General features: G+C 64.0%; 53 protein-coding genes and 1 pseudogene (1 of these 54 running past the window's edge). 21 read left to right on the top strand and 33 right to left on the bottom strand.

The features are described 5' to 3' along the window. Positions 1–211: 211 nt before the first annotated feature. From asd to leuC, 6 genes are all read right to left on the bottom strand, one after another. Complete coding sequence (asd, locus tag NH14_RS02335) at positions 212–1,333, bottom strand: aspartate-semialdehyde dehydrogenase (protein ID WP_035531298.1); 1,122 nt, start codon at positions 1,331–1,333, stop codon at positions 212–214. Positions 1,334–1,417: 84 nt separating this feature from the next. After that, on the bottom strand, positions 1,418–1,678 hold the full coding sequence (locus tag NH14_RS02330) for a hypothetical protein (RefSeq protein WP_152617259.1): 261 nt from the start codon (positions 1,676–1,678) through the stop codon (positions 1,418–1,420). Between the two features lie 17 nt (positions 1,679–1,695). Continuing rightward, positions 1,696–2,763 carry a 3-isopropylmalate dehydrogenase gene (gene leuB, locus NH14_RS02325; RefSeq protein WP_035531296.1) on the bottom strand — a complete coding sequence of 356 codons (1,068 nt, stop codon included), beginning with the start codon at positions 2,761–2,763 and terminating at the stop codon, positions 1,696–1,698. Between the two features lie 35 nt (positions 2,764–2,798). Further along, positions 2,799–3,449, bottom strand: a complete 651-nt coding sequence (gene leuD / locus NH14_RS02320) for a 3-isopropylmalate dehydratase small subunit (RefSeq protein ID WP_035531292.1) — start codon at positions 3,447–3,449, stop codon at positions 2,799–2,801. A gap of 79 nt (positions 3,450–3,528) precedes the next feature. Next, on the bottom strand, positions 3,529–3,669 hold the full coding sequence (locus tag NH14_RS02315; protein ID WP_035531290.1) for an entericidin: 141 nt from the start codon (positions 3,667–3,669) through the stop codon (positions 3,529–3,531). Positions 3,670–3,698: 29 nt separating this feature from the next. Next, positions 3,699–5,108: a 3-isopropylmalate dehydratase large subunit gene (gene leuC / locus NH14_RS02310; RefSeq protein ID WP_035531288.1), complete on the bottom strand. Its 1,410-nt coding sequence runs from the start codon at positions 5,106–5,108 to the stop codon at positions 3,699–3,701. 466 nt (positions 5,109–5,574) lie between these two features. On the opposite strand from leuC, the gene NH14_RS02305 reads away from it, so the two are divergent. Next, positions 5,575–6,381, top strand: a complete 807-nt coding sequence (locus NH14_RS02305; RefSeq protein ID WP_035531286.1) for a MipA/OmpV family protein — start codon at positions 5,575–5,577, stop codon at positions 6,379–6,381. A gap of 22 nt (positions 6,382–6,403) precedes the next feature. On the opposite strand, the gene loiP is transcribed toward NH14_RS02305, so the two are convergent. Continuing rightward, positions 6,404–7,168, bottom strand: coding sequence for a metalloprotease LoiP (gene loiP, locus NH14_RS02300; RefSeq protein WP_035531284.1), 765 nt, complete (start codon positions 7,166–7,168; stop codon positions 6,404–6,406). Between the two features lie 224 nt (positions 7,169–7,392). On the opposite strand from loiP, the gene NH14_RS02295 reads away from it, so the two are divergent. Then, positions 7,393–8,412, top strand: a complete 1,020-nt coding sequence (locus tag NH14_RS02295) for a TerC family protein (protein ID WP_052148377.1) — start codon at positions 7,393–7,395, stop codon at positions 8,410–8,412. 126 nt (positions 8,413–8,538) lie between these two features. Continuing rightward, positions 8,539–8,949 carry a tellurite resistance TerB family protein gene (locus NH14_RS02290; RefSeq protein ID WP_035531281.1) on the top strand — a complete coding sequence of 137 codons (411 nt, stop codon included), beginning with the start codon at positions 8,539–8,541 and terminating at the stop codon, positions 8,947–8,949. Positions 8,950–9,005: 56 nt separating this feature from the next. On the opposite strand, the gene NH14_RS02285 is transcribed toward NH14_RS02290, so the two are convergent. Beyond that, positions 9,006–9,662, bottom strand: coding sequence for a response regulator transcription factor (locus NH14_RS02285; RefSeq protein WP_035531278.1), 657 nt, complete (start codon positions 9,660–9,662; stop codon positions 9,006–9,008). A gap of 3 nt (positions 9,663–9,665) precedes the next feature. Continuing rightward, positions 9,666–11,066, bottom strand: a complete 1,401-nt coding sequence (locus NH14_RS02280) for a sensor histidine kinase (protein WP_052148376.1) — start codon at positions 11,064–11,066, stop codon at positions 9,666–9,668. A gap of 181 nt (positions 11,067–11,247) precedes the next feature. Between NH14_RS02280 and NH14_RS02275 the strand changes: the two genes are divergently transcribed. From NH14_RS02275 to NH14_RS02265, 3 genes are all read left to right on the top strand, one after another. After that, positions 11,248–11,403 carry a hypothetical protein gene (locus NH14_RS02275; protein WP_161790877.1) on the top strand — a complete coding sequence of 52 codons (156 nt, stop codon included), beginning with the start codon at positions 11,248–11,250 and terminating at the stop codon, positions 11,401–11,403. A gap of 293 nt (positions 11,404–11,696) precedes the next feature. Beyond that, positions 11,697–12,350, top strand: a complete 654-nt coding sequence (locus tag NH14_RS02270; RefSeq protein ID WP_152617258.1) for a hypothetical protein — start codon at positions 11,697–11,699, stop codon at positions 12,348–12,350. 363 nt (positions 12,351–12,713) lie between these two features. Continuing rightward, a complete protein-coding gene (locus tag NH14_RS02265; protein WP_035531274.1) occupies positions 12,714–13,178 on the top strand; it encodes a VOC family protein in 465 nt (154 codons plus the stop codon). Between the two features lie 104 nt (positions 13,179–13,282). Here NH14_RS02265 and gltA read toward each other — a convergent pair whose 3' ends face one another. From gltA to NH14_RS02230, 7 genes are all read right to left on the bottom strand, one after another. Continuing rightward, positions 13,283–14,584: a citrate synthase gene (gene gltA, locus NH14_RS02260; RefSeq protein WP_035531271.1), complete on the bottom strand. Its 1,302-nt coding sequence runs from the start codon at positions 14,582–14,584 to the stop codon at positions 13,283–13,285. Positions 14,585–14,672: 88 nt separating this feature from the next. Then, positions 14,673–14,939, bottom strand: a complete 267-nt coding sequence (locus tag NH14_RS02255; protein ID WP_027797784.1) for an FAD assembly factor SdhE — start codon at positions 14,937–14,939, stop codon at positions 14,673–14,675. A gap of 24 nt (positions 14,940–14,963) precedes the next feature. After that, positions 14,964–15,665 (bottom strand): succinate dehydrogenase iron-sulfur subunit, encoded by a 702-nt coding sequence (locus NH14_RS02250; protein WP_035531265.1) that lies wholly within the window; start codon positions 15,663–15,665, stop codon positions 14,964–14,966. Positions 15,666–15,694: 29 nt separating this feature from the next. Next, complete coding sequence (gene sdhA / locus NH14_RS02245) at positions 15,695–17,470, bottom strand: succinate dehydrogenase flavoprotein subunit (protein ID WP_035531261.1); 1,776 nt, start codon at positions 17,468–17,470, stop codon at positions 15,695–15,697. Between the two features lie 4 nt (positions 17,471–17,474). Beyond that, positions 17,475–17,843 carry a succinate dehydrogenase, hydrophobic membrane anchor protein gene (sdhD, locus tag NH14_RS02240; RefSeq protein ID WP_035531259.1) on the bottom strand — a complete coding sequence of 123 codons (369 nt, stop codon included), beginning with the start codon at positions 17,841–17,843 and terminating at the stop codon, positions 17,475–17,477. A gap of 2 nt (positions 17,844–17,845) precedes the next feature. Further along, positions 17,846–18,262: a succinate dehydrogenase, cytochrome b556 subunit gene (gene sdhC / locus NH14_RS02235; protein ID WP_035531257.1), complete on the bottom strand. Its 417-nt coding sequence runs from the start codon at positions 18,260–18,262 to the stop codon at positions 17,846–17,848. Positions 18,263–18,416: 154 nt separating this feature from the next. Then, on the bottom strand, positions 18,417–19,229 hold the full coding sequence (locus NH14_RS02230; RefSeq protein WP_407947113.1) for a GntR family transcriptional regulator: 813 nt from the start codon (positions 19,227–19,229) through the stop codon (positions 18,417–18,419). Positions 19,230–19,601: 372 nt separating this feature from the next. Between NH14_RS02230 and NH14_RS02225 the strand changes: the two genes are divergently transcribed. Together NH14_RS02225 and NH14_RS02220 are read left to right on the top strand one after the other, a co-directional pair. Continuing rightward, positions 19,602–20,588: a malate dehydrogenase gene (locus NH14_RS02225; RefSeq protein ID WP_035531254.1), complete on the top strand. Its 987-nt coding sequence runs from the start codon at positions 19,602–19,604 to the stop codon at positions 20,586–20,588. A gap of 96 nt (positions 20,589–20,684) precedes the next feature. Then, positions 20,685–21,707: an HpcH/HpaI aldolase/citrate lyase family protein gene (locus NH14_RS02220; RefSeq protein WP_052148375.1), complete on the top strand. Its 1,023-nt coding sequence runs from the start codon at positions 20,685–20,687 to the stop codon at positions 21,705–21,707. Here the strand turns inward: NH14_RS02220 and NH14_RS02215 are convergent. Then, the gene (locus tag NH14_RS02215; RefSeq protein WP_152617257.1) at positions 21,685–21,873 is read right to left on the bottom strand and encodes a hypothetical protein; all 189 of its coding nucleotides are present in this window, start codon (positions 21,871–21,873) and stop codon (positions 21,685–21,687) included. The genes NH14_RS02220 and NH14_RS02215 overlap by 23 nt on opposite strands. On the opposite strand from NH14_RS02215, the gene NH14_RS02210 reads away from it, so the two are divergent. From NH14_RS02210 to acnA, 3 genes are all read left to right on the top strand, one after another. Next, positions 21,872–22,372: a hypothetical protein gene (locus NH14_RS02210; RefSeq protein WP_035531252.1), complete on the top strand. Its 501-nt coding sequence runs from the start codon at positions 21,872–21,874 to the stop codon at positions 22,370–22,372. The genes NH14_RS02215 and NH14_RS02210 overlap by 2 nt on opposite strands. Positions 22,373–22,396: 24 nt before the next feature. Further along, positions 22,397–23,848: a bifunctional 2-methylcitrate dehydratase/aconitate hydratase gene (locus NH14_RS02205; protein ID WP_035531249.1), complete on the top strand. Its 1,452-nt coding sequence runs from the start codon at positions 22,397–22,399 to the stop codon at positions 23,846–23,848. Between the two features lie 70 nt (positions 23,849–23,918). Next, positions 23,919–26,636, top strand: coding sequence for an aconitate hydratase AcnA (acnA, locus tag NH14_RS02200; RefSeq protein WP_035531246.1), 2,718 nt, complete (start codon positions 23,919–23,921; stop codon positions 26,634–26,636). A gap of 3 nt (positions 26,637–26,639) precedes the next feature. Here the strand turns inward: acnA and NH14_RS02195 are convergent, their stop codons facing one another. Continuing rightward, on the bottom strand, positions 26,640–26,996 hold the full coding sequence (locus tag NH14_RS02195; protein WP_152617256.1) for a hypothetical protein: 357 nt from the start codon (positions 26,994–26,996) through the stop codon (positions 26,640–26,642). A gap of 182 nt (positions 26,997–27,178) precedes the next feature. Between NH14_RS02195 and NH14_RS02190 the strand changes: the two genes are divergently transcribed. Together NH14_RS02190 and NH14_RS02185 are read left to right on the top strand one after the other, a co-directional pair. Then, complete coding sequence (locus tag NH14_RS02190) at positions 27,179–27,772, top strand: IMPACT family protein (RefSeq protein ID WP_035531242.1); 594 nt, start codon at positions 27,179–27,181, stop codon at positions 27,770–27,772. Between the two features lie 324 nt (positions 27,773–28,096). After that, complete coding sequence (locus tag NH14_RS02185; RefSeq protein WP_052148373.1) at positions 28,097–28,336, top strand: DUF2964 family protein; 240 nt, start codon at positions 28,097–28,099, stop codon at positions 28,334–28,336. A 10-nt stretch (positions 28,337–28,346) separates the two neighbouring features. Here NH14_RS02185 and NH14_RS02180 read toward each other — a convergent pair whose 3' ends face one another. Then, positions 28,347–28,736: a hypothetical protein gene (locus NH14_RS02180; RefSeq protein ID WP_035531439.1), complete on the bottom strand. Its 390-nt coding sequence runs from the start codon at positions 28,734–28,736 to the stop codon at positions 28,347–28,349. Between the two features lie 586 nt (positions 28,737–29,322). Between NH14_RS02180 and NH14_RS02175 the strand changes: the two genes are divergently transcribed. After that, a complete protein-coding gene (locus NH14_RS02175; RefSeq protein WP_035531239.1) occupies positions 29,323–29,727 on the top strand; it encodes a helix-turn-helix domain-containing protein in 405 nt (134 codons plus the stop codon). An 18-nt stretch (positions 29,728–29,745) separates the two neighbouring features. Here the strand turns inward: NH14_RS02175 and NH14_RS02170 are convergent, their stop codons facing one another. Next, entirely contained in the window at positions 29,746–31,371 is a 1,626-nt protein-coding gene (locus NH14_RS02170; protein WP_244143497.1) for a sensor domain-containing diguanylate cyclase, read from the bottom strand. 178 nt (positions 31,372–31,549) lie between these two features. On the opposite strand from NH14_RS02170, the gene NH14_RS02165 reads away from it, so the two are divergent. Then, a complete protein-coding gene (locus NH14_RS02165) occupies positions 31,550–33,160 on the top strand; it encodes an inorganic phosphate transporter (RefSeq protein WP_035531238.1) in 1,611 nt (536 codons plus the stop codon). 31 nt (positions 33,161–33,191) lie between these two features. Here the strand turns inward: NH14_RS02165 and ppk2 are convergent, their stop codons facing one another. From ppk2 to NH14_RS02150, 3 genes are all read right to left on the bottom strand, one after another. Then, positions 33,192–34,118, bottom strand: a complete 927-nt coding sequence (gene ppk2 / locus NH14_RS02160) for a polyphosphate kinase 2 (RefSeq protein WP_035531235.1) — start codon at positions 34,116–34,118, stop codon at positions 33,192–33,194. A 94-nt stretch (positions 34,119–34,212) separates the two neighbouring features. Further along, a complete protein-coding gene (locus tag NH14_RS02155; RefSeq protein WP_035531232.1) occupies positions 34,213–34,599 on the bottom strand; it encodes a VOC family protein in 387 nt (128 codons plus the stop codon). Positions 34,600–34,701: 102 nt separating this feature from the next. After that, positions 34,702–35,487, bottom strand: coding sequence for a FadR/GntR family transcriptional regulator (locus tag NH14_RS02150; protein ID WP_237179498.1), 786 nt, complete (start codon positions 35,485–35,487; stop codon positions 34,702–34,704). 193 nt (positions 35,488–35,680) lie between these two features. Here NH14_RS02150 and NH14_RS02145 point away from each other — a divergent pair, with 193 nt between their 5' ends. The 4 genes from NH14_RS02145 to NH14_RS02130 all read left to right on the top strand — a co-directional run bounded on the left by NH14_RS02145 (position 35,681) and on the right by NH14_RS02130 (position 40,594). Continuing rightward, positions 35,681–36,499: a (Fe-S)-binding protein gene (locus tag NH14_RS02145; RefSeq protein WP_035531229.1), complete on the top strand. Its 819-nt coding sequence runs from the start codon at positions 35,681–35,683 to the stop codon at positions 36,497–36,499. After that, the gene (locus NH14_RS02140) at positions 36,496–37,320 is read left to right on the top strand and encodes a LutC/YkgG family protein (protein WP_237179497.1); all 825 of its coding nucleotides are present in this window, start codon (positions 36,496–36,498) and stop codon (positions 37,318–37,320) included. Before NH14_RS02145 ends, NH14_RS02140 begins: the two co-directional genes overlap by 4 nt. Next, positions 37,317–38,795 (top strand): LutB/LldF family L-lactate oxidation iron-sulfur protein, encoded by a 1,479-nt coding sequence (locus NH14_RS02135; RefSeq protein WP_052148371.1) that lies wholly within the window; start codon positions 37,317–37,319, stop codon positions 38,793–38,795. The genes NH14_RS02140 and NH14_RS02135 overlap by 4 nt, the downstream gene beginning before the upstream one ends. A gap of 77 nt (positions 38,796–38,872) precedes the next feature. Beyond that, a complete protein-coding gene (locus NH14_RS02130; protein ID WP_035531226.1) occupies positions 38,873–40,594 on the top strand; it encodes a lactate permease LctP family transporter in 1,722 nt (573 codons plus the stop codon). 122 nt (positions 40,595–40,716) lie between these two features. Here NH14_RS02130 and tssJ read toward each other — a convergent pair whose 3' ends face one another. The 10 genes and pseudogenes from tssJ to NH14_RS02090 all read right to left on the bottom strand — a co-directional run bounded on the left by tssJ (position 40,717) and on the right by NH14_RS02090 (position 53,464). Beyond that, positions 40,717–41,235, bottom strand: coding sequence for a type VI secretion system lipoprotein TssJ (tssJ, locus tag NH14_RS02125; RefSeq protein WP_168727128.1), 519 nt, complete (start codon positions 41,233–41,235; stop codon positions 40,717–40,719). Then, a complete protein-coding gene (locus tag NH14_RS33820; RefSeq protein ID WP_244143498.1) occupies positions 41,235–41,567 on the bottom strand; it encodes a type VI secretion system baseplate subunit TssF in 333 nt (110 codons plus the stop codon). Before NH14_RS33820 ends, tssJ begins: the two co-directional genes overlap by 1 nt. 134 nt (positions 41,568–41,701) lie before the next feature. Continuing rightward, positions 41,702–43,024 (bottom strand): annotated as a pseudogene (gene tssF, locus NH14_RS02120) (type VI secretion system baseplate subunit TssF); the annotation flags it as partial. A 65-nt stretch (positions 43,025–43,089) separates the two neighbouring features. Next, a complete protein-coding gene (locus tag NH14_RS33305) occupies positions 43,090–45,324 on the bottom strand; it encodes an ImcF-related family protein (RefSeq protein WP_331253401.1) in 2,235 nt (744 codons plus the stop codon). Next, positions 45,222–46,727: a hypothetical protein gene (locus NH14_RS33300; protein WP_237179496.1), complete on the bottom strand. Its 1,506-nt coding sequence runs from the start codon at positions 46,725–46,727 to the stop codon at positions 45,222–45,224. The genes NH14_RS33305 and NH14_RS33300 overlap by 103 nt, the downstream gene beginning before the upstream one ends. Beyond that, the gene (locus tag NH14_RS02110; protein WP_168727127.1) at positions 46,708–48,000 is read right to left on the bottom strand and encodes a KPHS_23130 family T6SS system protein; all 1,293 of its coding nucleotides are present in this window, start codon (positions 47,998–48,000) and stop codon (positions 46,708–46,710) included. Before NH14_RS02110 ends, NH14_RS33300 begins: the two co-directional genes overlap by 20 nt. Continuing rightward, a complete protein-coding gene (locus NH14_RS02105) occupies positions 48,000–48,266 on the bottom strand; it encodes a PAAR domain-containing protein (protein ID WP_035535468.1) in 267 nt (88 codons plus the stop codon). Before NH14_RS02105 ends, NH14_RS02110 begins: the two co-directional genes overlap by 1 nt. A 25-nt stretch (positions 48,267–48,291) precedes the next feature. Further along, a complete protein-coding gene (locus NH14_RS02100) occupies positions 48,292–48,729 on the bottom strand; it encodes a hypothetical protein (protein WP_152617376.1) in 438 nt (145 codons plus the stop codon). 31 nt (positions 48,730–48,760) lie between these two features. Next, positions 48,761–51,109, bottom strand: coding sequence for a M23 family metallopeptidase (locus NH14_RS02095; protein ID WP_168727126.1), 2,349 nt, complete (start codon positions 51,107–51,109; stop codon positions 48,761–48,763). Positions 51,110–51,115: 6 nt separating this feature from the next. After that, positions 51,116–53,464 (bottom strand): DUF2345 domain-containing protein, encoded by a 2,349-nt coding sequence (locus tag NH14_RS02090; RefSeq protein ID WP_331253400.1) that lies wholly within the window; start codon positions 53,462–53,464, stop codon positions 51,116–51,118. 396 nt (positions 53,465–53,860) lie between these two features. Here NH14_RS02090 and NH14_RS02085 point away from each other — a divergent pair, with 396 nt between their 5' ends. Together NH14_RS02085 and NH14_RS02080 are read left to right on the top strand one after the other, a co-directional pair. Continuing rightward, entirely contained in the window at positions 53,861–54,349 is a 489-nt protein-coding gene (locus NH14_RS02085; RefSeq protein ID WP_237179495.1) for a carboxypeptidase-like regulatory domain-containing protein, read from the top strand. A gap of 272 nt (positions 54,350–54,621) precedes the next feature. Beyond that, positions 54,622–55,804: the beginning of a monovalent cation/H+ antiporter subunit A gene (locus tag NH14_RS02080; protein ID WP_035527723.1), read on the top strand. The gene runs 1,619 nt beyond the window's last position; the window shows 1,183 of its 2,802 coding nt (coding positions 1–1,183); it begins with the start codon at positions 54,622–54,624; its stop codon lies beyond the right edge, outside the window.

Genomic DNA, 55,804 nt, shown 5'->3' with positions numbered 1-55,804 from the left:
TCGGCTGAATGGGAAACGGCTTCAAATCGAACGATCATCAGATGCCCTGGCACACCGCTCGCGCGGCAGTCGATGAAACGGGGTTTGTTGTGGGTGAACTGGGCGGTTGCGCCCGCCGCGCGGAAACCGCCCGGAAATAAAAAAGCGCCGCGACTGGCGCGGCGCTTTTATCACCCTGTCTACGCGTCATTAGGCGCGTAGTTTAATTCATTCACTTGTCGAGCAGAATGCGCAGCATGCGGCGCAGCGGCTCGGCGGCGCCCCACAGGAGCTGGTCGCCGACCGTGAAGGCGGACAGATACTCGCCGCCCATCGCGAGCTTGCGCAGACGGCCGACCGGCACCGAAAGCGTGCCCGTGACGACTGCCGGCGACAGATCGCGCATCGAAGCTTCGCGCTGGTTCGGCACGACCTTGACCCAGTCGTTGGCCGAAGCGAGGATGCCGTCGATCTCGTCGAGCGGAACGTCCTTCTTGAGCTTGATGGTGAGCGCCTGCGAATGGCAGCGCATCGCGCCGATGCGCACGCACAGGCCGTCGACAGGAATCGAGCCCGGCTCGCCCATGGCCGGCTTGCCGAGAATCTTGTTGGTTTCCGCGCCGCCCTTCCACTCTTCCTTCGACATGCCGTTGCCGAGGTCCTTGTCGATCCAGGGGATCAGCGAGCCCGCGAGCGGCACGCCGAAGTTGGCCGTGGGCATGGCGTCGCTGTTCATGGTGGCGAGCACCTTGCGGTCGATGTCGAGAATCGCCGACGACGGATTCGCCAGATCGCCCGCAACTGCGGCGTTGAGCGCGCCCATCTGCGAGAGCAGTTCGCGCATGTTCTGCGCACCCGCGCCCGACGCGGCCTGGTACGTCATGGCCGTCATCCAGTCGACGAGGTTTTCGCGGAACAGGCCGCCCAGCGCCATCAGCATCAGGCTGACCGTGCAGTTGCCGCCGATGAAATCCTTCTGGCCCTTGACGAGCGCGTCCTTGATGACGTCGAGGTTGACCGGGTCGAGCACGATGACCGCGTCGTCCTTCATGCGCAGCGACGAAGCCGCGTCGATCCAGTAGCCCTTCCAGCCCGCTGCGCGCAGCTTCGGGTACACCTCATTGGTGTAGTCGCCGCCCTGGCAGGTGATGATGACGTCGCACTTCTTGAGCTCGTCGACGCTGTTCGCGTCCTTGAGCTTCGTCTCGTTTTTGGCGAACGACGGCGCTGCGCCGCCTGCGTTGCTGGTGCTGAAAAACACCGGTTCGATCAGGTCGAAATCGCGTTCTTCCTGCATGCGCTGCATCAGCACGCTACCGACCATGCCGCGCCAACCTACGAGACCTACGTTCATGATTAACCCTTGAAATGGACAACTTCCCCGCTTCGCTCGCCCGGCGTGGCCGCGCGGGGAAGATTGAGCGGGCACGACGAGCGATCAACGAGTGATGATCGTTTTGGTAATAATCGTTTTCGTGGTGTTTTGCGTGTCGATGGCGAGCGAAATCGCACGGGCAGTGCCGTGGATTTTCGAAACAAAGGTGATCTGGGGGATCGTCGCCATCGAAGCAATATACACGAAAACCGCAAATTCGCGCGGAGCTACCCGCATTTTCAACCATTTTCGACACGCCTTACCGGCGCTGCCGTTTTCAACCCGCACCTCGAAAAAAGGGCACGCCTGCTTCAACCGCGGCATGCCCTTTCGCGATGGCTTTACAGCGCCGCGACTACCGCGTCGCCCATCGCCGCCGTGCCGACCTGCTTGCAGTCCGGCGTGACGATGTCGGCGGTGCGATAGCCCTGCTCGAGCACCTTCTTCACCGCGTTTTCAATGCGCTCCGCCTGTTCGGCGCGGCCCAGCGAATAGCGCAGCATCATCGCAGCCGACAGAATGGTCGCGAGCGGATTGGCAATGCCCTTGCCCGCGATGTCCGGCGCCGAACCGTGCGAGGGCTCGTAAAGGCCCTTGTTGTTCTTGTCGAGCGAGGCCGAGGGCAACATGCCGATCGAGCCCGTGAGCATCGCCGCTTCGTCCGAGAGAATGTCGCCGAACATATTGCCGGTGACCACCACGTCGAACGCCTTGGGCGCCTTCACGAGCTGCATCGCCGCGTTGTCGACGTACATGTGCGAGAGCTCGACGTCCGGGTATTCCTTCGAGACGTCGATCATGACGTCCTTCCAGAGCTGCGAGGTTTCGAGCACGTTGGCCTTGTCCACCGAGGTGAGCTTCTTCTGGCGCTTTTGTGCGGCCTGGAAGGCCACGTGCGCGATGCGGCGCACTTCGGGCTCCGAATAACGCATCGTGTCGAAGCCTTCGCGCGCGCCCTTGAAGTTGCCGTCCGGCGCTTCGCGCGTGCCGCGCGGCGAGCCGAAATAAATGTCGCCATTCAGTTCGCGCACGATCAGGATGTCGAGGCCCGAAACGATTTCCGGCTTGAGCGACGAAGCGCCCGTCAATTGCGGATAGCAGATCGCCGGACGGAAGTTCGCGAACAGTTCCAGATGCTTGCGCAGACCCAGAATGGCCTGCTCCGGACGCAGCGCGCGCTCGAGCTTGTCGTACTTCCAGTCGCCCACGGCGCCGAACAGGATCGCGTCGGCGGCCTTCGCCAGCGCGAGCGTGGCTTCGGGCAGCGGATGGCCGCTCGCCTCGTAGCCCGCGCCGCCAACGGGCGCTTCTTCGAGCTCGAACTTCTCGTCCAGGGCGTTGAGCACCTTGACGGCTTCCTTGACGATCTCGGGACCAATGCCGTCGCCCGGCAATACTGCAATCTTCATCCTGTGATTCCTCGTTGTATGTCGTTCTGCGTTGATCAGATGACGCGGTTCTTGAGCCACGGCTGGCGCACGAGGCGCTCGGCTTCGAACTGGCGGATCTTGTCGGCGTGGCGCAGCGTGAGGCCGATGTCGTCGAAGCCATTCAAGAGGCAGTAGCGGCGGAACGCGGCCACTTCGAACGGGTATTCCTTCGCGCCGTCCACCGTGCGCACGACCTGCTTGTCCAGATCGACGGTGAGCTGGAAGCCGTTGAACGCATTCGTTTCGTTGAACAGATGATCGACGTCCGCCTCGGAGAGCACGATTGGCAGCAGGCCGTTCTTGAAGCAGTTGTTATAGAAAATGTCGGCGAAGCTCGGCGCGATGATCGCGCGGAAACCGTACTGGTCGAGCGCCCACGGAGCGTGCTCGCGCGAGCTGCCGCAGCCGAAGTTCTTGCGCGTGAGCAGAATAGATGCGCCCTGGTAGCGCGGCTGGTTCAGCACGAAGTCCGGGTTGAGCGGGCGCTTCGAGTTGTCCTGGCCCGGCTCGCCGTGGTCGAGGTAACGCCATTCGTCGAAGGCGTTCGGGCCGAAGCCGGTGCGCTTGATCGACTTGAGGAACTGCTTCGGGATGATCGCGTCGGTGTCCACGTTCTCGCGATCGAGCGGCGCCACGACGCCGGTATGTACGGTGAATTTTTCCATGATCCGTGATCCTGATGGATGCTGATCGCGCCCGCGCTTTCAGAACGAAGCCGAAAGCGCCGGCAGCAAGCCAGGCGGGTTAGAGCTTGCGCTGCACTGCGCGCGACGCGCCGCTGATGTCTTCGCCCACGCCGGCCACGGTGTTGCAGCCGGCCAGCGCGAGGAGCCACCCCGCCATGGCGAATAACGCCACACGACGCGTAAGTGCAGGTGCCTTCATTGCTCTTGTCCTTGTTCCTGGTTCAGTGCTCAAGCCAGCTTGCGAATGTCGACGAAATGCCCTTCGATTGCTGCCGCGGCTGCCATGGCCGGGCTCACGAGGTGCGTGCGCCCGCCCGCGCCCTGGCGGCCTTCGAAGTTGCGGTTCGAGGTGGACGCGCAGCGCTCGCCCGGCTCCAGCCGGTCGGCGTTCATCGCGAGGCACATCGAGCAGCCCGGCTCGCGCCATTCGAAGCCGGCTTCCGTGAACACCTTGTCGAGGCCTTCGCGCTCGGCCTGCGCCTTCACGAGGCCCGAGCCCGGCACGACCATCGCCAGACGAATGTTCGGCGCCACGCGGCGGCCGAGCTTCTTCACCACGTAAGCAGCCGAGCGCAGGTCTTCGATGCGCGCGTTGGTGCACGAGCCGATGAAGATCTTGTCCGGCTTGATCGACTCGATCGGCATGTTCGGCTCGAGCGCCATGTATTGCAGCGCGCGCTCCATCGCGTCGCGCTTGACCGGGTCTTTTTCGCGCTCGGGATCGGGCACGCGGCCGTCGATCGAAGTGACCATTTCCGGCGACGTACCCCAGGTGACCTGCGGCACGATGTCGGCGGCGGTGAGTTCGACCACGCGGTCGAAGTGTGCGCCTTCGTCGCTGCGGAAGGCCTTCCAGTACTCGACGGCCTGGTCCCACTCCACGCCATGCGGCGAGAACGGACGGCCCTTGAGGTAGTCGATCGTGGTGTCGTCCACGGCGACCATGCCCGCGCGCGCGCCGGCTTCGATCGCCATGTTGCACACGGTCATGCGGCCTTCCATGGAGAGGCCGCGAATCATCGAGCCACCGAACTCCATGGCGTAGCCCGTGCCGCCCGCCGTACCGATCTTGCCGATGATGGCGAGCACGATGTCCTTCGCGGTGCAGCCGCGCGGCAGTTGGCCCTCGACCTTCACGAGCAGGTTCTTGCTCTTTTTCTGCAGCAGCGTTTGCGTGGCCAGCACGTGCTCGACTTCCGAGGTGCCGATGCCATGCGCGAGCGCGCCGAACGCGCCGTGCGTGGAGGTGTGCGAGTCGCCGCACACGATGGTCATGCCCGGCAGCGTCGCGCCCTGCTCGGGACCGACGATGTGGACGATGCCCTGGCGCTGGTCGTTCATCTTGAACTGCGTGATGCCGAAGGCGTCGCAGTTCGCGTCGAGCGTGTCGACCTGGAGCTTCGAGACCGGGTCGGCGATGCCGTGGCTGCGGTCCGTGGTGGGCACGTTATGGTCGGAAACGGCCAGGTTTGCGCTGACGCGCCATACCGGGCGCTCGTGCATCTTCAGGCCTTCGAATGCCTGCGGACTGGTGACTTCGTGCAGCAGCTGACGGTCGATGTAGAGGAGCGTCGTGCCGTCGTCTTCCGTGTGGACCACATGGGAGTCCCACAACTTGTCGTAGAGCGTCTTTGCCATGATATGCGGGGATTGAATGACTGCGAATGACCGCGGGGAATGTTGCTTTGTGAATCGATGTTGTGAACCGATTATGCCACGCAAAACGCGCCGCCCGCATCGCATCGAACGAAAAAAAGCGATAAAAAACAGTGAGTTGGGTGGTAGTGGCGATACCTGTATCGATGTTACCCGGCGAGCGGCGCCAGTCGTTCGCGGTGGCGCCGTTGCGCGCGCTTGCCGGGAAACCCTTGTTTTTCCGGTCATTTTTCCTGGGGCTGTGCGACCCGCCGCCCCGTTGCGGGCACGTGGATTGCATGACGCGTGCCGCCGCACGGACGGCGCGATTATGGTTCCATCACACTGAAGAACTGACACCGCTCCCACATCAGGCAATCACGGAGGCCCAATGCCTTTCGCACCTCGCACACCCCGAAGGAAGTCCCCTTGGGCCCCGAAGAATGCGTGGCTCGCCGCCGCGGCCTGCATGCTCGCGGCCTTCGCGCCGCACGCCACGGCGCAAACACCTTCGCCGCTCGGGGAGTGGCAATACTCCGCCGGCATCCCGCTGGAAAAGCTGTTCGAGCCCGACCGGCCGCCTCTGGAAGCGCGCCTTGGCATCGGCGCGACCTTCCAGCCGCGCTATGACGGCTCGGAGCGCTATCACATGCTGGTCGGGCCGAGCATCGACATCCGCTACAAGGACATCCTGTTCGGCTCGACCGGCGAAGGCTTTGGCGTGAACGTTCTGCAGGGCCAGAATTGGCGCATGAGCGTGGCCGCCGCCTACGATCTCGGGCGGCGCGGCCACGACGACCCCGAGCACCTGAACGGCCTCGGCAACATCAACCCGGCCCCCGAGCTGAAGCTGGCCGCGGAATATGTGGTGTCGAAGGAATTTCCGCTGGTATTTCGCGCGGCGTTCACGCGCAGCTTCGGCGGCTCGAATGGCTGGACCGCCGACCTGGGCGCCTATATGCCGTTGCCGGGCAGCAATGAGACGTTCTACTGGTTCGCCGGCCCCTCAGTGACGTTCGCCGACTCGAACTACATGCAAAGCTGGTTCGGCGTGAACGGCCAGCAGGCCGCCGCTTCGGGTTACCGGCGCTACGACGCAAGCGCGGGCCTGAAGTCGGCGGGCTTCGGCATCACGATGGTGTATTTCGTGAACAAGCACTGGTTCGTGAGCGCCGATGGCGCCCTGCGGCGCCTGCTCGGCAGCGCCGCCAACAGCCCGATCATTCAGAGCAAAACCGATGGCGTCTGCGACATTTCGATCAACTATCAGTTTTGAGGCAGTTACGAGGCCCGCCCCGTCACCCTTCCTTGTTGATCCGGTTCTGAATGTGCTCGGCACGGCTTGGCGAGGACGGATGCGAACTCATCATCGAATTCTGGCCGCCATCGAGCGTCGCCAGCTTCTGGAACGCGGTGACCAGCCCGCGCTCGTTCATGCCCTTCTTCTTCAGCAGATCGAAGGAGTAGTCGTCCGCCGCGCGCTCCTGGGACTGCGAGAATTGCGCATTGACGAACTTCTCGGTCAGGTCGCCAAGCTGTGACTGGCTCAACGCCGCCGCGCCCGAGATGCCGGTGGCGCCCACCGCCGTTCTGGCCGCGCTCACGGCCCACGCCGTCTGCATCGCCTTCTTCGAATGGCCCAGCGCGACGTGCCCCATCTCGTGCCCGATCACGCCGCGCAATTCGTCGTCGCTCATCATGTCCATCAGGCCGCTATAGACGCGCACACAGCCGTTCGCCATGGCCCACGCGTTGACGTCCTTCTGCATGTAGACCTTGTAGTCGATCTTCCGCCCGTTCAGGGTCATGTCGCCGAAGCCGCTCATCACGCTCGCGAGCCGCTTCGCATAGGCGCTGCCGGGCGCCGCGACCTGAGACTTCGCGTCGCTCGCCTGGCACGCCTCGACCGAGACGGTCATCACTTCGCTATCCGAAAGCGTCGCGGCTTTGAGCAGCGTCGATCCAGCTGAAACCGCGGCATTGGGGTCGATATTCTGAAGACCGGCGCAGGCACTCAATGCCACCGCAAGACCACAGACCATGCCCGCTCTGACTGGCATCATTTTCTTTACTCCTCGTTGTTTTCGAAACCGATCAATCTAGCACCGCATTTTTCGTAGATAAGCGAAGCGCGAAACATAAGTCGCCCGGCTGGATCCATGTCAAACATCGCGCCCTCATTCACGCCTCATTCTCCGTCGTTACGCTGACGTTTGGGCCGAGGCCCAAACGCGCCCCCCTTGCACCACGGCATCAATACATCACTGGATCACGAAAAGGACCACCCATGCTCCCGCCGCTTTTCACCGCCACCTTTCTCGGACAGCCTGTCTGGCTCTGGGCCGCGTTCCTCGCGGTGGTGATCGTGCTGCTGGCGCTCGACCTGGGCGTGCTGCATCGCGACGACCGCGAGATCGGCATCCGCGAAAGCCTGTGGCTCTCGCTCGGCTATATCGCCGTGGGCGTGCTGTTCGGCGGCTTCATCTGGTGGCAGCTCGGCGCCGCGCCGGCCACCGAGTACCTCACCGGCTACCTCATCGAAAAGTCGCTCTCGCTCGACAACGTGTTCGTGATCGCATCGATCTTCGGCGCGCTCGCGGTGCCGCGCGTGTATCAGCATCGCGTGCTGTTCTGGGGCATCGTCGGCGTGCTGGTGTTGCGCGCGCTCATGGTCGGGCTCGGCGCGGCGCTGGTCGCGCAATTCGAATGGATGCTGTTCGTGTTCGGCCTCTTTCTCGCCGTGACCGGCGTGAAGATGCTGCTCGGCTCGAAGGCAGAGGCAAACGGCCAGGCCAGCGAAAAAACCGGCGTGGAAGACAGCAAGATCCTGCGTATGATCCGCCGCGTGCTACCCGTCACGCCGCAGCTCGAAGGCGGCGCGTTCATCGTGCGGCGCGCGCATCCCGCCACCGGCAAGCTCAAGCGTTTCGCCACGCCGCTGCTGGTCGCGCTGCTGATGGTCGAATTCGCCGATCTGATCTTCGCCGTCGATTCGATCCCTGCGATCTTCTCGATCACCACCGATCCATTTATCGTCTACACGAGCAACATCTTCGCCGTGCTCGGCCTGCGCGCGCTGTTCTTCGCGCTCGCGGCCATGGCGCACCGCTTCCACTACCTCAAGCATGCGCTTGCGCTCGTGCTGGTGTTCATCGGCGCGAAGATCTTTCTGGTGGGTATCGTCGGCAAGATTCCAGCGCTGCTGAGCCTCGGCGTGACGGCGGCGCTGCTCGCGGGCGGCGTGATCGTATCGCTCATCAAGACCCGGCCGCACGGCCACGAGGGCGGCAGTCTGGAGGCGCGGTAAGCGCGTCGCGGGTTGCGGACGCAGGCAAAAGCGCCGTCCTCATTCTTCGCTCATTTTTCTCTGCGAGGATGAATTCCATCGCAGCCGCGCTCCGATATTGCAACTTCTCACAAAGGACACCCGACCATGCGAACCTATACCAGCAACAGCCCGCAGGCGGCGGGCCGGATCGTCGCCATCGCCCTGCTCGCCGATGGCCATCTAAGCGCCGACGAACTTGCGGCCGTGCATCACGCGCGCATCGCGGACCGGCTCGGCCTCGCGCCCGGTGAATTCGGCACGATCCTGCAAGACCTTTGCGAAGACTTGCTCACGAACGCACACCTGAACTGGAGCGATGCCTGCAAGCTCGACTCCGGCGTCATGCAGCAGGTGATGCGCGAACTCGAAGACCCGGCGCTGCGCGCCGAGGTGCTGAGCCTGTGCCTCGTCGCGGTCCACGCGGACCGCCATCTCGCGCAGAACGAAGCCGAGTGGGTCGGCGCACTCGCGACCGCGTGGCGCGCGCGTCCGTGGCAGCGGCTGCTGGCCTCTTGAGCGCAAGCGTGGCCGAACGCCGACTATCGCCGACTATCGCCGACTATCGCCGACGATCAAACGCACACGGCCCAGCCTAGCCCCCGCACGTTGCGAATGACTGCGTGGCCGAACTTGCGCCGCACGCTGTAGATCACGGCATCGACGGCGTTGCTCTCCACTTCCTCGCCCCAGCCGTAAAGCCGCTCTTCTAGCTGCTGGCGCGAGAGAATCGCGCCGGGCCGCTCCAGCAACGCGAGCATGAGCGCGTACTCGCGCGCCGAAAGATCGTCGGTCTGACCGTCGAAGGCGAGACGCCGCGCATTCATGTCGAGCGTCACGCGCGCGCTGCCCATCGTCGACGAGGCGAAGCCCGACTTGCGCCGCACCACCGCGCGAATGCGCGCGAGCAATTCCTTGCTCTCGAACGGCTTGACGAGGTAGTCGTCGGCGCCGAGGTCGAGACCCTCGACGCGCGTATCCACGTCGTCGCGCGCAGTAATGATGATGACCGGCGTGGCGTCGTTGGCCTCGCGCAGGCCGCGCAGCACGTCGAGGCCGCTCATGTCGCCCAGGCCCAGGTCGAGCAGCACGGCCGTGTACGAGCCGTCGCGGATGGCCGCGCGGCCGCTCTCGCCCGTGCGCACCCAGTCGACGCTATATGAGGCGTCCTTCAACGCCCTCAGCAACGCCGGACCGATCTGCAGATCGTCTTCGATCAGGAGAATCCGCATTGATCAGCTTTCCTCATCATCTTGTTTCGCTAGTGTTTGCTCGTCGTTTCCGATCAGCGGCAGCTCGATGCGCGCGACGACGCCGGTCTGCCCGTCGCTGCGATTTTCCAGCGTCACGCGAGCGCCGTAGCGCTGCGCCAGCGCCTGCGCGATCGCGAGCCCGAGGCCGCTGCCTTCGGCGTCGTTGCCGCGCGCGCGAAAGAAGCGGTCGAACACATGCGGCAGGTCTTCCGCAGCGACGCCGGGGCCGTCGTCGGTCACTTCGATCGTGGCCGTTTGCGCCTCGCGGCGCACCGTCACGTCGACGCGCCCACCCTCGCGCCCATAGCGAACCGCGTTGTCAACCAGATTGCGCACCAGCATGCGCATGTCCGCCTCGGTGGCGCGCACGCTCGCATCGTCCAGACGCTCGACGCCCAGATCCACGCTGCGCGCATCTGCGAGCGGCAGCAGGTCAGCCAGCACATCGGTCACGAGCTGCGGCAGCGCGATGTCGGCGACCGCGCGCTGCGCGCCGCCGATCTCCGCGCGCGCGAGGCCGAGCAGTTGCGACACGAGCGAGCCCGTGCGCGCCACGCCGCGCCGCAGCTCTTCGAAGCGTTCGTGGTATTGATCCGGCGGCGCGGCACGCAGGTTGTCGATCTGCAACTGCATCGCCGAAATGGGCGAACGCAGCTCGTGCGCGGCATCGGCGATGAACTTGCGCTCGGCGTTCACGAGCACCGAAAGGCGCTCGATCATGCGGTTGATCGACTCGACGAAGGGCCGCAGCTCCACGGGCGCTTTCTGCGCATCGAGCGGCTTGAGCTCGTGCAAATCGACTTTCGCCGCACGCCGACCGACGCGCTCCAGCGGACGCAGCGAAAGCCGCACCGTCACCGCGATCGTCAACGCGAGCAGCGGCAGCAGCGCGAGCACCGGCAGCAGGCTCCAGAACGCCACGCGCAGCGCATTGCGGTTGCGCATGCTGCGCGACTCCGCGACCTGGATCTGCTCGTCGCCGGTGGCTAGCGCGAAGACGTCCCAAGCCTCGCCGTCGTACTGGAGCGAGGAGTAGCCCTTCGGCGCGCGCGGCAGCGCGATGTCGGGGTCGCTTGTGCGGCTCGGCGCGACGGTATCGCTCGCGGACCAGATCTGCACGACGAGGTCGTCCGAGGGACGGCGTACGCCGTCCGGTTGAGCGCTGCCTCGTTTGCCATCCTGCTTGTAGTCCGATTCGCCGTCGCGGTGCGGCACGCCGGTTTGCACGTGCGCGGCGGCATCGCGCAGGCTCGTGCTGAATTCGCTCGCGAGGCTGCGCACCACGAGGAAGGTGCCGAGCGAGCCCAGCAGGCCAACGAGAATCGCCAGCGTGCCGATGGCGATGCTCAGGCGGCGGTGCAGGGAGTTCGCGGCGAAAAACATGGAGCAGTTCGGGAATTGGGGCGCGCTCCATCATAAAGGATTCGCCGTGGGCCGCCGCGGACGAACGGCGGCGCGAGCCGGCCTAGCGCTGGTGGCGGCCACTCGAGCCGCCCGCGCCGCTCCATACGGCACCGGTGGATGCGCCATTGTCCCCACGCGAACCACCGCCGCGACAGCCACCATGAAAGCCGCCGCGCATGCCCGCCGACCACATGCCGGGCTCGCCTGCGCGAACATGATCGATGTGATGAAAATGATAGAGCAAGCAGCCGGGGGCTACAGTTGTGGAATTCAATCACCGGCAAAAATTGAGATTTCCTTCGGCGAAGAATTTTGACAATTTTAAATAATTCAGGGATAGAGCGATGGCCCGCGCCTCTATAAAGAAGCACTCAATTGTTCTTGCAGATACAGATTTTTGATCGGGCGTCAAAGAAGGAAATGACAACAAGCGTAGAATTCGGCTTCCTTTTTCAACCAGGTTTGGCATACATGGCAAAGCGCGATAAATCCACCTCCCGTCCTGAAGGAAAATGACGAACGCTATCAGATTAGTCTCCATCTTGCTCACATACAGGTTATCGATCTAACCGCTACGTCAATTTCACAAACGTTACCCGAATGACATTGATGAAAAAAAATCTCATCCACGCATTGGCATTGGCGTTTCTTCTGTCCGCTTCAATTTCCGCGCATTCGGTGGAATTGAGCCCCAATTCAATTGGCGGCGGGAATATTCCCGGCACCCATAGAAACGTCAATTTCACCACGAGCGACGGTAATTGGACTGAAGTATTATGGCTCCCCAACTCCGCCAGAGAGGGGGACACGATCAACATATCGTCATCGGCGACTTATAGCTCAAAGTTGATGATGGGAAATACAAACATTCCTACAGGATCAATAACCTTATATACAGGCGATTATGTCCGGTTCAGATATGGCGCAGGTGTATGGCTTGCCGACGCCGCAACGAGCACCCCGCCAAATAATGGCGGGCCCGCTGTCATACCGTCGTCGAGGGGAAAAATCAACCGGTTTTATATTCAGGACGGTTTATGGTCCCCGGAAATCACACTGCCGTCCGGCGCGGCTGACGACAGCATTCAGCTAATTTCATCCGACGCCCAATGGGACGCCATGATCAGCCCATATAATGTAGCAGCACGCAACACCCCGGCTCTTCGGCGAGGCGATACATTCGTTTTTAAATATAATTCGGCTATCCAAAAATGGGAATTTCTGGGTAATTCGACATCCTATAGATCACCGAGGCCGTATTAATCCAAACGGCACAAACGACGCATCGCTTACAACGAAAAACGCCTCGACGGACAAAACCCGCCGAGGCGTTTTTGTGTTCCAGATGTGGTGCGCCCCAGTCGCGAAAATACGGCGCGGTATCGTCGTTCACGCGGGTAAAGCCAGGCAGGGTCGCAGAACGCGCATCGTGATTCATGGTGATCGCTCCTTTCGTTGATGGGATTGCTGCGCGGCGGATGACCCCATAGTCGACGAACACGCGAGCGCTGGCGATTACCCCGCAGGTAATGAAGCACAAGCAGGCCCCGCGCACGCGAATTGCGCCGATGCTAGATTCTTCGTTCGCGTAGCTACGCGCTCGTCGCGCAATCAAAGGAGACGATCATGAGCAGCACCTCTGAACGCCCGGCCTTCGGCGCCGCCCTCTACTACCGCGATCCGTTCGCTGCGCTCGACTGGCTCGCAAAGGCATTCGGCTTCACGCGCCAGTTCGTCGTGACCTCGCCTGACGGCAAGCTCTGCCATTCGGAAATGCGCTTCGAAGACGGCTACGTGATCATCTGCGGCGAGTGGCCCGGCATGCCCGCCTCGAGCCCCGCTGCACTCGAGGGCAAGAACACGCAGTCGGTGCACGTGCAGTTGAAGGGCGGGCTCGACGCGCACTGCGAACGGGCGCGCGCGGCCGGCGCGAAGATTGTGCGCGAGCCCGACGACCAGTTCTACGGCGACCGCGTCTACGTCGCGTGCGACCCGGAAGGCCATGTGTGGAGCTTCGGCCAGACCGTGCGCAACGTTTCGCGCGAAGAGGCCGAAAAGGCGAGCGGGCTGAAGATCGACGGGTGGATTTGAAGCGCAAACACCAAGAGAAACGCCCCGACGGGCAAAACCCGTCGGGGCGTTTTCGTTTCGCTCAGCTTGGTCTCACGCAGCGCGCCGCGTGAAAACCATCCGGCTTAGCGTTGCGCGATCGGCTTCGCTTCGCGCGGCGTATCGCCGATGAACAGCTGACGCGGACGACCGATCTTCTGCTCGGGGTCGGCGATCATTTCGTTCCACTGCGCGATCCAGCCCACCGTACGCGCCATCGCGAAGATGCAGGTGAACATGGACGTGGGGATGCCCAGCGCGCGCTGCACGATACCCGAGTAGAAGTCGACGTTCGGATACAGCTTGCGCGACACGAAGTATTCGTCTTCCAGCGCGATCTTTTCGAGCGCCATCGCGAGCTTGAACAGCGGATCGTCGTGCAGGCCGAGTTCATTGAGCACTTCGTGGCACGTTTCGCGCATCAGCTTCGCGCGCGGATCGTAGTTCTTGTAGACGCGGTGGCCGAAGCCCATCAGCTTCACGCCCGAGTTCTTGTCCTTGACCTGCTTGATGAACTCGGGGATGTTGTCGACCGAGCCGATCTCTTCGAGCATGTTCAGCGCGGCTTCATTTGCGCCGCCGTGCGCCGGGCCCCACAAGCAAGCGATACCGGCCGCGATACATGCGAACGGGTTCGCACCCGACGAACCCGACAGACGCACCGTCGAGGTCGAGGCGTTCTGCTCGTGGTCCGCGTGCAGGATCAGGATGCGGTCGAGCGCGCGCACCAGCACGTCATTGATCTTGTACTCTTCGCACGGGTTCGAGAACATCATGTGCATGAAGTTCGCGCTGTACGAAAGCTCATTGCGCGGATACACGAACGGCTGGCCGATCGAGTACTTGTACGCCATGGCAACCAGCGTCGGCAGCTTGGCGATCATGCGGATGGCCGAGATGTCGCGGTGACGCGGGTTATTGATGTCGAGCGAGTCGTGGTAGAACGCCGAAAGCGCGCCCACCGCGGCGACCAGAATCGCCATCGGGTGTGCGTCGCGGCGGAAGCCACGGAAGAAGAAGTGCATCTGCTCGTGCACCATCGTGTGCTGCGTGACGGTCTTCACGAACTCGGTCTTTTGCCCGAGGTTCGGCAGCTCGCCCTTCAGGAGCAGGTAGCAGGTTTCGAGGAAGTCGGCGTTCTGCGCGAGGTTGTCGATCGGGTAGCCGCGATAGAGCAGCTCGCCCTTGTCGCCGTCGATGTACGTGATGGCCGAGTTGCACGCCGCCGTCGACATGAAGCCCGGGTCATACGTGAACTTGCCGGTCTGACCGTACAGTTTGCGGATGTCGATCACGTCCGGGCCCATCGAGCCCTTGTAGATCGGCAGTTCGACGCTCGGCGAATTATCGCTGAACGATAGCGTGGCTTTTACATCAGACGGGGTCATAGCACATCCTCAATCGAAGGTAAACACGGGATTCGATAGTGTCGTCCGGCGCGGCGTTCGCTGGCAAAACGGCGAACGCCGCAGCATCTCAAACGTTGCGAAGCAGCTCCAGCACCCGCTTCACGTCCGGGTCGGCAAGGTCGCCTTCTGGTTCCTTGCGCGCAAGCAGCAAGTCCATCAGGTCGTTATCGCTCAGCTCGAGCAGACGCGTGAGAGCACCCACGTCGGCGTCGCTGAGGTCATGCTCGTAGCGGTCGAAAAAACGCTCGAAAATCAGATCGTTTTCGAGCAGACCGCGCCGTGCGCGCCAGCGAAGGCGCGCGCGGCGATGGGGGTCAGACTGATGCGATTCCATTTCGCTTATTTCAGGTACGCAGCGTCAAACCGCGCGGCGGACCATCAGTTCCTTGATCTTGCCGATCGCCTTCGTCGGGTTCAGCCCCTTCGGGCAAACGTCGACGCAGTTCATGATCGTGTGGCAACGGAACAGACGGTACGGGTCTTCGAGGTTGTCGAGACGCTCGCCGGTGGCTTCGTCGCGGCTGTCCGCGATGAAGCGGTAAGCCTGCAGGAGGCCTGCCGGGCCGACGAACTTGTCCGGATTCCACCAGAAGCTCGGGCACGACGTCGAGCAGCTCGCACACAGAATACACTCGTACACGCCGTCGAGTTCGTCGCGCTGTTCGGGCGACTGCAGACGCTCCTTCTCGGGCGGCGGCGTGTCGTTGATCAGGTACGGCTTGATCGAGTGATACTGGTTGAAGAAGTGCGTCATGTCGACGATCAGGTCGCGCACGACGGGCAGGCCCGGCAGCGGACGCAGCACGATCTTCTGCGGCAGTTCGTTCAGGTTCGTGAGGCACGCCAGACCGTTCTTGCCATTGATGTTCATGGCGTCCGAACCGCACACGCCTTCGCGGCACGAACGGCGGAACGACAGCGTTTCGTCCAGTTCCTTGAGCTTGACCAGCGCGTCGAGCAGCATGCGCTCGTGCGTGATCTCCAGCTCGTACGACTGCATGCGCGGCGCCGCGTCCTTGTCCGGATCGTAGCGATAGACTTCAAAAATACGTTTGGCCATTTCCAAATTCCTTTTGACTGGCGTGTGCCTTAGAACGTACGCGCCTTCGGCGGCACGGACTCGACGGTCAGCGGCTTCATGTGAACCGGCTTGTATTCAAGACGGTTGCCTTCGCTGAACCACAGCGTATGGCGCAGCCAGTTTTCGTCGTCGCGGTGTTCGTAGTCGCTTTGTGCATGCGCGCCGCGGCTTTCCTTGCGGGCTTCCGCCGACACCATCGTTGCTTGCGCAACTTCTACGAGGTTCGCCACTTCGAGCGCTTCCACGCGCGCGGTGTTGAACACCTTCGACTTGTCCTTCAAGTGGATATGCTTCGCCTGCTCGGTAACCTGCGCGATGTCCTTGACACCTTCCGCAAGCAGCGCCGAGGTACGGAACACGCCAGCGTGCTTCTGCATCGAGCCGCGGATCTGGTTCGCGACGGACTGCGCGTACTCGCCCGAGGTCGAGTTGTCGAGCTTCGCGAGGCGCGCGAGCGAGAAGTCGGCGGCGTCTGCCGGCAGCGGCTTGTGCTCCTTGAGCTCCTTCACGTGCTTGACGATGTGGTTGCCGGCAGCGCGGCCGAACACCACGAGGTCGAGCAGCGAGTTCGTGCCCAGGCGGTTTGCGCCGTGCACCGAGACGCACGAGCATTCGCCCACGGCGTAGAAGCCGTTGACGACTTCTTCGTGGCCCTTCGGGGTGCCAACGACCTGACCATTGATGTTGGTCGGGATGCCGCCCATCTGGTAGTGAATCGTCGGAACGACCGGGATCGGTTCCTTGATGCAGTCCACGTTGGCGAACTTCAGCGCGATTTCGCGAATCGACGGCAGACGCTTCATGATCGTCTCTGCGCCGATGTGCGAGAGATCGAGCAGCACGTGGTCCTTGTGCGCGCCGACACCGCGGCCTTCCTTGATTTCCTGGTCCATCGAGCGCGAGACGAAGTCGCGCGGCGCGAGGTCCTTCAGCGTGGGCGCATAGCGCTCCATGAAGCGCTCACCGTTCGAGTTGCGCAGAATGCCGCCTTCGCCGCGCACGCCTTCGGTGATCAGCACGCCCGCGCCGGCCACGCCGGTCGGGTGGAACTGCCAGAACTCCATGTCCTGCAGCGCGATGCCCGAGCGGGCCGCCATGCCAAGGCCGTCACCGGTATTGATGAACGCGTTGGTGGATGCCGCGAAGATACGGCCCGCGCCGCCCGTGGCGAACAGCGTGGTCTTGCCTTCGAGGATATAGACGTCGCCCGTTTCCATTTCGAGCGCGGTCACGCCGAGCACGTCGCCTTCGGCGTCGCGGATCAGATCCAGCGCCATCCATTCGACGAAGAACGTGGTCTTCGCGGCAACGTTCTGCTGGTACAGCGTGTGCAGCAGCGCGTGGCCGGTACGGTCAGCCGCCGCGCAAGCGCGTTGCACCGGCTTTTCGCCGTAGTTGGCCGTGTGGCCGCCGAACGGACGCTGGTAAATGGTGCCGTCCGCATTGCGGTCGAACGGCATGCCCATGTGTTCCAGTTCATAGACGGCGTTCGGCGCTTCGCGGCACATGAACTCGATCGCGTCCTGGTCGCCGAGCCAGTCGGAGCCCTTGATCGTGTCGTAGAAGTGGTAGTGCCAGTTGTCTTCGCTCATGTTGCCGAGCGAAGCGCCGATGCCGCCCTGGGCAGCAACCGTGTGCGAACGCGTGGGGAACACTTTCGAGAGCACGCAGACCGAGAGGCCCGCACGCGCCAGTTGCAGCGAAGCGCGCATCCCCGAACCGCCCGCGCCGACAATGACCACGTCGAATTTGCGACGCGGCAGAGAATTCTTGATTGCAGCCATTCTTTTACACTCTCCAGAGAATCTGAGCGGCGTAGCCGAGGCTGCCCAGCAGCCATGCGATCGTGAGGACGTCCAGCGTGATGCGCAGGCCGACCGGCTTGATGTAGTCCATCCAGATGTCGCGCACGCCAACCCAGGCGTGATAGAACAGCGCGAGCAGCGTGACGAACGTGGCGAGCTTCATCCACTGCGCGGAGAAGATCGAAGCCCAGCCGTCGTACGAGAAATCGTGTGCGCCGAAGAACAGCGCGAGCAGTACAACCGTGTAGATCGCCATGATCACGGCGGTGGCGCGCTGGGCAATCCAGTCGCGCAGGCCGTAGTGCGCGCCCACGACGAGACGCTTCGGACCGATACCGTTTTTAGCCGACATTATTAGAACGCTCCGAAGAGTTTGGCCGCGAAGGCGATCGTGAGAACCGTGGAGATGACAACGACCACGAGCGAGGTCGACTTGCCCTTTTCCTTGCTCACGAGGTCATGGCTGAAGTCCATGAACAGATGGCGCACGCCGGCGCAGAAGTGAAACAGGAACGCCCATCCGAGGACCAGCACGATGAGCTTGATGATGATGTTGGAGAGGAAGCCCTTGAAGAACTCGAAGCTGAGTTCCGAAGTGAGGCTCTGGTCAAACAGGAACAGCAGGAAAGGCAAGAACAGAAACAGCAGCGCACCGCTCACGCGGTGGCCGATCGACACGCGCCCCGCGAGCGGCAGGCGGTATGCGAGCAATATCTGCCCAAGCCCGATGTTCCGGAATTCCGGCCTCGGTTTTTTTGTGGCTTCAGCCATGCTAGACCCCTACTATGTGTTAACACTAATACGCAATTTTAGCGCCTTTTCATATCGCGCTGCAGCGAAATCCCCACTCTGGAACCGCCGCTGCGCGCGCGAGATGTCGGCGTACAAGGTGCGTCCGCCCCTTCCTGCGCGGGCGCTTCCTTCATCAACTCAAGTCATTCTGATAGTAGTACCCGGTTGTGACATACCAACCGCGGCGGACCTCGACCGGACGATCTCCATAGGTATAGGACACCCGCTCGACAGATAGCAAAGGAAACCCAGCCGGAATGTTGAGCAGGTCGGCAACCATGGGCTCGGCGGCCACGGCGCGAATCTTCTCGGTCGCGCGAATCATGCGCGTACCGAAATCCGCTTCGAACATGGCGTAGAGCGGTCCTTTGTACTCGGCGAGGCGCTCGGCCGTCAGGCCGCGGAACACGCCGCCAGGCAACCAGATCTCATCGAGCACGGTGCTCTCGCCGTCGAACTCCAGCAGGCGTCGGATCAGCACGACCGGGTCGGCGGGCTTGAGCTCCAGTTGGCGCGCGATGTCGGCGGACGCACGCATGCGCCGGCACTCAAGCAGCTTGCTCACGTGCGGATGCTCGGCGCCGTCATCGGCCAGCAATCTCAGAAAGCGAAACTGCGCGCGCTCTTCATTGTGCGTCGCAACAAACGTACCCTTGCCTTGACGGCGCACCAGCAGGTTATCGGCTGCGAGTTCGTCGATCGCCTTGCGTACGGTCCCCTGGCTCACCTTGTAGCGGGCGGCCAGTTCGACTTCGCTAGGGATGATCTCGCCGGGCTTCCATTCGCCGGACACGAGGCTCTGCGTGATGAGCCCCTTGATCTGCTGATAGAGCGGGCTGAAGGTGGGAGACGTGGCTGCAGCCGTTGCGGACGCGGACGCGTTGGCGCCACTCTCGGGAGCGGGTGAATTCGCGTTGCTGACCGGGTTCGCACTCATGGCGCGCATTTCAACATAAAGCCCCCCGGAAATCTACCCTTTTGGACGCAATAGATATGTCTTATATAAGACATAAGATACTGTTGACTTTGCCTCTCCCGGCTCCTAAACTGCCGGTCGAGCAAGGGTTTGCGGGCGACTCCGAGGGCTGGCAGGCAGCATACACCTCGTGGCGAAATGTGTCGCAGAATCGCCCCGCACACGCTGTTCCTCCGTGCTCACGGGTTATATGGCGGCCCGCCTGCGGGCGCGCGGCGCGATGCGCGAAAGCCTCGCACGCCGCCCGGAAGAAGGTTCGCCGGATTCATGAACGCCTGGTGTAGCGCGCATATAGAATGGCGTTTTACCCTGGCGTCTAACGCATCTTCCTGGAGATTTTCAATGGCTAAGTCCGCAAAGCGCGTTGCCGTCACCGGCGCCGCAGGTCAGATCGCTTACTCCCTGCTGTTCCGCATCGCGAACGGCGACCTGCTCGGCAAGGATCAGCCCGTCATCCTGCAACTGCTCGACCTGCCGCAAGCGCAAGCTGCCGTCAAGGGCGTCGTCATGGAACTCGACGACTGCGCATTCCCGCTGCTCCAAGGCGTGGTGATCACCGACGATCCGAAGGTCGCGTTCAAGGACGCCGACGTCGCCCTGCTGGTTGGCGCACGTCCCCGCTCGAAGGGCATGGAGCGCAAGGACCTGCTCTCGGCCAACGCCGAAATCTTCACGGTTCAGGGCAAGGCGCTCAACGACGTCGCCAGCCGCGACGTAAAGGTGCTGGTGGTCGGCAACCCGGCCAACACGAACGCCTACATCGCCATGAAGTCGGCTCCGGATCTGCCGAAGAAGAACTTCACCGCCATGCTGCGTCTGGACCACAACCGCGCGCTCTCGCAACTGGCCGCCAAGTCGGGCAAGCCGGTCGCCTCGATCGAGAAGCTCGCCGTGTGGGGCAACCACTCACCCACGATGTACCCCGACTACCGTTTCGCCACGGTCGACGGCCAGTCGCTCAACGCGCTGATCAACGACGACGAATGGAACCGCAACACGTTCATCCCGACGGTCGGCAAGCGCGGCGCGGCGATCATCGAAGCGCGCGGCCTGTCGTCGGCGGCATCGGCGGCCAACGCAGCGATCGACCACGTGCGTGACTGGGTGCTCGGCACGAACGGCAAGTGGGTCACGATGGGCATTCCGTCGGACGGCTCGTACGAGATCCCCGAAGACATCATCTACGGCGTGCCGGTGACTTGCGAAAACGGCGAGTACAAGCGCGTCGAAGGCCTCGAAATCGACGCATTCTCGCGTGAAAAGATGAACGGCACGCTCAACGAGCTGCTCGAAGAGCGCGAAGGCGTCGCTCACCTGCTCGGCAAGTAAGCCGTAGCAAGCAAACCGGAGTCCGCGGCGGCATAGCGGGTTCCGGTTTTTTTTCGTTCAGGCTCCTGATCCAACACTCGTCCCCTGACGCCGAAGATGCGCGCCCTCTCCCCCGCCGAAGTGCTGTTTGACGGCGAAGCGCCGCCTGTCCTCCTGCCCGTGTGCGACCACTACGCCGGCAGCGAGAAACTGATGCTGAAATCGCTCGCGCTGCAGCAGGAGCTGGGCCCGGTATTCGATATCACCCTTGATTGCGAGGACGGCGCCCAGGTTGGCCGCGAAGCCGAGCACGCGGAACTCGTCGCGTCGCTGATCGGCGGCGAGCACGACCGCTTCGGGCGCGTGGGCGTGCGCATCCACGACATTCACCATCCGCACTGGCGCGACGACGTACGCCTGATCCTGCGCGCCGCGAAACGCGCGCCGGCCTACATCACGCTGCCGAAGATCCGCACGGTGGCCGACGCCGCCGAAATGACGGCGTTCGTCGAAGCCACGCGCACGGAGATGGGCATCGACAAGCCGATTCCTGTGCAACTGCTCGTCGAAACCCATGGCGCGCTCGCGCGCGTGTTCGATCTCGCCGCGCTGCGCGGCGTGCAAGCGCTCAGTTTCGGCCTGATGGACTTCGTCTCCGCGCACGACGGCGCGATTCCCGACACCGCCATGCGCTCGCCGGGCCAGTTCGACCACCCGCTCGTGCGCCGTGCGAAGCTGGAAATCGCCGCGGCCTGCCATGCGAACGGCCGCGTTCCGTCACACAATGTCAGCACCGAGGTGCGCGACATGGACGTCGTGGCGAACGACGCGCGCCGCGCCCGCAATGAATTCGGCTACACGCGCATGTGGAGCATCCATCCGGCGCAGATCCCGGTGATCGTCGCCGCATTTGCGCCGCGCGACGAGGAAATCGCCACTGCCGCCGAGATCCTGCTGGCCGCGCAATGGGGACCGATCCGCCATGCCGACACGCTGCACGACCGCGCGAGCTACCGCTACTACTGGTCGGTGCTGCGCCGCGCGCGCACGACTGGGCGCGCCGTGCCCGCCGAAGCTGCGCCGCTGTTCGATCGGGGCGACGCTACGCCAGGCGTCGTTATACAGCAAGCGGGTTCGTGAATGGCGGGCTAAATTTTTTCAAATCGCAAAAGTCCTGGCTCATATCGGCAAATAGGTGAAAATAGCGTCCGCTGCGCGCTTTCGGCGCGCGCGCAATGCAACCGGCGGCTGCACCCCGCAGCCTCGCCTGATCAACCGATTTAAAGAGATAAAGGTCCGACTCCATGAAGAAACTGCTGATCGCCACCGTTATCGGCGCGCTGTCCACCACGATGATGCTGGCGGCCACCGAAGCCGCCGCGCAAACCACGACGGCCACCCCCAAGAAGCCGGCACCGAAGCACAAGATCATCAAGCGCAAGGCCAATCCGGCCAAGGAAGCAAAGGTCGATCCGATCCCGGAAGGCTCGGAGCACTGGAGCTGCGCTGAAGGCATGCAGTTCGACCTGAAGGGCGACATGGCACGTGACCAGATCGTCACGGTTCACTGGGCGAACAAGAACTACAACCTGCCGCGCCAGACCACGACGACGGGCGCCGACCGCTTCCACGACGCCGCCACCGGCCTCGACCTGGTCGTGATCCCGACCAAGGCCATGCTGTTCTCCGACAAGGACAGCTCGCGCCTGGCCGACGAGTGCAAGACCGTTGCAATGCAGCAAGGCGCACCGGCGCCGACCCAGGCCAACGCGCTGCGCGCGCCGGCAGCGGGCGCCAGCCAGTAAGCGCGCCGCATCGGGAACGCCTCGATGTCCGCACCCGTCTCCAACGTCAGGCCGCAGCCGGATCGGGTACTGGTCGACATCGTCGACTACGTACTCGATTTCGAGATCGACAGCGCACTCGCCCTGTCGACCGCCCGCTACTGCCTGCTGGACACGCTCGGCTGCGGACTCGAGGCGCTCTCCTACCCTGCCTGCACCAAGCTGGTGGGACCCATCGTGCCAGGCACGATCGTCCCGCACGGCGCGAAGGTGCCGGGCACCTCATTCCAGCTCGATCCGGTTCAGGCCGCGTTCAACATCGGCGCGATGATCCGCTGGCTCGACTTCAACGACACCTGGCTGGCCGCCGAATGGGGCCATCCGTCGGACAACCTGGGCGGCATCCTCGCGACCGCCGACTGGCTCTCGCGCACGGCCGTCGCTCAGGGCAAACCGCCGCTCACCATGAGGCATGTGCTCGAAGCCATGGTGAAGGCGCACGAGATCCAGGGCTGCATGGCGCTGGAAAACTCGTTCAACGAGGTCGGGCTCGACCACGTGCTGCTCGTGAAGCTCGCCTCGACCGCGGTGGTCGGGCAGATGCTCGGGCTCACGCGCGACGAGCTGATCAACGCCGTTTCGCTCGCGATGGTCGACGGTCAGGCGCTACGCACCTACCGCCACGCGCCCAATACCGGCTCGCGCAAGTCATGGGCCGCCGGCGACGCCACCTCGCGCGCGGTGCGCCTTGCGCTGATCGCGAAGACGGGCGAGATGGGGTATCCCTCCGCGCTCACGGCGAAAACGTGGGGCTTCTACGACGTCTCGTTCAAGGGGCGGCCGTTCCGGTTCCAGCGCCCGTACGGCTCGTACGTGATGGAGAACGTGCTGTTCAAGATTGCGTTCCCGGCCGAATTCCACGCGCAGACCGCCGCCGAAGCCGCGATGACGCTGCACGGCATGCTCGCGCAACAAGGCCGGAGCGCCCAGGACATCAAGCAGATCACCATTCGCACGCATGAAGCGGCGATCCGCATCATCGACAAGAGCGGGCCGCTCGCGAACCCGGCCGACCGCGACCACTGCATTCAGTACATGGTGGCCGTGCCGCTCATTTTCGGGCGTCTCACCGCTGCCGATTACGAAGACGACGTGGCGCAGGACCCGCGCATCGACGCCTTGCGCGCGACGACGGTCTGCGTCGAAGATCCCCAGTTCACGAAGGACTATCACGACCCGGTCAAGCGCTCGATCGCGAATGCGCTCACCATCGAACTCAACGACGGTACCAGGTTCGAAGAAGTCGTGGTGGAATACCCCATCGGTCACAAACGGCGGCGCGACGAAGGCACGCCGCTCCTGATCGAGAAGTTCAGGACCAACCTCGCGCGCCGCTTCCCCGCGAAGCAGCAGCAGGCGATTCTCGACGTTTCGCTCGATGCGGCAAGGCTCGAAGCCATGCCGGTGAACGAGTACGTCGACTTGTACGTAATCTGAGCAAGCAGGCAGACTGGCAGCAAAACGTGTAGCAAAGCGTTATTTCCGCGATTAAACGAAGGAAAACACCATGGCCCACAACCTCCACAAAACGCTAAAGGAATTCGACAGCGGTTCCGGCAAAGGCAAGTTCTACTCGCTGCCGCAACTCGGCAAGCAGCTCGGCGTGAAGATCAATCGCCTGCCGGTCTCGATCCGTATCGTGCTCGAGTCCGTGCTGCGCAACTACGACGGCAAGAAGATCGCGGAAGAACACATCGAGCAGCTCGCGAACTGGAAACCCAACGCTGCGCGCGTCGATGAAATTCCGTTCGTCGTCTCGCGCGTCGTGCTGCAAGACTTCACCGGCGTGCCGCTGCTCGCCGATATCGCGGCCATGCGTGGCGTCGCGAAGCAGGTCGGCAAGGACCCGAAGGTCATCGAGCCGCTCGTGCCGGTGGACCTCGTGGTCGACCACTCGGTGCAGATCGACTACTTCCGCCAGAAGGATGCGCTCGACCTGAACATGAAGCTGGAATTCCAGCGCAACAACGAGCGCTACCAGTTCATGAAGTGGGGCATGCAGGCGTTCGACACGTTCAAGGTCGTGCCGCCGGGCATCGGCATCGTCCACCAGGTCAACCTGGAATACCTCGCGCGCGGCGTGCACAAAAAGACCGAAGGCGCTGATACCGTCTACTACCCGGACACGCTGGTCGGCACCGACTCGCACACCACGATGATCAACGGCATTGGCGTGGTGGGCTGGGGCGTGGGCGGCATTGAAGCCGAAGCCGGCATGCTCGGCCAGCCGGTGTACTTCCTCACGCCGGACGTCGTGGGCGTGGAGCTCAAGGGCAAGCTGCGCGAAGGCTGCACGGCCACCGACCTCGTGCTCACAATCACGGAAATGCTGCGCAAGGAGAAGGTGGTCGGCAAGTTCGTCGAGTTCTTTGGCGAAGGCACGGCCTCGCTCTCGCTGCCGGACCGCGCGACCATCGGCAACATGGCACCCGAGTACGGCGCAACCATGGGCTTCTTCCCGGTCGACGAGAAGACCATCGACTACTTCAAGGGCACGGGCCGCACGCAAGCAGAGATCTCGGCGTTCGAAAACTACTTCAGGGCCCAGGAACTCTACGGCATTCCGAAGGCCGGCGACATCGACTACACGAAGACGCTCACGCTCGACCTCGGCACGGTGGCGCCGTCGCTCGCTGGTCCGAAGCGCCCGCAAGACCGCATCGAAATCGGCCATGTGAAGTCGACCTTCGTCGACCTGTTTTCGAAGCCGGTCGCGGAAAACGGCTTCGCCAAGAAGGCCGCCGACCTGGACGCCGAATTTGCGGCAGGCGACAAGGTCAAGCTGCATAACGGCGACGTGCTGATTGCCGCCATCACCTCGTGCACGAACACCTCGAACCCGAGCGTGCTGCTGGCCGCGGGCCTGCTGGCGAAGAAGGCCGTGGAAGCGGGCCTCACGGTCGCGCCGCACATCAAGACCTCGCTCGCACCGGGATCGCGCATTGTCACGGAATACCTGACGAAGACGGGCCTGCTGCCCTACCTCTCGAAGCTCGGCTTCGAACTGGCGGCGTACGGCTGCACGACCTGTATCGGCAACGCGGGTGACCTCACGCCCGAGCTGAACGAAGCCATCACGAAGAATGACGTGGTCGCGGCAGCGGTGCTCTCGGGCAACCGCAACTTCGAGGCGCGCATCCACCCGAACATCCGCGCGAACTTCCTGGCCTCGCCGCCGCTGGTCGTCGCTTACGCGATCGCAGGCAACATCACGCGCGACCTGATGACCGAGCCGGTCGGCAAGGGCAAGGGCGGCCGCGACATCTATATCGGCGACATCTGGCCGAGCAGCGAGGAAATCAACGCGCTGCTCAAGTTCGCGATGGATGCCGACGTCTACCAGAAGAACTACAGCCAGCTCACGAAGAAGGGCGACCTGTGGAGCAAGATCGAGGGCGAGGAAGGCCAGGTCTACGACTGGCCGAAGTCGACCTATATCGCCGAGCCGCCGTTCTTCGGCAACGACTTCTCGATGACGCCGTCGTCGACGGTGGCCGAAGTCAAGGGCGCGCGCGCACTGGGCATCTTCGGCGACTCGGTCACGACCGACCACATCAGCCCTGCCGGCTCGATCAAGGAAGACTCGCCCGCAGGCAAGTGGCTCAAGGAGAACGGCGTGCAGAAGGCCGACTTCAACAGCTACGGCTCGCGCCGCGGCAACCATGACGTCATGATGCGCGGCACGTTCGCTAACGTGCGCATCAAAAACCTCATGATCCCGCCGAAGGCCGACGGCACGCGCGTCGAAGGCGGCCTGACGATCCATCAGCCGAGCGGCGAACAGCTGTCGATTTACGACGCCGCCATGAAGTACATCGACGCCGGCACGCCCACCATGGTGTTCGCGGGCGAAGAGTACGGCACGGGCTCGTCGCGTGACTGGGCGGCCAAGGGCACGCAGCTGCTGGGCGTGAAGGCCGTGGTGGCACGCAGCTTCGAGCGCATCCACCGCTCGAACCTCGTGGGCATGGGCGTGCTGCCGCTGCAGTTCAAGGGTTCGGACAGCGTGCAGTCGCTCGGCCTGACCGGCGAAGAAACCTTCGACATCGAAGGCCTGACCGACAACTTCAAGCCGCAACAGGATCTGACGCTCGTGATCCACCGCAAGGACGGCAAGGATGAGCGCGTCCAGGTGCTGCTGCGCATCGACACGCCGATCGAAGTCGACTACTACAAGCACGGCGGCATTCTGCCGTTCGTGCTGCGTTCGCTGCTCGCAGCTTAAGCGTCAGCAGCGCAGGCGGTTTTGCAGGTGCCGCATCCGGCAACGGATGCGGTCACACTTGAAAGCCCGGTGCAAGCCGGGCTTTTTTTTATTGCCGTGGATTTTTGACAGGCGTAACGTAGCATCGCCTCTTGAGAACAGGCGAGCTTTGCGACCCCGGCCGATGGACACCGTCCCGACCGGGGTTTTTTCTGTGCTGAACCGTGGAAAAAGCGCCTGGAAAAGCCCTGGAGAAACGAGCTTTGGGGAAGCTTCAGGAGAAGCGCGGCGCAAGACCAGCAGCGCCGCGACGAATTCGATATATGACGGATCACCGAATGAGGAGTTCGGCGTCGCTCCAGCCAGAGCTAGACCCGTCATGCAGCGTATTATCGGCCCTGGTGACCGATACGTCATTAGCTCTGGCGCAAGAAACCATTACGTAATCTGAGAGATTGCGCGACGCATCGCGTCCAAGGCACGCGACCCCGTCCAGGCCGCGCAGCCGAATGGCTGTCCGCATCCGCTAACATCACGCTTTTGCTTACGCTGCACTGCCCGCTTTGCCCACTTACACCCTTGCCTCAACCGTCAGCGCGGAGCTCGAGATCCGCAAGAGCCGCTTCATCGGCCTCGCGATTCCTGTCGACGGCCGCGAAGCGGCCATGGCCGAGCTGCGCCGCCTGCGCGACGAACACCCCACTGCCACGCACGTCTGCTGGGCGCTGCTCGCGGGCGGCCAGTCCGGCATGTCCGACGACGGCGAGCCCTCGGGCACCGCGGGCCGCCCCATTCTCGAAGTGCTGCGCCATCACGACCTCGATGGCGTGCTCGCCGCAGTGGTGCGCTATTACGGCGGCGTGAAGCTCGGCGCGGGCGGCCTCGTGCGCGCCTATACCGATGCCATCGCGAGCGCGCTGCAGAACGCGCAGCGCGTGGAGCGCATCGCCCAGGCGCGCCTGATCGTGGAAGTGAGCTACGCCGACGAAACGCGCGTACGGCACTGGATCGAGCAGGAGCAGCACACGCTCGCCGACAGCCGCTACACGATGACAGTGCGGCTCACGATTCAACTTCCCGCTACCGCTCTCGACGCCGCGCGCGAGGTGCTGCGCGACCTTACGCAAGGACGCGCGGGCTTTCCTGAACACGAGTGAGCATGCCGGGCACGCGTACGGGAAAAATGGGCAAATGGGCAAAAAAAACCGCCGTATGGCATCGGCGGTTAACAGGGGACGTGAAGAACAACCACGAATCGACTATCGAATCGACCCGACGGGTTCATGATGGCGGCGCAACATTAAGGCAAACTTAAACGTCCCCAAAAAGCACGCACTCCAGCGCGTGTAACTTGCGCCGCGCGGCATAATGCGCGCGCGCCGAAAGCGCGGAATCGGCCGATCGCTATAATCGTTTCATCTGGGCGAAGACCGTATTGCATCGTGCAATGCAGCCCGCCCTCAACGGGGAATACCGGCATCATGACTTTCGAACGCTTGAGGGAAGGCGCAGGCCCCGAACGGCGCCATCGCATCTGGAGCAAGCTGCGCATCTTCGTTGCCGCGCTCGGCACACTCGGCTCCGCCACCGGCATTGCCATCGCCGTGACCGGGCTCGTGCAGTTCAATCACACCAAGGTGGTTGCCGGCGTCGCCGTGATTCTCGTCTGCACGGCGGTGTACGTCACGATCCTCGTGCGCGATCGCAATCGCGTCGACTAAACCCACTCCGTCACGCGGGCACGGCAACTTCGGCGGTGCTGCGATAGTGGTCGTACACGCGCTCGCGCTCCTCACTCGCGAACTGGCGCTTCTCCACCAACTTGAGCATGCGATTGCGGTCGGCGCCAAGCAGCGCGTAATAGCGCTGCGCGTGCAGGCGCCGGAAACGCTGATAAAAATCCGGCCCCGGCAGACCCGAAGCCGTTGCGAGCAGCGACGCGTAGTCGGCCACGCGCGGCTCGCACAAGGCCGCCGCCGCAGCTTCCAGCTTTTCGTAACGTTCGTGCAGCGGCACGCTCTGCGCGAACAGCGCATGAAAGGTGCCATAGGATACGAGGCCACGTCGGCTCGCCGCGCGCCGCAGCAGACGTTCAACCTTTTCGTCGAGTTCTTTGCTCATGCTTTTTAGATCGTCAAGCGAATCGTCAATTGGATCTTCATGTGACCATGATCCGTTCGCTTCGAAACGCGCGGTGAAGCAAACCGGAAGGCCCATTCGGTCTGAATCGAATCGGATTCCCATAAAAATTCATGCGAAATCCGGAAAGCGCATTCTGCCCAAAATTACCGATTCGCTCTCCCCAAGTGCCTCGGCAAGGGGCCAAAAACAACAATTACAAATCTTTCAATCATCCGGATAGCGGCGCTATCATGTCATGAATGAACAACATTCACTGGCATAGTTAAGCGATTTGGATAGGTTCATTTTTTCCGATAGTCCAGGATAATCCGTAAGTCAAGCAGACTATTTTTCCGCTGGCTATACACATTCCCTACAAAAACAATTATTAATATCTCCTGCGGAACGCCAATGCGGTCCGCACGCGTCCTGAGAGGCGCATTGTTTCGCCGTCCGCGACGGCCAGGCATCAAGCAAGAGCCATGCGAGGCCGTGGCAAGCGAGAAGACCCGCACGCACTGAAAGGGTTGACAGGAGCGGTATTAGCAAGCCGCATGTCCGGAATCTTTCGTTGACGAGTGATCACATGCTTATCCGAACCGAGAATTTGCCGAGCGTCGCGCGCAGGATGGCCGCCGGCCAGATGTTGGTGGAAGGCGCGACCGTGCACGCCGTAGCCGACTCCTTGCACCTCTCCGCCCAGACGGTGCGCCGCTACAAGTCGATTGTCGAAGACGGCGGCCTCGCCGCGCTCCAGCAGATGAGCGTGGGCGGCCGGCCCTCCGTGCTCGACAAGGCCGCAATGGGCTGGATCGCGAGCGCGCTGCACGGCTCCGCGCGCGAGCATGGCTTTCCGAGCGATGCGTGGACCAACAGCCGCGTGCGCGAGTTGATCGGCCGCCAGTTCGGCGTGCACTATTCGCGCGTCTACACCTGGCAGATCGTCTCGAACCTCGGCCTCGGCCATCGCCTGTCGAAGTCGGCGCGCTGAACGGCCGGCGCAAGACCATCACGCTACGCCGCCCGCATCGCCCCATTGCTTCGCGCAGACCTGGTTGCGGCCCGCAGCCTTGGCCTCGTACAACTGGGCGTCCGCGGCGGCGAGCAGCTTTGCGCCGCTTTCGCCCGCGGGCGGCTCGCAACTCGCGCACCCCACGCTCACCGTGACGCGGCCGTAGGGCGAGCCGCGATGCGCGAGGTTGGCCGTCTCGATGCGCCGCCGGATCTTGTCGGCGATCTTGCGCGCACCCTCGAGCGCCGTGCCGGGCAACAGCACCGCGAACTCCTCGCCACCGTAGCGCGCCGCCATGTCCGAGGTGCGCTGTGTGCCCGAGGCGATGCGCTCGGCCACGAGCTTGAGCACTTCGTCTCCGGCCGCGTGGCCGTAGGCGTCGTTGAACAGCTTGAAGTGATCGACGTCGAAGAACAGCACCGAGAGCGGCGTCCGTTCGCGCGACGCCCGGTTCCACTCGGCCTGTAGCCGCTCATCGAGCGCGCGCCGATTCGCGAGGCCCGTGAGCGGGTCGGTCACCGCGAGGCGCTGCAATTCGGCTTCGGCGATTACCTTGTCGCGCAGCGCGAACGCGAGCACCCAGGACACCACCACCCAGGCGCCGCCGAAGACCGTCGTCATCGCAACGGCCAGGTAAGCGCGGCTTCGCCAGCCCGCGAGGATGTCGTCGACGGCGGGTGCGACTCCCACGATGATGGGAGTGCGGCGCACGTGCGCGTAGGTATAGAGTCGCTCCACGCCGTCCGCTTCGGTGTGCGCCGCGAAGGTGCCCGCGTCGTGCCGCGAGACGATCGGGTAGTTGCGCCAGCCCGAGTAATCCGCGCCCGCCCCGAGCGGCATGGGCGGCTTGCTCGCGACCAGCGTGCCGTCCTGCATGATGATGAAGACGCCGCCGCCAGGCCCGATGTCGACGCGGTCGACGAGCCGCTGAAAGTATTCGAGCCTCACGACAATCAGCGCGACGCCCGCGAACGTGCCATCGGGCGCATTGATGCGCCGCGACAGCGCGACCGAGAGCACGCCATGGCGCAGGCGTGACGGAAACGGCTTCGAGATGAAGAGGCCCGCATCGGGATTGCGCTGCTGGACCAGAAAATAGTCGCGGTCCGCGACCGAGACGCCCGGCGTATCGTCGGTGCTCTGCGAAGCCTTCACGCGCCCTTGCGTGTCCAGCACATAAGCGCCGCCCAGAAACGATGCCGCCGTCGCGCGATCGAACAGCACGCGCTGGCGCAGCGCTGGCGGCAGCGCCCATGTTTCGGGCTGCTGCGCGCCCGCCACCACGGCGCGCAGCGAGAGATCGTAGAGCTCGACGTTGCGCGCAATGTCGCTGCTCGCGAGACGCACGATGTTGTTCGAGTTCTCGACCGCATGACGCATCTCTTCGGCGCGGCCGGTGTAAAGCGTCATGTAGGTCAGCGCCGCCATCACCGTGGCGACCAGCGTGCCCGACAGCCCCCCAAAGAACGGATTGCGGCCGATCAGCCGCGTGGCCCACTTGCCGCGCGCGAAGATCCAGTTGCGCGCGCGCAGCCGCAAATGGGGAACCAATACGCCCCCCGCGGGCGCGGCAGCGGGTTCGGCGGATGACTCTCCTGCGGGCTTGTGAACGCGATCAGGCACGTGCTCTCCGTCAATCGGCTCGCGCGAGGACCGCGCAGCGGCCGCACGGCTTGCGCAACAACGTCATCAATGCGTCATGTGCTCTTTGCATGATCGGTGGCGTTGCTTGCCGCCGTCGCTTTGCGCCCTCCCCGCCTGCGCGACGCTCCGCGCACCCAATTTGAGGAACCCGCCCGTCATGCCGGATCTTTCCCTGTCACCGCAGCCCGGCGCCGCCTCCGGGCGCGGGCGCAGCGCGAGCCTGCTGGTGTTTCTGCTTGTGATCGCCGCGGGCGCCGTTTATGTAGGCCTGCATCTCGCCGACGACCTCTCGACCGTGCGCGAGCACTCCGCGCTGCCGTGGTTCCTGCTCGTGATCGCGCTCTGCATCGCGCTGGGCTTCGAATTCGTGAACGGCTTCCACGATACCGCGAATGCGGTGGCGACGGTTATCTACACGCACTCGCTCACGCCCAACCTGGCCGTGGTCTGGTCCGGCGCGTGGAACTTCCTCGGCGTGCTCACTTCCACCGGCGCGGTGGCGTTCGGCATCCTGCAACTGCTGCCCGTCGAGCTGATCCTCCAGGTGGGCAGCAGCGCGGGCTTCGCGATGGTCTTCGCACTCCTGATCGCCGCCATCATCTGGAATCTCGGCACGTGGTACTTCGGCCTGCCTTCGTCGAGCTCGCATACGCTGATCGGCTCGATCATCGGCGTGGGGCTGATGAACCAGTTGATGCACGGCTCCCAGGGTGCAATGGGCACGAGCGGCGTCGACTGGAGCCAGGCGATCGGTGTGGGCAAGTCGCTGCTGTTCTCGCCCGTCGTCGGCTTTCTCGCCTCCGCGCTGCTGCTGCTCGTGCTCAAGGCGCTAGTGCGCGTGCCCGTGCTCTACGCCGAGCCCAAGGGCAGCGAACCGCCGCCGTTCTGGATTCGCGCGCTGCTGATCCTCACCTGCACGGGCGTCTCGTTCGCGCACGGCTCCAACGATGGGCAGAAAGGCATGGGCCTCATCATGCTGATCCTGATCGGCACCGTGCCCACCGCCTATGCGCTCAACAAGGCCGTGACGGCGAGCGAGTCTCAAACCTTCGTCGCGGTTTCGCAGCAGGCCGCGCGCACGCTGGGCCAGTACACCGACGGCGTGGCCGCGCCCGCCGGCGGCCCGAATGCCGCGCGCGCCGAAGTCGAGCGCTACATCAACACGCGCACGCTCACGCCGCAAACGGTGCCCGCGCTCGCCGCGCTCTCGACGCAGGTGGGCCAGCAGGTCGAAGGCTATGGCTCGATGGCGGCGGTGCCGCAATCGGTCGTCGACAACGTGCGCAACAACATGTACGTGATTTCCGAGGCGATCCGGCTGATGGAGAAGGCGAAGCAACCCGCGTTCGCCGAAGCCGACGTCCGCGCGATCCACAACTTCCGCAACCAGATCGACCACGCGACCAAGTTCATCCCGACCTGGGTGAAGGTGGCCGTGGCGATCGCGCTCGGACTGGGCACGATGGTGGGCTGGAAGCGCATCGTGGTGACGGTGGGCGAGCGCATCGGCAAGCAGCACCTGACCTACGGCCAGGGCGGCTGCGCGGAACTCGTGGCGATGGCCACCATCGGCGCGGCCGATGCGTATGGTTTGCCGGTCTCGACCACGCATGTGCTCTCGTCGGGCGTGGCGGGCACGATGGCTGCGAACGGCTCGGGCCTGCAATGGAGCACGGTGCGCAGCATCGTGCTCGCGTGGGTGCTCACGCTGCCCGCCTCGATCGCGCTCGCGGGCGCGCTCTACTGGATGTTCCGCCACACGTTCTGAGCATGCCGCGCGGCATGCACGACCAACACCGTCAATAGACGTCCGGCACGATCATGCTCTCGGGCACCGGCTGCCGAATGTAATCGGGATGATGCACGCGCGCGGGCAGCGTCACGCTCGGATGCTCGATCTCGTGATACGGCACCTGGCTCAGCAGATGATGAATGCAGTTCAGACGCGCGCGTTTTTTATCGACGCCCTGCACGACCCACCACGGCGCCTCGGGAATATGCGAGCGCTGCAGCATGACTTCCTTCACATGCGTGTACTGCTCCCAGCGGCGGCGGCTTTCGAGGTCCATCGGCGAGAGCTTCCATTGCTTGAGCGGATCGTCGATGCGGCTCTGGAAGCGCACTTCCTGTTCGTCGTCCGTGATCGAGAACCAGTACTTGACGATCTGGATGCCGCTCCTCACGAGCATCTTCTCGAACTCCGGCACCGAGCGAAAAAACTCTTCGTACTCCTCGTCGGTGCAGAAGTTCATCACGCGCTCGACGCCCGCGCGGTTGTACCAGCTGCGATCGAACAGCACCATTTCGCCGCCCGCGGGCAAATGCTGCACGTAGCGCTGGAAATACCATTGCGTGCGCTCGCGGTTGTTCGGCGCGGGTAGCGCGGCCACGCGGCACATGCGCGGATTCAGGCGCTGCGTGATGCGCTTGATGACCCCGCCCTTGCCCGCCGCGTCGCGGCCTTCGAAGATCACCACGAGCCGGTGGCCCGTGCTCACGATCCAGTCCTGCATCTTGACGAGTTCGCCCTGCAGCCGGATCAGCTCGCGGAAATAGACGCGGCGCAGCGCGCGCGCCTCGTCGCTGATCTCGATGCCGACCTCCTGAAGGCGGTCGTCGACTTCCATTTCGAGCTCTTCGTCGTAAGCGTCGATAAGCTCTTCCTCGAGGCGGCGGCGGCGATGCTGCTCCGCGCTCGCGCCCGCTTCACGCTCCCGTTCGTTCATGGAAACTGCTCCTCATGCAATCAGTGGCAACCCGCACCACTATCGGCGCTACGGGTGTCATGCGTATTTCAGATGCATCGACGCGCACCGCGCCTCAGGCCAGCGGCTTCGCGAAGCTCAACTCGTGGCCGTCCGGATCGACGAGATGAAAATAGCGCTCGCCCCACGGCGCGTCCTGCGGCGCGAACGCGGGCGTGAAGCCCGCGGCCAGCACCTGCGCGTAAAAGGCGTCCACGTCCGAAACGTAGAAGATCGCGCGGCCCCATCCTTCGATCCTGGCATGCGGCCCTTCGAGCAGATTCAGATAGCACGCGCCGCCCCCGCCTCCACCGCCGAGCACGAACGACGCGAACCCGGCAACCGCGGCGCCGGGTTGGTGCACGAAGCCGAGCGCCTCGTAAAAGCGCACTGAACGCTCGATATCGCTCACGGTGAACGTGACGGCGCTTAGCGACTCGATACGCGCGACGGGCGGGTTCATGGCCTGATCTCCTTCTCATCGAGTTCCTGCGGGCGCCGCGCGAATGTCCTCGCGCTGCGCCACCTGAGCGGCCAACTTGAGCGACCAACCTGAGCGCCAACTTTAGCAGTCTTCAGGCGCGGCCGGCTTCTTGCGTGCCCGGCGTTTCTTCGCACTGGTTGGGCCAGTTGCGGGCATGCCGTGCTCCTCGTTCACCCGCGTGCGCACGAAGTCGATATGGGTTTGCATCGCCGTGCGCGCCTCTTCCGGACGCCGCGCGAGAATCGCTTCGCACAGCGTGCGGTGCTGCAACAGCAGATGATCCGAGGCATCCGCGTTCTGCTCGCGCAAACCCGTGCCGTTGATCGTGATGTGTTCGCGCAGCATGCCCAGCACGCTCGTGTGCAGGTGCAAGAACATCGCGTTGTGCGAAGCCTGTGCGATCACCTCGTGCAGCTTCGCGTCGGCGGCGGCTTCGGCGGCCTTGTCGTCGCAGGCGCGCGTGCGCTCCAGTTCCTGCACCAGCGCTCGAATGCGCGCGAGCTCGTCGTCGCTCGCGCGCATCGCCGCGAAATACGCGGTCGCGCCCTCCAGCACGCGGCGAAATTCGAGGATGTCGTCGCGCAGCGCCGGATGATCGGCTACCAGCTGCCCCCACGGCGAGACAAAGCCGGTGCGCAACTGGTCGGTCACGAACACGCCCGCGCCCGCGCGGCTCGCCACCAGCCCGCGCGCGGCGAGCCGCTGGATCGCCTCGCGCACCGTGTTGCGCGCCACGCCGTACTCCTGCGCGAGCACGCGCTCGGAGGGCAGCTTCGTCCCCGCGCGCCACGTGCCGTCGAGCAGCGACGTCTCCATTTGCCGCATCACCGTTTCCACGCGTCCGCGCGCGCCGGCCCTGTCCCTCATTGATCTCCCCCCACCTCTCATGTGCTTCGGCCGCAGTAATCCGCAACGGTTCTACCCGCTGGCCAGCCACTGGTCCAACCAGTTTGAGCCTGCCACCCGAAGCGGGGATTATGCGCCCAGACACCTGCCGTCGCCATCACGGCCAGGCGCGCCATTCGGCACCGAACCATACCGAGAGCCATACGAGCGAGACATGAAGCCACGGCAATACCCCACCGGTCCACGCCCGACCGACGTCTACCTGTTCGCGACCTGCCTCGTCGACCTGTTCGTACCGCAAGCCGGGCTCGACGCGGTCAAGCTGCTGGAGCGCGAAGGGCTCACGGTCCACTTCCCGCGCGCCCAGAGCTGCTGCGGACAGCCCGCCTATAGCAGCGGCAACCCGCGCGAAGCACGCGAGGTGGCCCGCGCGCAGCTCGGCCTGTTCGATCAGCCGTGGCCCGTGATCGTGCCCTCCGGCTCGTGCGCGGGCATGATGCGGCACCACTGGCCCGCCCTGTTCGAAAGCGACGCAGGCGATGAAGCCGATAAAGCCGATGCGGCACGGGCTCAAGCGCTCTCGGGACGCATCTACGAGCTCACCGAATTCCTCGTGCGCGTGCTGAAAGTGGACCTCGGCATTGCCGGCGCGTATGGCAACGCCGCGCTGAAGCAGCCCGCGGAACGCGTGGTGCTCCATACCTCGTGCGGCGCGCGCCGCGAAATGGGCACGCGCGTGCACGGCGTGGAAGCCGTCGACGCGCTGCCCGGCGTCACGCGCATCGACCACGAGCGCGAATCGGAATGCTGTGGCTTCGGCGGCACGTTCTCACTGAAGCATCCCGACATCTCGGGCGCGATGGTCACCGACAAGATCGCCTCGGCGTGCGCGACTGGCTGCAACCGGCTCGTGTCCGCCGACTGCGGGTGCCTGCTCAACATCGGCCATGCGGCCGAACACAAGGGCGCGCCGCTCGCCGTCGAGCACCTCGCTTCGTTCCTGTGGCGCCGCACCGGCGGGGAGGCCGCATGAGCGCCGCCACGATCAACCCCGTCGACACCCTCGACACCCTGGGCGCCCGCGCGCGCATGCTCGGCCGGCTGCGCGCCAGCGCCAGCGAGGGCGCCGCGCCTGTGCCGGTGGATGCGCTCGACCAGCGCATCGACGCGCACTATGCCCGGCAACGCGCACACAATGCGGGCACGCTCGCTACCCAGCCGGCCCGCATCGCGCAATTCCAGCAGATGCTGGAGGCCGCGCACGCCGAGGTCGTGCGCGCGAGCGTGCGGAACTGGCCCGCCGAACTCGCGCGGCGCCTCGCGGCCGCGGGCGTGAAGCGGCTCTTGCTCGACACGTCGAGCGCCGAAGGCGCGGCGCTCGTCGACGCGCTGCGCGCCGCCGCAGCGGGCATCGAAGCGCGCGGCTACATGGAGCCGATCGAAGCCTGGAAGTCCGAACTGTTCGAAAGCATTGACGCGGGCTTCACCGTCGCGCGCTCGGGCCTCGCGGCCACCGGCACGCTCGTGGTCGTGCCCGACACCGACGCGCCTCGCACCGTCTCGCTGGTGCCGCCGCTGCACGTCGCGCTGATCCACGCACGCACGCTGCACGCGGACCTGCATGCGGCCGTTGCCGCCGAACGCTGGCGCGACGGCATGCCCACCAACCTCGTGATGATCTCGGGCCCCTCGAAGACCTCGGACATCCAGCAGACCACGGCTTACGGTGCGCACGGGCCGCGCGCGCTGTGGGTGATCGTCGTCACGGATGACGATGCCGACAACCCCGTCGACACCCCCGCCGGCGAATCCGCAACGCCCACGAATTTTCCCCAGCACGGAGCCGCGCAATGAGCAAGACCGCCAGCCCGGTACGAGCCGCGCACCCCGAAAGCGCGCTGCATTTTGTGCCCACGGCCGAATTCCGCGAGCGCGCCCGCGCGGCGCTCGACGATCCGCAGTTGCGCAAAAGCTTTCGCGGCGCGATGGATTTTCTGCAAGGCAAGCGCGCCACGCAATTCCCCGACGCAGACGAACTCGAACAACTACGCGACCTTGGCGAAGCATTGCGCCAGCACGCACTCGCACGCCTGCCCGAATTACTGGAACAGCTCGAAGCGAAGCTGAAGGAAAACGGCATCCACGTGCACTGGGCCGAGACCGCCGACGACGCCAACCGCATCGTTCACGGCATTGCGCAGCGGCACGCGGCCACGCGCGTCATCAAGGGCAAGTCGATGGCGAGCGAGGAAATCGAGCTGAACCATTACCTCGCCGGGCGCGGCATCGACTGCATCGAGTCCGACATGGGCGAGTACATCGTGCAGCTCGCGGGCGAAAAGCCCTCGCATATCGTGATGCCCGCGATCCACAAAACGAAGGGCGATATCGGCCATCTGTTCGAAGCGCACATTCCCGATACGCCCTACACGGAGGACGTGGACGCACTCATCCAGACGGGCCGCCGCGCGCTGCGCCGCGCGTTTGTGGATGCGCAGATCGGTCTATCGGGCGTGAACTTCGCCGCCGCCGACACAGGCACGCTGTGGCTCGTCGAGAACGAGGGCAATGGCCGCCTCTCGACCACGGTGCCCGACGTGCATATTGCGATCATGGGCATGGAAAAAGTGGTCGCGAAGCTCGCGCATATCGTGCCGCTTTCGAGCCTGCTCACGCGCTCGGCCACGGGCCAGCCGATCACCACGTATTTCAACCTCATCAGCAGCCCGCGCCGCGCCGGCGAAAAAGACGGGCCTCGCGAGGTGCATCTCGTGCTGCTCGACAACGGCCGCACCCAGGCCTACGCCGACGCGCAATTGCGCGCCACGCTGCAATGCATCCGCTGCGGCGCGTGCATGAATCACTGCCCGGTGTATGCGCGCATCGGCGGGCACGCCTACGGCACGACCTACCCCGGCCCGATCGGCAAGATCATCTCGCCGCATCTGCTCGGGCTCGACGCAACCGCCGACCTGCCGACCGCATCGAGCCTGTGCGGCGCATGCGGCGAAGTGTGCCCGGTGCGCATTCCGATTCCGGACCTGCTGGTGCGTTTGCGCACCGAGGCGAACCGCTCGCCCGACGAAGCCGTTGCGCATCCGCTGCGCGGCCAGGGCGCGAATCACAGCAGGGGCGAGCAGTTCGTCTGGCGCTTCTGGAGCGGCGCGTTCGCGCATCCGCGCGCGTATCGCGCGCTGCGCTGGGCCGCGACGCGCCTGCGCGCGCTCGCGCCTTCGCAGCAGATGGGCTGGACGCAGCATCGCACGCCGCTCAAGCCCGCGCCGCGCAGCCTGCACGATTTGCTGCGCGAGCGCGATCAGCCGCAATAGCCCGAACACCAGAACATATTTCATCAGGCATGCGAAATTAAATCGCAAATTCGACCGCATCCACGGAGGAGACCGTAATGCAACCCTGGCATCAGATCTATACCCCGCTTGGCAGCCTCTGGCTGTCCGCGCTCGTGGCCGTCGTGCCCATCGTGTTCTTCTTCGTCGCGCTGGCCGGCTTGCGGCTCAAAGGCCACGTTGCCGCGGCCATCACGCTCGCGCTCGCGCTGGCCGTGGCCATCTTCGAATATGGCATGCCGGTGCGCCAGGCGCTCGTTTCGGCCGGCTTCGGCTTCGCCTACGGCCTGTGGCCGATTGCGTGGATCATCGTGACCGCCGTGTTCCTCTACAAGATCGTCGTGAAGACCGGGCAGTTCGAGATCATTCGCGCCTCCGTGCTCTCGATCACCGACGATCAGCGCCTGCAAGTGCTGCTGATCGGCTTTTCGTTCGGCGCGTTCCTCGAAGGCGCGGCGGGCTTCGGCGCGCCGGTCGCGATCACCTCGGCGCTGCTGGTCGGCCTCGGCTTCGAGCCGCTCTACGCGGCGGGCCTGTGCCTCATCGCCAACACCGCTCCAGTGGCGTTCGGCGCGATGGGCATTCCCATCATCGTCGCGGGCCAGGTGACCGGCATCGACCCGTTCCTGATCGGCGCGATGGCGGGCCGCCAGTTGCCGCTGCTCTCGCTGTTCGTGCCGTTCTGGCTCGTCTTCATCATGGACGGCAAACGCGGCATCAAGGAGACCTGGCCCGCGGCGCTCGTGGCGGGCGCCAGCTTTGCCGTGACGCAGTACTTCACCTCGAATCACATCGGGCCCGAGTTGCCGGACATCACCTCGGCGCTCGTGAGCCTCGTGTCGCTCGCCGCGTTCCTCAAGGTGTGGCAGCCGCAGCGCGCGGCACAGGCGGGAACGGTCGCGAACCTGCGCGTGAGCGGCGGCGCGGCGGCGCTGGGCGGCTTCAACGGCAGCTCCGGCGGCGCAGCGGCGAACGCATTGTCGAGCCGCCAGGCATCGCCCTACGGCATCGGCGAGACCGTGCGCGCCTGGTCGCCGTTCTTCCTGCTGACCGCCATCGTCACGGTGTGGAGCATCAAGCCGTTCAAAGCGCTGTTCGCCGCGAAAGGTGCGCTCGCCGGCACCGTGCTGAGCTTTCATGTGCCGGGACTCGATCAGCTCGTGGTGCGCACCGCGCCCATCGTGGCGTCGGCCAAGCCCTATGAAGCGGTGCTGAAAATCGACTGGCTCTCCGCCGTGGGCACCGCGATCATGCTCACCGCCGTCGTGTCCACGATCGTGCTGAAGATGAAGCCGCACGCCGCCGTTGCGGCATTTTTTGAAACGCTCGGCGAATTGCGCCGCCCGGTGCTCTCGATCGGCCTCGTGCTGGCCTTCGCGTTCGTCGCGAACTACTCGGGCATGTCCTCGACACTGGCGCTCGCGCTGGCCGGCACCGGCGCCGCGTTCCCGTTTTTCTCGCCGTTCCTCGGCTGGCTCGGCGTGTTCCTGACCGGCTCGGACACCTCGTCGAATGCCCTCTTCTGCTCGCTGCAGCACACCACGGCGCACCAGATCGGCGTGTCGGACACGCTGCTGGTTGCCGCCAATACCTCGGGCGGCGTGAGCGGCAAGATGATCTCGCCGCAATCGATCGCGGTGGCCTGCGCGGCCACGGGCCTCGTCGGCAAGGAAGCGGCGCTGTTCCGCTTCACGGTGCGCCATAGCCTCTTTTTCGCGGCTGTGGTCGGCGTCATGACGCTGCTTCAGGCTTATGTGCTCACCGGCATGATTGCGCGCTGAGCCAGTGCGCCGCACACAGCCGGGAAACGCGTTCGCAAAGGGCTCCGCACGCGGAGCATCCTTCCGCGGCAACTCCATCAGGGCAGGTAGTTCCGGAGCTTCTCCATATAAATACGGATTCCTCATTTTTTATGCTCCGTATCGAGAACGAGATTGCGGTCCGCCGCGACGAGCCTGACCGGGTCGGTCTTTTTCCACTGCGATTTCGGGATCAGCACCGACCACTCGGCGTCGGACGTGTCGCGAAAGAACGCCGCCACGCCCACGAAGTTCGCCTCGTCGCCGATGGGCTCCGACACCTTCAGCGTCTGCCCCGGCCCGAGCGTGACGTCCTCGCTCCAGAGTGTCGCGGCCTTCAGCGTGTCGCTGCCGCCAAGCAGTTGCGCATAGGTGGCCGTCGCAAAGGGCCGGTCGTCCTTCAACTGGACAATGCGCAGCACGACCGGCAGCGACGCGCCGCGCGTGTCTGGATTGAGCGCACCGCGCGCGACGATGGTGAGGTTCATCTGCTTCACCTTCGACACGAACACGGCCTGCGTCGCCGCCACCGTGCCGTCCTTTACCGACTGCAACATGCCGCACGACGCAAGGGCCGCGGCGAGGCCAGCAATCAGCGTGCCTTTCACGATCGTGTTTTGCATCAGAAAGGCGCTCCCGTGAACTCGATGGCCGGATAGACGGTCTCCTTTCCGTCGATGCTCAGGATCAGCCGCATCGAATGGTGGAAGCAGGCGTAACGGCCTATGAAGTGGTTGAGCACGTCGCCAAAGAGTACCGCGTCGCCGGGTCCGTCAAAGGCAGTGGGGTCGAGGTCGACGTGTACGCAGACCTCGCGGTGCATGTAGGCCCGCTGAAGGACGTTTTTCGCGGACAGCCGCACCCAGCGGATTGCCTCGATACGCCGCGTCGGCCCATCGTGCGGTACCCAGTCGTAGAGTTCCAGCGTCTCCTGCAGCGCCTCTTCGCCCTCCACCGAGATCCGGTTGATCTCGTTCGCGCCGCCCGCCGTAAACTGGCCCGCACACGCAAGTCATATCCCGGGTAATACCGCGGCGGATAGGCCGGTGCCGTCGGCGCCGTCAGGTTGCGCACCGATGCGATGCCGGTAAAGCCCGCGACGGTCTCGGTAATCGTCGCTTCGGTCAGCGCCATGGCCGGCAGGCGCCCGTTGTTCGCGAGCGCGCGCACCGTCAGGTAGCCGTCCGGCGGCGGGCGGTCCTCGTCATCCTGCGCGTCGCGGTGCGTGCCCGACCAGAGCTGGCCTTCCAGCGTGACCCACAGTTCCCGCCCGTTCACGCCGTAGCGTGTCGAGGTGAAGTAGTACCGCTCCGGCCTGTCGTAGCGCGTGAGCCAGCCACGATTCCGGAAGCTCCTGAACGCCCGGTAGGCATGCTGCGCACTGCTCTCCGGATTCGACGCGATCACCGCGAGCAGGTCGTACAGTTCGACATGACCGGCGAGGCCGGGCTGCGCCACAATGTGGTGTTCCGTGTCGTGCCAGCCGGCAGGCCGCAGCGGCAGCGCGTCGACCTCAAACAGGTTGATGACGGGCGTGCAGAAAAGACGGAAGCTGCCTCGGCTGACCGGATGATCGCCGGGCATCCGCCCGTCGAGTTCGATCTCGAACGTCATCTGCGTTTCGCCGGGCGGCAGCACCGCCGTATCGAAGCCGCACAGGTCGACGAAGTGGAACTTCTGCGGAAAGACGAAGTATTCCAGCATCGTCTGCTCGCGGTCGAGCTCCTCGTCGCGCTTCGCGTCCGTCACCGGCCACAGCCGCGTCGACGGGCCGAAGCCCGACACCTCGAAGCGCACGTCGGGCTGCGGCTGCAGTGCGCCATCGCGTACCGACGGCAGGCGCAGGCTGATCGCGGCCACCTGGCGCGTCAGTGCCGCGTACAGCGCGGCAGCGGCGGGCCGGTCGCCGTGCAGGTAAAGGCGGATGCGCGACAGGTCAACGCGCTCGCGCTGCTCCCCAAGCCAGAGGCCGAAGGTGAGGCGAATGACCGTGCGTCCGTCGGCGCGCACCGCGACGAGCACATCCTCCACCGAAAGCGGCAGCAGATCGACCGCCTGCGTCGTCCGGTACGGGCACTGCACGCCCTCGGGACCGATGGGGGCCGAACGCACCACGGCGCCCGCCGGGATCTGCGCCGGCGTCTGGACGGTACGGTTCAGCGGTGTGCATTCAATGACCGACAGCGAGGGAATCGCCCGACCCGCGTACTCGTACAGGTTGTCGATCAGTGGGTCGGTAATCTCCGGCATGGCGTCGCCGAGCTTCATGCGCAGCCGCGCCATGAGGAACGCGAAGCCCTCGAATACGGCCCGGACCTGATCGTCCTCTTGACCATACTGCATGCCCAGACGCCGTGCAGCCTCCGGCTGCTCGCGTGCAAACTCGCGACCCGCTTCGCGCAGGTAGCGCATTTCACCGTCGAAATACCTCAGGAACGGATTCTCGTGCCCGGAAGGATTCTTCTTCCACGGTGCGGTCATGGCTGCATCTCTGATGGCAGGGGCGGCAGGGAAGGCAGACCGGAGATCACCCCGGCGCGGCCCGTGACGAAGATGCGCTCCGGCATCGTGAAGCCGCGCAGCCTGAGCAGGTCAAGCGGCCCCGCGCCCGCCTGCACGCGTAGCAGGTAGCGCAGCGGCGACGCTGTATCGCTGCCCGCTGTGGCCGAAGCGGCCTTCGTGTCGCCGCTGGCCGCTGCGCCATTCCAGACCAGTTCGAAGCGCGAATCGTCGAGCGGCTTGACCTGGGCCTTCTCGAGCATGCGCAAAAACGCCCAGTCTCCGGTTGCATCGGACGCGATGCGCGTACCCGCATCGAGCGACTGCCAGGTCAGCGAGGCGTGGCCGGCGAGGCCGTTGCCCGGCCACACAAGCGGCGTCCAGGTCTCGCGCTGGTTGAAGTAGACGATCTGCTGTCCGTCGACCGTCAGTTCGGTACGCGTCACGCCGGGCGTGGGCTGCGGCATGATGTCGAAGTGATAGCCCGCCTCGCCCTGCGCATACAGGCGTGCGCCAAGCGGGCCCATCAGCCGCAGCATGGCGAGGAATTTCGGGTCGAACTGCAGCGACTGCGGCGCAAGTTCGTTCGGCACCCACTGGTCGCCCTGACGCTTGAGCACGCCGGACAGCTCGATCTCGACAAACCGGCTGATCAGCCCCGTATCGGGTCGCACGTACCGGCCAAACTCGGCGAAGGACGCATCCGAGCCCGTCGGCGCGAACGGATAGCGCGAGGCGAACGCCGCCTGGAAGGGTGAGTACACGGCAGCGCGCCACGCGTCGTTCAGGCTTGCGGCGGCAGGCTGGAGTATGGCCTGCCAGGCCGCGTCGAGCGGCTGCACGAACATCGTCTGGCCGAAGCCCGCCCACTGCGCGCCCAGGCTCGCAGCAGTCAGCGCCGCGTCGTCGTGCGCCTGCGTGAGATCCGAGAGCTTGCCCTGGAATACCGCCTGCGCGAGCCCCCGCGCCATCGCCTGCGCGTCCGGGCTCGACTGGATCTGCTGGAGCTTCAGGCGCACGGTCGTATCCGCCGTGAGGACGCGCGAGAGGCTGACGCCATTAAACGCGGCGGCGTTTGCAGCATTGCTTTTGCCGGTCTTGCCGCTGCCCACACCCGGGCTCGCATCGCCCATCAGCGCGAGCAGCGGCCCGAACGAGCGATCGAGCGGATTCACGACGGGCGGCTGCGTCGCATCGCGCTCGCTCCCGCCGAGGAGTCCCTGCGCCTTGCGCACCAGTGTATCGGTGAGCGCCTGCGAGGGACGGCCCGCCTCGCCCTGGTACTGCACCGCCTTCATGACCGCCAGCAGCGGCGAGGTTTGCGCATCGGTGAGGCGCGTAAGCTGGTCAATGACGCCGGAGAAGCTCGTCGCCGGGATCAGATGGAAGCTGTTGAGCATGGTCGCCCAGGCCGCCGTGTAGTCCGTGAAGTAACGCGTTCGCAGCCGCTCGCGCAGATCGTCGGTCTCGCGCTGCTGATCGAGTGCAGTTCGCGCCGCGCCGACCGCTCCTTCGACGACCAACGCGCTCACCTGGGCAGTCGGCTGTTCGCCGGTCAATACCCAGTCTCCCTCGACGTGCTGCTCCTTCGCGGCGTCGTCGATCGCCTTTTCGATCACGCCGTCCCAGGCCGCGCGCGTGAAGATGCCCGGTACGGTCTGCGTGGTCGTGAAGAGGCCGTGCGCGTCCGTCCCGGCGAGCAGCGTCGCGAGCGAAATATCCGCGTACTTGCCGCGCGCTTCGTCGAGGACTCTTTGGTAGAGCACGTCATCGCTCGCAGAAAGTCCGATCTGGTTCACCAGCGTCGAGCGCATCTGCGTGACGAGCGGCATCGACGCACTGATCCGCCATTCGGGATGCGCCTTGAGGTGATCCGACCAGAAGCTGGCGAGCTGCTGCGAGGTATCGAGCCACTCGCCCGGGCGCATGCCGGCAGGCGCGGGCCAGACGGCCAGCAGTTGCGACTTGAGGAACGGCGCGTCCGTCCGCGCTGGCGTAGCGAGCATCAGGTACGCCTTGAGCCGGTTGTAGGCGAGCTGCTGCGCGTCGTGGCTCTGCTGCTCGTCGGCGCGAACCTGCGAAAGCTGCCCGAGCTGCCCCTCCAGCGCCGCTACGGCAGGCTGGCGCAGGTTACGCAGGGCGACGGTCTGGTACGGCCGCCAGAGCGCGTCGAGCAGTTCGTCATTGCGCGAGAGGCCCGCCGCAGATACCACGGTGCGCCGTGCTGGCTGCGGTATTCGAGCGTCCCGATCTGCTGCTGGAGGGCGAGTTGCGTGCGCATCGCCTGAGGAGTTCCGGGTGTCGCCGCCAGTGCGGCGGCGGCGGTTGTTTCGGCCTCGCGGATGAGCGCGTGGTTGCCGAGGCCCGATATCATCAGCGCGACGATCCAGGCCACGGCGCAGGCAATACCGGCCGTCGCCAGCACATTCGGCCAGTAAAAACCGGTGCGGCGACCGCGATAGTTGGGCGAACCCGCTGCGATCTCCTGCCAGACCGGAACCAGCGCGGCCGGCTGGACCCGCGTGACGGTCATGGTCTGCGCCGGCAGCGCTTCGGCGGCCTGCGCGGATGCGCCGTCGCCACCGTCGACGACCGGCACCGGTACGACGGTCGGCCCCGGAAAGACCGGCGCGAACATGACGCCCGCCAGCGGCGCGCGCAGCCAGTTCGAGGCCGCCAGCGTGCGCAGGCTCGTGGCAATGCGTTCGGCGTGGTCACCGATGTACTTCGAGACCTCCATCATCCAGGTCACCCGAAGCTCGTCCCGGGTGCAAAGGTGTACACCCGCGTCCGCCGATCTATGCTCAACCTCGGCGAGCAGTTCCGGCAATCTCGCGGCGGCGGCCTGCGCCGGCCTGCGCGTCCCGTTCGGCATGAAGGCGCCGACGGCGTCGAACCGCTCCGGCTGACTGCCGTGCGCCTCGACGGGATGCAGGAACGTCACGGGCGCCGCCCAGCCGAGCGCCGTGCCAAGCGTCGAGAGCGTGCGCGGCAGTTCCATATCGGCATCCCCGGCGCGGGCAACGTGAACCACGCCGTCAACCGGATAACGGCCACGCAACCGCCGGATCTGGCCGAGCCACTTCGTCGGCTCGATGCCGTCCGGGGCCGCATGGACAAGGATGATCTCGCCCACGTGCAGGACGCCCGCCTGCCTGAGCCCGGGCGCGACCTGGTCGACCCGCTCGTCGGTACCGTTCACCAGCAGCCAGCGCAGGCGACTGCGCCAGAACCAGCCGTGCACGACACGCAGTTCCTCGGCCATGCGTTGCAGCCGGGCATCGCGCCTGAGCGGTTTTTGAGGCTTGACGTTGTCACCTGCCTCCCGGCGAAACAGCCGCCCGGCGAATGCGTAGGTACCCGTAGCAAACAGGACAACATGAGCGACGACGACGACCGCGAAGGTCGAGAGGATGGCGATGATCGCCCACAGCCGCGACTCGCGCGACGTTATGCCGAGCATGTCGCCGTGCAACGATACGAAGCCGATCGCGAGCAGCGCTATGGCCAGGGCGACGACCGGCAACCCCCAAATCGCGAGACGGCTGGACGGGGCGGATTCTTCCGCCGGTGCGGCATGCTCAATTGGGAGCAGGTTAAGCCTGGGGTCTGTCATCGGAAATCGGGTGGTTGTCGGTTGTGCTGGGCATGACATGCAGGACCGCAGACTGCATGCCGTCGATAATGAGTTGCGGGCCATCTGCTACGCCCGACTCGACGGCAGCGGCGACGGACAGCCAGCCGTTGCCGTCGCCGAAGTCGCCCACGATGCGGTCGGGTCTGCGCTGTGCCTCGTCCTTCGTAAGGACGTCCATATGGGCCGCGTAGAGCGCCTTGTCGCATCCATCGACGGGCCGGGTAATCCACGCACGGACGAGCGAGGCATAGGCCGTCTTGCCCCATAACGCGGCATTGGCGAAGCCATATGCGGCTCCGCCAGCCAGGCCCTGGACGGGCCGATGCAGGAGCGCCGCGACCCTGACCGTCTCCGGCAGCTTGAAGTACCCCGCCGAGAGCAGAACGGCGACGCATCCCTCGGTGCTGCCTTCAGGGGGGCCGTTCTCGTGCCAGGCGGTCGCCACGACGAGCAGCGGACGGGCCTCCCTCGCGTCGAGCCAGGCATCGGCCACCATCAGGCCATCGGAAGCCGGTACCGCCTGTACCGCAAGCGACGGCAGGCCCGCTATACGCAGCGCTTCGACGACCCGCGCGACCTCCGCCTGCTCCCGGCCCGGGGCACTCAATACGCGGACCTGCGGCCACCAGACCCGCTCGTAGCACGTCAGAGCGCGCAGACTCCCGGAAAACTGTTCCAGCGTCTGCGCAAGCTTGACCGTCAGCAGTTGTACTGATTGATTTGTCCGTTTCGCATCGAGGCTTTTTTCGCCATCCTCAAAACCTACCGTAGTGGATTCCTCGACCATCCAGCTTGCATCTTCAAAGCGGGTGTGAGAAACCCGTTCCACACCGGTACGGGGTATCTGCTCAACGGGGAGGTATTTCCCTGCGGCAAGCGCGTCGGCAAGCACCTGCCCGCCAAGCGGCAGGCAGTAGCCGACGCCGAGCACCTGGAGGGGCCGCTGCGCTATGCGCAGCCGCTCTGCCAGCCACCGGTTCCGGTGATGGTTGCGCCAGTGCGCCCGGTACCACAGACCCTCATAGCCGATACGCTCGATACCAAACAACGCCACAAAGGCACCGTTCGGAACGCCAACGAACCAGAACCAGAACGCTCCCCCGCTCGCGGGTTGCCCCTTCGGCCAGACCAGCATGGCGATGGTGACGCCGACTATGTTGCAGGCGATCCAGATGAAGCACCACCACGGCCAAAACCGGGGGCGGCGCGGATAGGCGCTCGGACGCCCCGCTGGAGAGAGATCGACCGGCATTACGCGATATTGACGTTCTGGAGCGACGAGATCAGCCGGCAGCCGCACGCGCAGCGGTGATGGTGCATGGCGACCCACTTGCCGTCACGGTCAGGGAATTTCCCGTAACCCTCGTCGATGACCGTCGGGCCGTGCTGAGCGCAGAGCGCCGCGTCGCCCTTGCGGGCGAGCGGCCTGCCCATGAAGTTGCTCCACGGCGAGCCGCCCGTCACTTCGCCGCCATGTTCGAGTTTGTCGCCTTTGCGGATTGGTGATTTTGTGTTCATGATTTCGTTTAAATTAAATTATTTATCATTTTTCAATTGTTAGCCTAGTAACACATCTTTTAGGGATATTTTTATCCCAATAAGTACTAATTAGATAGCGCCTCTTTTTATCTACCTTAAGGTTATCAAATTCATCGCCACATGAAGGGAATCGCTCTACAAATTCATTAGACGACGGCGAAAATGTAAAAACCCTATTAATCTCATACGTCCCCATTCCATCGTCAACATGCGAAACCAAAAAACCAAGCCGCCCGCTAAAATCATAACTACCGATTTCGATATTTGACGTTTTCTCTGTATCGAGGCTTACCTCCCCCTGCTTAGCCCCGTCCTTTCCAGAAAGCTTCCATGTCAGATTAGAATCTTTAATTTCTATGACAGCCACAACCCCTGGAGATGGAGTAAACGTTTTTGAAACATCGGCAGCCCGCACAAAGAAGGATGTGGCGAGCATCGCCATAGCCGCACAAATCCTGACCATTCTCATATGGCTACTCCGGTCTAAGCATGTTTGCCAAAACCGCACTCTTTGGATGAGGAGGATTAATTAATACCGTTTCATCAACACCAATCTCATCACCCAAGACGCGCGATATAAATACTGAGTATGCTTGTCTCTCGTAATACCCGTTTCCACCACCATTAACCAGTCGATTTACGAAGCCTACACTCGAAGCCGAAAAATCTTTGTCTACGACCCTATTAATATTAAATCCTTGAGAAAAATACTTCGAAACCCAATAGAACCCCCCTGAGTCACACGCATACTCCGCATTCTCCGCGATAACATCCGGATCGAAGCGCGGCGCCCAAAGCATAAAATGCCCACCATCACCCGGATTCGCCGAGTAGTGCTGTGAGGTCGCAGTGATGCGATGATGCGAATTTGGCAACCGCTCAACATACGAGCCCGTCGTATTATTAGGTATAACTCGATATGTACCATACGCATCAAAATTTCCCGCCCATGTAAGTTGCATAATCCCATGACCATAAAATGGTCCATAATATTGTGTCGCCGGATTCGCCGCAGAGTATTGGCCAAAGCCCCATTCGTGCATGAGACGTCTTGTACCTCCAAGATTACGCCACTGGGCCGTCTCCAATAAAACCTGAGCCAAAAATAGAGAAATTCTCTTTGAATTATTTCCCAAATATTTTCTAAAGCAATGATTTAGTGCCACCGCGTGATTTTGAATACGCTGACGCGCGATTGATAGTTTTACTCGATACGTATCATTATCGATTGCAATAGCTCTCCGAGGACTGCCACTTTCCGTATAGAACGGATAGCGAGGAAATGTAGCCGCCAGTTCATCCAGATCTAGCCACCCGCACTTCCTGAAATGCCGGATAAACGAGAGCGGATGGAAAAACCAGAGCTTCTCCCCCGCCGGCAAACCGGTCACATCCCAGAACTGGATTTCCTTCAGGTAGTTGAGGAACTTGGTGTAGCCCGCCTCGTTGCCGTGATAGAAACCGCCCTCGTCGAGCAGCTTCGTGTAGCGCGTATTGTTGTTCGTACTGTCCCATTCGCTCGGAGCGTTGCAGATAAATCCCCGCAGCGCCTGGCGCACGCCGTCGTTGCCCCTGACGTAGCTCGAAAGCGCGTCCGCCTTCTGCACCTCAGTCGTAGCCGTCGAGACCGTCGGCTGTTCGCTGTCCGCAGCATCCTTGACGAGTTTCCTGAGTGCATCGATGTCGCACATCCCGTCGTTACTGAATGGCGTATTGCCCTCGCTGAGCTTCTGCCAGCCCATGAACGACGGGAAATCCGCGTCGGACAGCTTCTTGACGCCCGCGTTGCTGATATCGACGTAGCCCCTCTTCCCCGCCGCGTAGGTCACCTGCACCCACGTCGTGCACGCGGCACCCGATAGCGTCGCGGGCGTCGAGAGGATTCGACCGAAACGCAGCATCTCGTACCCATCGCTCGGACAGGTGCCGTAGAGTGCCGTCGCGCGACGGTAGAGATCGTATTCGTAGTCCTTTTCCGCAACCGGCTGATCCGTCAGCAACGCGCGCGAGCCGTCCGCCGCGACGCTCCAGACATTGGTGTATTTCGCCCCCTTGCTGAAATACGTCTCGACAACGAGCGGCAGAGTGTTCGTCCCGACCTGTCCCGGCTCGAACTTGATGCCATGCAGCTTGTTGTGCGCATCCGTTCCGGGCGGCAGCGCGAAGAACTGCTGGCCGGCTGGAATCGTGTAGTAGGTGTGCCCCCAGCAATCCGCCGTCGCCGGCGTATCCGGCGAGGTATTGCCAAGCTGCGTATGGCCGAAGTACGCATCGAAATCGCCCGGCATCATGAAGACTTCGCAGTGCAGGTACACAATGCCCTGGTAGCGTCCGAGATAACCGACGATGTCCTTGCGCCGTACCTTGTGATTGCCGCCGGCCACCGCAGGCGCTACCTGCCCCTGTGCAACGTCGCCGGTGGGCTTGCACAGGAAATCCGCCAGCCCCGTCGCGTCGTACCCGAACGTGAAATACTCCGCGAGCGGCAGCAGGTGCATATAAAGCGAATAGAACGTCAGCTTGCGCCCATCGCCCGTCTCGGTCGCATGCCTGAGCAGCACGAAGCCCGCATTGCTGACGCCGGAACCGATTGCATGCTGGCAGACCCGGTACGCGACGACCTCGCCGTCGGCAATGGCATAAACCGCGCCGTGCGTGTCGGGCGCCAGATGGACGCCACAATGCCAGCGCCGGTCGAACGCGACCGGATAGATGCCGTGCGCAAGTTCGAACTTGTCGACGGCGTCCATCATGGGATCGGGCTTCGAGGCATCGCTCGAAGTCAGGCCCGATTGAGGCAGAAAGGGAGGGCTGATAATCATGGCGCTCTAGTGCGTATGGGAGTACAGGTCGTCGAGCTTGAGATCGCTTTGCGGCAGGACCGGCAGCGTCGTCGGCACGTTATCCGGCCCAACGAAGGTAAACGACGCCGCCTTGATGGTGTATGCGCCGGGACAATGGAACGTGATGTTCCCGTTCTCGATGACCACGGAGGCCCCACCGCTGTTGAGCGTGATTTTCGACTTGGCCGACACCTGGACGTCCGCACTTTCGCTCGCGACGCGCACCTGCTTCTGCGCAAAGAGGTCCAGCCCGTCCGTCAGCGCCGCCATCAGCACCTTCCCCTTCGCCGCGACAAGACTCAGCCCGAGCTTGTGCGCGCACAGCGAGATCAGTTCGCCCGCCACCATGCGCAGCCGTTGCGTCACACTGACGTCCATGTTCTGGCCGGCGGTGACGATCACGTTCTCGCCCGCCGAGTGCTGCGTCGATTTGGGCGTCACGAACGCCATGCCGCCCGGAGCACTCGCCAGCAGCCCCGCGTCGCGAAGCTGGTTCAGCCCGTCGAGGAGCGACGCCTGCGTCGCGCGGTCGGCAGGATCGGCCCCGGCCTGCGTGGTTGCTGCCGCGAGATCCGTGACGCGCTGGAGTGCCGCCTTGAGCTGCGCAACGGCCGCAGGCATTTCAAGGTGAGGCGTATCGGCTCCCGCCGCCGCGTCCGCCGTCAGGAACAGCCCTTTCGCCGCGCGCGTCGTGCCCCATCCCTGGGTCGTGATTTCGAATCCTGCGCCTCTCTGGAGCTTTTTGCTGTTGAGCAGGTAGCCCTGGTTCATCGCTGTCTGGTTGTAGACCGTCGCGATTCGCGCGCTTTCCTTGCCCTGCAGATCGTTAAAGACGATTTCCGCGCCGCGTAGCGGCGAGCGCCATATCGCATAGGAAAACATCGCCTGCGCGCCGTGGACGATGTCCGGATGCGAATAGTCGTGCAGGGCGCCGGAGATATGGATACGGTCGACATCGTTGTGGGCCGCTTCGAGCATGACCTCGGTCGTCGGGAGCAGCGGCGAGTGAAAGCCCCCCTGATACGATGAGGACGGACGCAGCAGGCGCAGCTTCAGCAGTTGCCGGTCGGTATTGCCCGAGCCTTGCAGGAACTTCGGCAGGACCGGATAGCGGCCGTATTCGTCCACGCACGCGTAGGGCGTCGAGTCAAACGTTGTAACGACGCCTGCGACGGGGCCACCCAGAAATCGCCAATGCTTTTCGTAAACGAATCGAGGCCGGTACGCGAGGTGCGCGGGCATCGCCTTGAAGCGCGTGAACGCCGGTTTCGTGCGGCTGCCCTTCATGACCACCGAGGTAATCACGAAGCCGTATTCCGCGCTGGCGAGCTTCGCGTTCGTCAGCTTCATGACCACGCCCGGCGCGACGCCCTTCGCGTCGGTGGTGCCCGAGAGCGTCGCCTGCCGCGCGACCAGTTCGTCGCGCCGCATCTGGACGACAGCCTCGCCCTGGTCCTGCGTGAAGTGGAACTCCGCGCTGCGACTGATCTGGCCGAATACCGAGCGGTCCCCTGCGTCGGCGGAGACATTCGCGCTCGCCCGTAGCGGGTCGTCCGGCGTGCGATAGTTGCGCTCCCACACCTCGATCGCGGCGGGAACGAGCCTGCGCTGCTCGTTGACCTTCTGCGCCGCTTCCTGCCAGTTGCTGTTCAGGCCCGCGCCGTCGAGCAGCGGCACGTCGATCGAGCGGACATAGGCGCGCGGGTTATTCGAAAAAACGATGGTATCGAGTCGCCCGTCCTTGGCGCGGCCCTGTTTGTAGAACCAGAAAACACCCTTGCGACGGCAATGACGTGCAATCAGGTTGTAAAGCGACTCCTCGTACATGACAACCTGTTCCATCTTCTGGTCGAGTCCCTCAATCTGGAACTCCACGTCGAAGGCATCGAAATTCTTCCGGTCGATCACGGCCTGCGTGATCAGCTCCTGGAGGGTAACGTCCTTGAACGTATCGGATTTGACGATCCGTTTGAGGAGGGCTGCGAAGCGCGGTTCGATGCGCAGGCGGTAGGTGCCCTCGTCGCGGCTCACGCTGACCCGCTTCCAGCGCGTCACCACACCGTTCCAGGTTGCCGCCTCACGATCGACGGAATCGGCATAGCTCGCCGAAGGGACCGCCGCGCGCTCGTCGATCTGCAACCCCGCGCGTTTGCCCACGCAGAGCTTGCCGTCGATGGCCAGCTCCGGAGACGTTACCGTGACATCAACGAAATAGTCCTGGCAGAAGCCCGCCTTCGCCTTGAACCTGACCACGTCGAGCGGAATTTCGACGCCGCCTATCCACAGGCTCAGGCGCTGGCTCAGGCGCGCGCTCGGGTGAAGCAGGGTATCCATAAAGCGTTTCGCTACTGCATTCATTCACGCATCCCTCTCCGGCTGAAGTAAACGAGGAACATATGTTGCATACGCAACTACAATCAGAAAAATCTAGGATTGCAAAAATAAATGATCAATCGAACAAACCGACCGGCATCTGATATTTCGAGCAGGTTTATTGAATATCGATAAATCGCAGACCTTTGATTTATCGAGACGGGATGACGTGATAAAGGCCAAACACGCTGCTCGCCGTCAATATTTCACCGGCATGATCGCGCGCTGAGCCAGCGCGCCGCACACAGCCGGGAAACGCGTTCGCCCTGCGTTTTAAGGGACTTTTAAGCCGCCCTGCCTACGCTGAATTCGTCCGGCGCGCAACGCGCGCCGGCGTATCCGACGCAGGAGGTAAAAATGAAAGCTCCCTCGACTCCATGGATGGGCGCGGCCATCTCGCTCGCCGCCGCATTCGCGCTTGCGTTCGGCGCACAAAGCGCTTTCGCCGCGACCATGAGCACCCCGAACACTTCGACCCCCTCGGCCACCGCCGCCAGCGCCCTGCCACCCGCGCATCACGCCGGCAGCGTCTCGTACCTGTCCGGCGGCATCGGCAGCGACCAGTCGGCGGCGTTCAAGGCCGCGATGTCGCGCTACCCGCTCTCGCTCGAATTCGCGCGCCAGTCGGCGAACGGCAACGAGTACCTCGCGAACGTGCCCGTGAAGATCACCGACGCGCACGGCCAGCCGCTCGTCTCCACCCGCACCGACGGCCCGTTCATGCTCGTGACGCTGCCCAACGGCCACTACGTGATCACGGCGAGCCACGACGGCAAGACGGTCCAGCGCCCCGTGGATATCGGCAAGGCCTCGCACGCGCACGAAGCCTTCGTCTGGCCGATGTAATCGGGCACGACCGTGCGCCACCGCGCACGGTTCCGTAGCACGATGTCGCGCGGCGCACGCATCGATGGCATCCAGATCAACTCCGGCCCCGTTTGCGGCTATGATCGTGGTCCAGGGTCTGTTCACATTCATCACGGCCCTTCTGGCGGTCAGCCCGTGATGAATGTGAACAGACCCTACGGTCCGCAGGCGCGCCTGCCCTGCCGCACCCGCGTCACGCGGGCAGTCCACGTCTTCAACCCGCACGCAGTGAATTTCCCGGAGGAAGCCGGATGGCATTGGAGTGGCTCGTCGTACTTCCGTTCGTGGGGGCGGCTCTCGTCGCATTCGTAGCCCGGCACGTCCGCGCACTCGCCACGTGGATCGCGTTCGCGACCGCGCTGCTCGGCCTCGGGCTGGTCCTGAGCGAACGCGTGGGCATGCCCACCTATGGCGTCATGCAGTGGCGCCGCGAGTGGGTGCCCGAGATCGGCCTCGCGCTCTCGCTGCGCCTCGACGGCCTCTCGTTCATGTTCGCGCTGCTGGTGCTCGCGATCGGCCTGCTCGTGTTCATCTACGCGCGCTATTACCTGGCCGGCAGCGACACGCTCCCGCGCCTCTATCTGCTGCTCCTGCTCTTCATGGGCGCGATGCTCGGCGTCGTGCTCTCGAACAATCTGTTGCTGCTCGTGATTTTCTGGGAGCTCACGAGCCTCGTCTCGTTCCTGCTGATCGGCTTCTGGCCGTCGCGGCCCGATGCGCGGCGCGGCGCGCGCATGGCGCTCACCATCACGGGCGCGGGCGGACTCGCGCTGCTCGCGGCGGTGCTGCTGCTCGGCCACGTATGCGGCAGTTTCGAACTGAACGACGTGCTCGCGCAAAAGGACACGATCCAGCACGATCCGCTCTTTCCGGCCATTTTGCTGCTCACGCTGTTCGCGGCGTTCACGAAATCCGCGCAGTTCCCGTTCCAGTTCTGGCTGCCGCACGCCATGTCGGCGCCTACGCCGGTCTCCGCGTATCTGCACTCGGCGACAATGGTGAAGGCCGGCATCTTCCTGCTCGCGCGCCTCTATCCGGTGTTCGAGGGCACCGCCTGGTGGGCCTATTCGGCGACGCTCGCCGGGCTCGTCACGCTCGTGGGCGGCGCGTCGATGGCGCTATTCCAGCGCGACATCAAGGGCCTGCTCGCCTATTCGACCATCAGCCATCTTGGCCTCATCGTGCTGCTGTTCGGCCTCGACACGCAGCTTTCCACCGTGGCCGCCCTGTTTCACACGGTCAACCATGCGGTGTTCAAGGCGTCGCTGTTCATGGCCGCCGGCATCATCGATCATGAAACCGGCACGCGCGACCTGGGCCGCCTGCGCGGGCTCGCGAAGTACATGCCGCACACCGCCGTGCTCGCGGGCGTGGCTTCGCTCGCGATGGCGGGCGTGCCGCTCCTGAACGGCTTTCTCTCGAAGGAAATGTTCT

It is taken from the genome of Paraburkholderia sacchari (assembly GCF_000785435.2).
Classification (GTDB): Bacteria; Pseudomonadota; Gammaproteobacteria; order Burkholderiales; family Burkholderiaceae; genus Paraburkholderia; species Paraburkholderia sacchari.
This window is presented reverse-complemented; position numbering and strand designations above follow the sequence as displayed.

What these genes read in the sequence shown, in the direction of transcription:
- asd (WP_035531298.1), bottom strand. Translation starts at nt 1,333, where the DNA reads ATGAACGTAGGTCTCGTAGGTTGGCGCGGCATGGTCGGTAGCGTGCTG.
- NH14_RS02330 (WP_152617259.1), bottom strand. Translation starts at nt 1,678, where the DNA reads ATGCCGCGGTTGAAGCAGGCGTGCCCTTTTTTCGAGGTGCGGGTTGAA.
- leuB (WP_035531296.1), bottom strand. Translation starts at nt 2,763, where the DNA reads ATGAAGATTGCAGTATTGCCGGGCGACGGCATTGGTCCCGAGATCGTC.
- leuD (WP_035531292.1), bottom strand. Translation starts at nt 3,449, where the DNA reads ATGGAAAAATTCACCGTACATACCGGCGTCGTGGCGCCGCTCGATCGC.
- NH14_RS02315 (WP_035531290.1), bottom strand. Translation starts at nt 3,669, where the DNA reads ATGAAGGCACCTGCACTTACGCGTCGTGTGGCGTTATTCGCCATGGCG.
- leuC (WP_035531288.1), bottom strand. Translation starts at nt 5,108, where the DNA reads ATGGCAAAGACGCTCTACGACAAGTTGTGGGACTCCCATGTGGTCCAC.
- NH14_RS02305 (WP_035531286.1), top strand. Translation starts at nt 5,575, where the DNA reads ATGCTCGCGGCCTTCGCGCCGCACGCCACGGCGCAAACACCTTCGCCG.
- loiP (WP_035531284.1), bottom strand. Translation starts at nt 7,168, where the DNA reads ATGATGCCAGTCAGAGCGGGCATGGTCTGTGGTCTTGCGGTGGCATTG.
- NH14_RS02295 (WP_052148377.1), top strand. Translation starts at nt 7,393, where the DNA reads ATGCTCCCGCCGCTTTTCACCGCCACCTTTCTCGGACAGCCTGTCTGG.
- NH14_RS02290 (WP_035531281.1), top strand. Translation starts at nt 8,539, where the DNA reads ATGCGAACCTATACCAGCAACAGCCCGCAGGCGGCGGGCCGGATCGTC.
- NH14_RS02285 (WP_035531278.1), bottom strand. Translation starts at nt 9,662, where the DNA reads ATGCGGATTCTCCTGATCGAAGACGATCTGCAGATCGGTCCGGCGTTG.
- NH14_RS02280 (WP_052148376.1), bottom strand. Translation starts at nt 11,066, where the DNA reads ATGTTTTTCGCCGCGAACTCCCTGCACCGCCGCCTGAGCATCGCCATC.
- NH14_RS02275 (WP_161790877.1), top strand. Translation starts at nt 11,248, where the DNA reads ATGAAAGCCGCCGCGCATGCCCGCCGACCACATGCCGGGCTCGCCTGC.
- NH14_RS02270 (WP_152617258.1), top strand. Translation starts at nt 11,697, where the DNA reads ATGAAAAAAAATCTCATCCACGCATTGGCATTGGCGTTTCTTCTGTCC.
- NH14_RS02265 (WP_035531274.1), top strand. Translation starts at nt 12,714, where the DNA reads ATGAGCAGCACCTCTGAACGCCCGGCCTTCGGCGCCGCCCTCTACTAC.
- gltA (WP_035531271.1), bottom strand. Translation starts at nt 14,584, where the DNA reads ATGACCCCGTCTGATGTAAAAGCCACGCTATCGTTCAGCGATAATTCG.
- NH14_RS02255 (WP_027797784.1), bottom strand. Translation starts at nt 14,939, where the DNA reads ATGGAATCGCATCAGTCTGACCCCCATCGCCGCGCGCGCCTTCGCTGG.
- NH14_RS02250 (WP_035531265.1), bottom strand. Translation starts at nt 15,665, where the DNA reads ATGGCCAAACGTATTTTTGAAGTCTATCGCTACGATCCGGACAAGGAC.
- sdhA (WP_035531261.1), bottom strand. Translation starts at nt 17,470, where the DNA reads ATGGCTGCAATCAAGAATTCTCTGCCGCGTCGCAAATTCGACGTGGTC.
- sdhD (WP_035531259.1), bottom strand. Translation starts at nt 17,843, where the DNA reads ATGTCGGCTAAAAACGGTATCGGTCCGAAGCGTCTCGTCGTGGGCGCG.
- sdhC (WP_035531257.1), bottom strand. Translation starts at nt 18,262, where the DNA reads ATGGCTGAAGCCACAAAAAAACCGAGGCCGGAATTCCGGAACATCGGG.
- NH14_RS02230 (WP_407947113.1), bottom strand. Translation starts at nt 19,229, where the DNA reads ATGCGCGCCATGAGTGCGAACCCGGTCAGCAACGCGAATTCACCCGCT.
- NH14_RS02225 (WP_035531254.1), top strand. Translation starts at nt 19,602, where the DNA reads ATGGCTAAGTCCGCAAAGCGCGTTGCCGTCACCGGCGCCGCAGGTCAG.
- NH14_RS02220 (WP_052148375.1), top strand. Translation starts at nt 20,685, where the DNA reads ATGCGCGCCCTCTCCCCCGCCGAAGTGCTGTTTGACGGCGAAGCGCCG.
- NH14_RS02210 (WP_035531252.1), top strand. Translation starts at nt 21,872, where the DNA reads ATGAAGAAACTGCTGATCGCCACCGTTATCGGCGCGCTGTCCACCACG.
- NH14_RS02215 (WP_152617257.1), bottom strand. Translation starts at nt 21,873, where the DNA reads ATGGAGTCGGACCTTTATCTCTTTAAATCGGTTGATCAGGCGAGGCTG.
- NH14_RS02205 (WP_035531249.1), top strand. Translation starts at nt 22,397, where the DNA reads ATGTCCGCACCCGTCTCCAACGTCAGGCCGCAGCCGGATCGGGTACTG.
- acnA (WP_035531246.1), top strand. Translation starts at nt 23,919, where the DNA reads ATGGCCCACAACCTCCACAAAACGCTAAAGGAATTCGACAGCGGTTCC.
- NH14_RS02195 (WP_152617256.1), bottom strand. Translation starts at nt 26,996, where the DNA reads ATGACGGGTCTAGCTCTGGCTGGAGCGACGCCGAACTCCTCATTCGGT.
- NH14_RS02185 (WP_052148373.1), top strand. Translation starts at nt 28,097, where the DNA reads ATGACTTTCGAACGCTTGAGGGAAGGCGCAGGCCCCGAACGGCGCCAT.
- NH14_RS02180 (WP_035531439.1), bottom strand. Translation starts at nt 28,736, where the DNA reads ATGAGCAAAGAACTCGACGAAAAGGTTGAACGTCTGCTGCGGCGCGCG.
- NH14_RS02175 (WP_035531239.1), top strand. Translation starts at nt 29,323, where the DNA reads ATGCTTATCCGAACCGAGAATTTGCCGAGCGTCGCGCGCAGGATGGCC.
- NH14_RS02165 (WP_035531238.1), top strand. Translation starts at nt 31,550, where the DNA reads ATGCCGGATCTTTCCCTGTCACCGCAGCCCGGCGCCGCCTCCGGGCGC.
- ppk2 (WP_035531235.1), bottom strand. Translation starts at nt 34,118, where the DNA reads ATGAACGAACGGGAGCGTGAAGCGGGCGCGAGCGCGGAGCAGCATCGC.
- NH14_RS02155 (WP_035531232.1), bottom strand. Translation starts at nt 34,599, where the DNA reads ATGAACCCGCCCGTCGCGCGTATCGAGTCGCTAAGCGCCGTCACGTTC.
- NH14_RS02150 (WP_237179498.1), bottom strand. Translation starts at nt 35,487, where the DNA reads ATGAGGGACAGGGCCGGCGCGCGCGGACGCGTGGAAACGGTGATGCGG.
- NH14_RS02145 (WP_035531229.1), top strand. Translation starts at nt 35,681, where the DNA reads ATGAAGCCACGGCAATACCCCACCGGTCCACGCCCGACCGACGTCTAC.
- NH14_RS02140 (WP_237179497.1), top strand. Translation starts at nt 36,496, where the DNA reads ATGAGCGCCGCCACGATCAACCCCGTCGACACCCTCGACACCCTGGGC.
- NH14_RS02135 (WP_052148371.1), top strand. Translation starts at nt 37,317, where the DNA reads ATGAGCAAGACCGCCAGCCCGGTACGAGCCGCGCACCCCGAAAGCGCG.
- NH14_RS02130 (WP_035531226.1), top strand. Translation starts at nt 38,873, where the DNA reads ATGCAACCCTGGCATCAGATCTATACCCCGCTTGGCAGCCTCTGGCTG.
- tssJ (WP_168727128.1), bottom strand. Translation starts at nt 41,235, where the DNA reads ATGCAAAACACGATCGTGAAAGGCACGCTGATTGCTGGCCTCGCCGCG.
- NH14_RS33300 (WP_237179496.1), bottom strand. Translation starts at nt 46,727, where the DNA reads ATGACAGACCCCAGGCTTAACCTGCTCCCAATTGAGCATGCCGCACCG.
- NH14_RS02110 (WP_168727127.1), bottom strand. Translation starts at nt 48,000, where the DNA reads ATGCCGGTCGATCTCTCTCCAGCGGGGCGTCCGAGCGCCTATCCGCGC.
- NH14_RS02105 (WP_035535468.1), bottom strand. Translation starts at nt 48,266, where the DNA reads ATGAACACAAAATCACCAATCCGCAAAGGCGACAAACTCGAACATGGC.
- NH14_RS02100 (WP_152617376.1), bottom strand. Translation starts at nt 48,729, where the DNA reads ATGGCGATGCTCGCCACATCCTTCTTTGTGCGGGCTGCCGATGTTTCA.
- NH14_RS02095 (WP_168727126.1), bottom strand. Translation starts at nt 51,109, where the DNA reads ATGATTATCAGCCCTCCCTTTCTGCCTCAATCGGGCCTGACTTCGAGC.
- NH14_RS02090 (WP_331253400.1), bottom strand. Translation starts at nt 53,464, where the DNA reads ATGGATACCCTGCTTCACCCGAGCGCGCGCCTGAGCCAGCGCCTGAGC.
- NH14_RS02085 (WP_237179495.1), top strand. Translation starts at nt 53,861, where the DNA reads ATGAAAGCTCCCTCGACTCCATGGATGGGCGCGGCCATCTCGCTCGCC.